The following is a 57,671-nucleotide window of genomic DNA, read 5'->3' as shown; positions in this document are numbered from 1 at the left end:
ATCGTTAACCGCATGTAATATTCTCTCTACATTGCCATAATCATTTTTACATTGTTCACCTCCTGGTATAACAATTTGCTCTGTACTGTTAATTTCTGCACTATATTTTTCACAATAGGCAGTAATTTGATCCGATAAATTGGGGTGACATTCCAACACTCCACTATCGATAACAAAAAGCACCTTTACATTCCCTTTGGGATTGTATTTCCTTATCAACTCCTTAAACAAAACATTGTCCTGATTAAAGATATGCTCCGTAAAATGAAGTTTATATTCGTAAGGCACTTTAAAGGATTGCGATATTGTTTTGTAATTTTGCATACTTTTTATATTAAGTTACTGCGAATAGTTTGGATAACAAAATGGATAAAGGCAACAAAAGAAGGGTAAAAACTCCCACCCACCAATAGGAAAATCCGGCCGCCAAGGCAGCATCCAGAACAATAATTGAAATCACTCCAGCTTTTACCGCCATTTTTATGTTGCGAGGCGAATTTTCTTTGAAGGCCTTTAGCAAAGGTCTAAATATTAAAATAGAAAAAAGTAGAGCGAAAGGTAAGGATATTAAACTATTTTGACCGCTATAGATAAGAATAACCGTTAATGATATAATCACCATAACATATAACAAAGCTGCCAATACAATATGTCTTTTGTTATCTCCGTATACCTCTCCCCTACTTATTAGGGTAATTGCCGCAATATAAACGATAGGGATAATGGCATACTGCCAATGTAAAAGATTACCTAGAATAGACATTCCCAACAATAAATTCAGGCCCCTGCACAACCCCATGTTTAATGGACCAAAAAAGGAATGATGTTTTCCTAACGCATCGTACATCAAAATTGATACTCCTAGGGCTAGGGAAATGGCCCCACTAGTAATACCAACACAAAAGGCAGCCAATACACCCAACACCATTAATGCTCCGCCAAAAATTGACGCAGAAGTTAATGGTACCACACCAGATGGAATTGGCCTTTCGGGGCGCTCTACACAATCTAATCGATAATCAAAAACATCATTTAGAACCACTCCAGAGGCATATAAGAATATAGAGGAACACACCAATAACAAAACAGCCATCCATCCTAAAGCCTGTTCTTCGGTATTAATCAAGAAAAAACCGGATATAGCAATACCGGCCAAAATATCAGCAGCTGATGTGGGTAAATTAGCAGGCCTAGTCAGCTGTAAATACCCTTTTAAAACAGGATTCATTAGACTATTTTATCGGTATCTACTTTTGGCTGTTGCCCCCTTAGAACACTATTATCATTGAATAATTTGGTCTGATTGATTCCTTCAGGATTTAACCAATCGGATTCTTTCATTTTTCCATTCATTCCAAAGATATCCAATGCATTCTGATAACAAGTCTTAACTACATCTTCCCTAGCAATTCCTCTTTTAAGCATTAAGGATGCGGTTTTTGGAACCGCTAAAGGATCACTTACACCCCAATCCGCAGAACTATCTACAATTATCCCATTACTTCCAAATTTCCTAACTACCTCTACCATTCTTTCATTACCCATTTTGGTTTTTGGATAAATGGTAAATGCTGCTAAGAACCCTCTATCTAGCACCTCTTTCACTGTTTCCTCATTATTGTGGTCTATAACCACCATAGATGGATCCAAGCCGTGCTCCAAACATACTTCCATACTTCTAATGGTACCAGACCTCTTATCCCTATGTGGGGTATGCACTTGAACAGGTAAGTTAAGTTCTTTTGCCAATTCTAGTTGCCATCTAAAATATTTGTCCTCAGCAGGAGTTTGATCATCATAACCAATCTCCCCAATTGCAACTACATTTTCCTTGTGCAAATAAAGGGGCAATAATTCCATTACTTGCTCAGCTAAAGCTTCGTTATTCGCTTCTTTGGAATTAAGGCCGATGGTACAATAATGCTTAATTCCAAATTGGCTGGCCCTAAATGGTTCCCAACCTACCAAACTACTATAATAATCCTGAAAGGACCCCACTTGTGTTCGCGGCTGACCCAACCAAAAAGAGGGCTCAATAACAGCCACAACTCCTGCTTCCGCCATAGCTTCATAATCATCCGTAGTCCTAGCGGTCATATGTACATGCGGGTCTATAATCATCATTTTCTCTTCCATACTAATTTTTTACTCCTTTAATAAATTAAAAATCAATTCCATAGAACGCATTTCTTCCGCTCTACCCTGGTTCCCTTAAAATACTTGAAATAAATTTCGAAGATTTCTGTTCCCCTACAACGCATAAATCTACTGAAATTATAGCATGTCCAAAGCAATTTTGCTCACTTTTAAACCTGTTTTAACAAATAGTTCGGGATGATTGACATTTTTATCGGATTTGTAGGGAATTCACCGATTTTAACACCATCAATAATACAAAGACATCCAGTCTAAATTTGTAATAACTGCTTCCTTAGCACTCTCATTTTTGAAAACCAAGCTAATCATATTCCCATTCGTCTTAGAAGTAACTGGGATATCCAATTCCTTTTTAATCCCGTCCTTTTTATTAAAATGGTCTATTGTTCCTGTCCCTATTATTTTTCCTCCAGCATCCCCTTCCCTTACTTCAACAATTCCCTTATACTGCGTATCCGGCCCAAAAAACATGGATAAACGAATTTTTTTCAACCCAGTTAATGAAACATTTTCGAAAGTAAGGTGGGACTTATCCTTAATGCCTCCCACTAAATTATCACCCATTGCATCCCATATAGTGATTCCCTCGCTTTTATCAGCCGCATTTTCGGCTTGAATCTTAGGGTATTTAAAAATTATTTGAGCTCTTGATGATAAATTACCTTCTTCTAATCCTACCCCGCCTTTATCCAAATAGGAGGCCGTAATTACATATTTACCTTCACTACCTTTACCTATATGTTCTTTAAAACTAAGGGTACCTTTAAGTGGAAGCAAATCCTCATCATTATCCAGCTCGGTATTTAGGGACAGAATATAATCCACTATCTTATCCACCTCTTCGACTTTTAATTGTGGATGTGCAGACATCATACCTTCACCCCAGACTCCAGATCCTCCATTTCTTATCTTATCTATTAGATACGGTTTATCTATCGTAGTATAACGCTGCGAAATTTCGATATAACTAGGGCCGTTCACTTTCTCGTTAATACCATGGCAAGCTTTACAGTCAGTTCCATCAATAAGGAGTTTCCCCTCTGGCACCGTATTTTGTTGATGGCCTAAAGTAGCTTTCACCATATCCTCGCCTTCAGGAATATATGTAAATGTGACCTTTACTGATTTGGGATCTATAGTACCATCAGCAGTGCTACCGTCTTGCTTATCTACAACGTTTACAGCGTAATCTAGCGTTCTATTGTCCCAATAAATATAGTTATCGGTATTCACGTCAATTTTCACCTCAGGTTCATCATTCCCAACCAAAATTTTTGTTGTGCCATAGGCAGAATTTCCAGCTTCGTCGGTTACTTCTAAACGAACCGTATAAATCCCCGGTTCATTAAAAGTAAAGCTTGCATTCTCATTGGTATCTTGTACACTATCCCCTGTAAAAAACCATTTGTAGGTTAGTTTATCCCTGTCATAGTCCTCAGATTCACTTCCAGAAAATTGCACAGTAAAGGGGGAAGCTCCTACAGTATTATCCGTAGTGATTCTTGCAATTGGTTTTCTGTTCCCTGCTACATAATTAATTCTATTTAGACGGGCATCCATATTCCGTGAATTCCATTTTTGACCGTATTCCAAAACATAAAGGCTACCGTCTGATCCAAATATCATATCCATGGGGTGGGAGAATTCACTGCTTGGCATAAATGGATCTGCTTTTACATAATTTTGATCTTCATCCAAAGTAACTACATAAATCCAATCCCTCATCCATTCGTAAAGCAGTAATTTTCCATCAAAATAGGAAGGGAATTTATTTTTGGCATCAGGGAAATCATCTGAATGAAAAACAGGTCCGCCCATCGGATTTACCCCTCCTGAACCCAGCCAAGGAAACTCTTCCGATTCCTTATAGGAAAACCAGATCATAGATTCTTGTGCCGGTGGCAATTCCTTTAAACCGGTATTATTGGGCGAATCATTAATAAGATTATTTGGGTTAAACTTATGCCCTGAAGTTTCTGTAGCAAAATCGTAATCGTTATATACTTGATTGTTACCACGGGTATAGGGCCAACCCCAATTACCTGCTTTTCTGGCCTGATCAAATTCTCCCATCCCATGTGGACCACGGTTGGGATCTCCTTTTCCTGCATCTGGACCTACATCTCCCCAATAAACATATCCCGTTTTGCTATCTATTGAAAATCTGAACGGATTGCGGGAGCCCATAACATATATTTCTGGCCTAGCATTAGGCGTTCCCTCTGGAAAAAGATTTCCTTCTGGAATAGAATAGGTACCATCATCCTCTGGTTTAATACGCAAAATCTTACCTCTAAGATCGTTGGTATTTCCTGCTGATCTTTGGGCATCCCACAGTGCCCTTCCCTCACGTTCATCTATAGGAGCAAACCCAGAGGATTCAAATGGATTGGTGTTATCCCCCACCCCAATAAAAAGATTTCCATCGGGTCCAAACTCCAAAGCCCCTCCACTATGGCAGCATTTACGCAAAGTAGGAATAGTCAACAACACTTTTTCCGAATCAAAATCCAATTTATTACCTACTAGATCAAATCGAGATACATGTTGTTTAGACTCTTCACCTTCCACTGAATAAAATAAGTAAATCCAATTGTTATCTTTATAGTTAGGATCTACGGCAAGCCCTAACAGTCCATCCTCATTGCCATAAAATAAAGGCAATTGAGCTATAAGGAGTGTTTCTTCTTTTTCAAAATCATAGAGCTTTAACGCCCCTCTTCTTTCAATAAATAAAATTCCCCTTCCCGGCAGCTCATCCAACTCCATTGGTTCGTCCAAGTTAAAATCCAACACCGTTCTAAGATATCTATTTTCCTCAGGAATACGTTCTGTCCTCGCTTTACTGTAATCTAGCGCTTTCTTACTTTTAACGTATTTTATTCCCTCTACTATTTCTCTAAAAATATTAGAGCTCTCATTGGACTTAGTTGTTTGGTCCAGCACAATAAAAGATGCTCTCCCTCCATCGTAGTTTTGATTCCATATCCCGGGATTTACTTTATCTGATTCTGTTTGATCCTCTTGGGCAGTTTTAGCTACCCCATCAATAGAATTCCCCACCAACTCATTGTACCAAGGCCAATCAACATCCGTAATTTTAGTGGAATGAACTCCTATAAAACCACCACCAGATTGAATATACCTTTCAAAATCTGCTTTTTGAGGGCCGTTTAAATCATTACCTGTGGTATTTAAAAATAAAACAGCCGAGTACTGCATTAAAATTTCTTCCGTAAAATTCGTTGCATCATCAGTTACCTCTATCTGATATCCATTCTCCTCCACTATTTTTTTTAGATCATCCGAACCCACTTTAGAAAAATCGTGTTCATCTTCTACCATTTTGCTAAATACCAATACCTTATCTACTTTGGTAGAGCAAGATATCAATACGCCAAAAATGGCAGTTAATATAAACGATACGACTGCTTTGCTTCTCATTTTATTTTTTTTTGAACCCTTTGCAAGTTATACGCAACGAGCGATATAGTAATTGGTTATAGATTTTACTAATGTAAAGAAAAATACTAGGACGAAGTGCTTGACATCTGTAGTTATTTCAATCATATCTTTTCAAAATTGACCTTTATATTATCTCCGCTAACTTTCATCTATGAGAAGTGAGTGAACAACAAATTTTCATAGAAAAAAATTATTATACAACACGTTTCCGATTTTGGCGTTAAATAAAAAACGTGCTATTAAACAATAATCCAGTACAACTAGATTACCTATCGAATTACAATAGTATCAACCAAAAATAATTACGATAAAACCTACATTAATATGAACATCAAACTTTTAATCTTAGCGCTACTTTGTGGGTCATTCGCATTGGCCCAGGAGAAATTTACTCTTACAAATTTAGATGATTTTATGGACCAAGCCGGGAACTGGGAAATTGTCGGATATGTCATTGCAGACCCTGATATCGCTGTTCACACTCATCAGGATGAGGCGCAGGCAAACTTGAACAAAAACCAAAAAAGGTTGCAGAAAAAACAATTAAAACAGCGCAATCCCATAACGGTTACCCCTGGGACAGGAGTTCTTTATAACAACTATAGTTTTACAAAAAAAGACAACCTTCTTACTCAATGGGAACATGGCGATATAAAATTGGAAATGGAGATACTTATTCCTAAAGCATCCAACTCCGGAATATATTTACAAGGAAGGTATGAGCTGCAGTTAAAGGATAGCTATGGAGTAACAAACCCTAATTCCAGTGATTTTGGGGGAATCCACAGAAATTGGGAAACAGCGCCATCAAAAGCATTTATGGGTATTGCACCTAACTCGAGCCCTTATAAGGCACCTGGAGAGTGGCAAACTATAAAAATACATTTCCAAGCCCCTAGGTTTAATGATATCGGAGAAAAAATTGCCAATGCAAAATTTGTAGCGGTGGAATTAAATGGAGTGTTGATCCACAGCAACGTGGAAGTCCCTTTACCTACTGGAGGCCCTATATCATCAGACGAATCGGCTACAGGTCCTTTAATGATACAAGGAGACCATGGTCCCATGGCCTTTAAGAATATTTCCTATGAGTTTTTAGAAATGAATAACCTCGTCGAGGTTCAAGAAATTGCGAATAATCCAAATTCAAAACAAGATCCAAGATATTAATAATGTAAGTTTGGTTAATTAGATTAATGGAGGTGACCTTCCCTGATTACCAGGGGAAATATTAAAAGCAGATAAGTAATAGAGCCTATTCCCAATTATGGAAATAGGTTCTTTTTATATTAAAAATAGCCCTAGTAATTTAAATTACTTTCTAAATTCCCCAGCTCAATGTTCCAGAAGCTATTTGGTCTATTAGTAATTGTATATTGTTAAAAAACAACACATAATCTGATTAAAATTCGCAGTATTAACACTACATTAATAGCTATTTTAAACTATAATATTCGTAAGAGAATCATAGTAAATTTGCATATTATAAAACCATATGATAATTTAGAAGTTGAGAATTAACTATTTCTAAATTATCAATCATGAAGAAAAACTTTTTAAAAGGAGCCATGCTTTTCGTATTCCTTATTTTTACAGGACTACTTACAGCACAGAACCTTAATGTATCAGGAACGGTCTCGGATCAAAATGGCCCACTTCCTGGAGTCAACATTCTTATAAAAGGATCCTCCACAGGCACTCAAACAGATTTTGATGGCAACTATTCACTTACCAACGTTTCCCCTAATGCCACACTGGTGTTTAGCTATATTGGTTTTAAGACCCAAGAAGTAATAATAAATGGAAGAAGCACAATTAATACCACTTTGGAAGAAGATGCACAAGCACTGGAAGAAGTGGTGGTTGTAGGTTATGGTACTTTGACAAGAAAAGAGGTTACCTCGGCCATTTCCACTGTGAAAGCAGAAGATTTCAATCAAGGTGGATCCCGCTCCCCGATGGACCTAATTCAGGGAAAAGTTGCTGGGCTAAATATTACCAGGACACAGGGTAATAATCCCAACCAAGGTGCATCTATCCAACTAAGAGGAGTTTCTTCCCTTACAGGCACCCTATCGCCTTTAATAGTAGTAGATGGCATTCCAGGAGGAAATTTAGATCTCCTTCAACAAGATGATATTGCATCTATAGATGTTTTAAAAGATGGTTCTGCTGCTGCCATATATGGTACAAGAGGAAATGCTGGTGTAATCCTGATCACTACTAAAAAAGGGAAATCGGGAGAAGCTTCCTTTGAATACAACACGTACGTACAACGAGATATAGTAGACAAAAAGCCCAATTATTTACGACCAGACGAATTCAGGTCCCTTATCACAGAAGGCCTTATTGCCCAAAATCAGGACCTAGGTTATTCAACTGATCTGTACGATGAATTAATCAACAAGAACAATCTTAGTCAATATCACAACTTATCTGCTTCAGGTGGGGATGCAAAAACAAATTATAGGGCTTCTTTATTCTACAACGATGCCGAAGGAATAGCCAAAGAAAATGGTCGGCAGCAATTTGGTGGAAGAATTGGAGTTAACCATACTGGTTTAAATGATCTGCTGACCTTACAAGCAAACCTTGCCGGAAACTTTAACAAAGCTAACTTGTTAGGAGGTAGCACTGGAGATTTTGAGCAAGCAATTCAAAGAAATCCTACCGCTCCTCTAATCAATCCAGATGGAAGTTTTTTTGAAACGCAGGCCTACAACAATTACAATCCACTATCCCGTTTAGAGAATAGAATTAACGAGAGAGACCAACAAACTTTTTCTGGAGATTTAAAATTAACTCTTCAAATAGCAAAAGGACTTAGCGGAAGTGTTTTTGGGTCCTATGTTAGAAACGCTTATAACGATAGGTACTATAGATCTACCAAAGATTGGGAGCAAAGAGAAAACTCTCAATATTTAGGTACAGCGTACGCCTCTAAAGCCAACTACCTAGATTGGTCCAAAACTTTGGAAACAACCATTAACTACATTAATACGTTTGCTGATATACATACGGTAAACGCAATTTTAGGATATAGTTACCAATATGGCACAAGGGAAGAGTTCAATGTTAATAATAGTGGTTTTACTACTGATGGTTTTTTGGACTGGAATTTGGGCGCAGGGTCGGCCATCAACAATACCCAATTACCTAGACCAGGAATGGGTAGTTTTAAAGAAGACAATACTTTGATCGGTTTTTTTGGTAGGGTCAACTATTCCTATGACAACAAATATTTTGCTCAGCTAATCCTTAGACGTGAAGGCTCATCCCGCTTTGGAAACAATAACAAATGGGGTAATTTCCCGGCAGCGTCAATAGGTTGGAGCCTAAGTGAGGAAACCTTTTTAAATGATGTAGATTATATCGATAACCTTAAGTTGAGGCTGGGATATGGAGTAACTGGGAATCAAGGCATACCCAACTACCAATCTATTGTTAGTCTGGGTACCGGTGGAGTATACCCACAAGACGGTGTATACTATCAAACTTACGGCGCTGCCAGAAACCCTAACCCAGATTTAAAATGGGAAGAAAAAAAAGAATTTAATTTAGGGTTGGATTTTGCATTTCTAAATAACCGTTTAAGTGGATCGGTAGATGTTTATCAACGCAAGACTACGGACCTATTATACGAATATACAGCGCAGCAACCCCCCTTCCTAAGAGATAAACTTTATACCAATGTGGGAACATTGACCAACAAAGGGGTGGAATTCCTAATATCGGCGATTCCCGTTACAAATGATGACCTTAAATGGAGCACAGACCTTACCTTTAGCTACCAAACCAATAAATTAGAAGTACTTTCCAATGATGCTTTCCAGGCCAACTGGTTAGAATTTGGGGGATTGCCTTCCCCAGGAAATCTAGGGAGTGCCATACGCTTGGAAGAAGGTGGTTCTGTAGGAAATTTTTATGGAAAACGTTTCGCAGGATTTAATGACGAGGGCAAGTGGCTATTCCACAAAGCAGATGGTACCACAGCACTAGCTACAGATATGAACGAGGATGATCTCTCCATTATAGGAAATGGAGTTCCCAAGGTTAACGCATCTTTAGGTAATACCATAACGTACAAAAATTTTGACCTATCTATCTTTTTTAGAGGAAAATTTGGATTCGATATACTGAACACCAAAGAAATGTACTTCGGAAACAGAAAATGGTTACCAAACAACATATTAAAGAGCGCTGTTACTACTCATACGGAATTAAATGACGATCCTCAATATTCCGACTACTATCTTGAAAAAGGGGATTTTGTAAAATTAGACAATATCACCTTAGGTTATAACTTTGATTTTCCGTCTGAATATATTAAGAACTTACGGTTGTACGCTAGCGGTAAAAACCTTGCTACTTTTACAAATTACAGCGGTATAGATCCAGAACTACAGGATACCGGCTTTACCGCAGGTATAGATGGAAGAAGCTTCTATCCCCGCACACAGACATTTACAATTGGTTTAAACGTTGGATTCTAAAAAACTTACACTAAAATGAAATATTCTATAACAACAAAAGCAGGCGTATTAGGGGCATTTTTACTGTTCTTTACTAGCGCATGTACCGATCTGGATGAAAAGATCTATAGCGAGTTAAATTCAGGTAATTTCTATAATAACAAGACAGAGGTACTCCAAGGAGCTTTAAGACCATTTACGCATATGCAAGCTTGGCTGGCACCCACCGGACAAAGTGGATACTACTATCATTCGGAACTATCATCCGATCAATTGGCGTGGCCACAAAAAGGACGCCATGGTTACGACTCAGGAGACCATTTTCGCCAACATTATCACACATGGACAAGCAACGAAGGAAGGATGCGATCTGCATGGGTATTAATGTGGACCGGAGTAGGTTACGTAAATGGAGCTATAGAAGACCTTTCAGGGATCCAAGATCCAACATCATTAGGGATGACTGAGGAAGAATTAAAATCGATCTTAGCAGAGTTGTATGTCCTAAGAGCTTTCCATTACATGAAAATAATGGATCTTTGGGGGAATGTACCTATCATTACCAAGGTTGGAGAACCGTTAAACCCGCCCACCCAATCTAGGGCAGAGGTATTTGAATTTGTGAAAAATGAATTAGAAACTTACGTGCCTCAATTACCTCTGTACTCAGAAGAACTCATTGGAAGAACTACAGCAACAGCTGGGTACGCCATGTTGTCCGAATTATATTTAAATGCAGAGAAATGGGTAGGGACACCGATGTACGATGAGTGTATTGCAGCCTCCAATAAAATTATTAATGGTGAAGCCGGTGGTATAGGTGGCACTCCGCAGTTATCCGATAATATTTTGGAAACTTTTGGAAATACCAATAAAACGTCCCCTGAAAATTTATATCAGGTAGCCTTTAGCCGTCAGGGTGGATTTACATTTGATTGGGGCGGATTTTTTATGGGATACGATAATATGAAAGAAGCCTTAAATGTTGGGTATGGAGGCTGGAATGCCTTTGTCGTAATTCCTTCTGCATTTGATGCTTATGACGACAATGATCTTAGAAAGAAAGAATGGTTTCTTTTTGGTCCACAGTATAAATATGGCACAACAGAACCCGTATTAGGAACGGAAGAATGGAGTGGTCAACCATTAGTTTACGTTAATAGTATTAGAAAAGAAAGTGAAGGTGATATTTCAAGTGAAGGAAGCATGGCCGAAGGAGAAGAAAATAGTGGTGCACGATTTCACAAGTATCAATCTAGTACCTTGGACGATGAAAATTACCAGGAGAATCATTATATCATGTATCGTTTAACGGAAATATACTTTAATAAGGCTGAAGCTATAATGCGTAAAAATAATGGAGTAGCTACACAGGAAGCCGTAGACCTAATAAATAATAGTAGAAAAAGAGCATTTTCAGAAGCAGACTGGAGTAGTAATAAGTATACTACCTCTACTCTTACGATGGAAGAATTATTGGCGGAGCGTGGAAGAGAGTTTATATTTGAGGGCAAACGACGTACAGATCTAATTAGGTTTGATCAGTATGTAAATGGAACTTGGTGGGACCACGAACCAAGCGGCGACGCTACAAAAGAGATTTATCCCATCCCATCCAACCAAATTGCAAACAACCCAAATCTGATTCAAAACCCAGGGTACTAATAACGTAGATCTTGGTAAAATAGAGTAATAGATGAAAGCTTCCCTGATTGGCAGGGGAGTTATTACGAGTCTAAAAATAAAAGAGCCTATTCCCAATTATGGAAATAGGCTCTTTTTCTTAGAGAAATAGCTGTATTTATGTAAATTACTTTTCTAAATTCTGCCAACTCAATGTTCCGGAAGCTATCTGATCAGAAAATTCGGGATGTTTTTCCAATAAGTCTTTGGCCCGATCCGAGTTAGAGGCTGCACAACAGAGAGAGGCTACCTTTCTCTCTAAAACATTCTCACTCTTGAACAACCTTTCCATATCTGGCAGCAATCCGTCTTCCAAGAATGCCGCGGCAGGTCGCCAAAAATACGGATCAATTTCCCTAGAAGCAGCCCAACGCTCATGTGCATAATCAGAAATAATTCTTGCTAGATCCTTATTGGCACGTTCATCTACCGATAGTATTCCGGTAAGATCTTGTTGCATAAAAGCGGCCTTAAGATACATCTGATTCCACTGTTGATCATTAAAATACAAGGCAGGATACGGATTATGCATTGTGATAGCATTAAATACTGTCGCAATATTTGTTCTTAGTGCTTCCACCGCCTGATGTTTATACTCGGAAGGATTTGGCAAAAAAACCAGGAACTTTAAAAAGGTCTCCAATTCACCGGTATCTGACACTTGGATAATATTCGCCACTTTAGGGGTAAAGAATTCAGAATTTTCTTCTAATACTCGAACAAGAAGATATATTCTTGCTATCTGCTGAATATTAGCTTTCTGTAACTCTAAATATGACTTAAGGTCATCATCAGATATTTCCAAGGTCAAGGAATTGTTCTTTGTAATTTTGGAAGGAATTAAACTATAGGTCATATAGAGGTCCCTGGTAGACTTCTCGCTAACTATTTGGTCCAATTTTGAAAACAGCCACTCTCTTTCAATCTCTTGTACATTGTTTTCCAAAATAACAGACAATTGCTCACTAACTTTTTTAAACGCCATAATACTCTTAATAAATTATGTTATTGTAACCAGCCATCTGCAGTACTTGCCTGAAAATGGTATCTATATTTTAATGTCACACACCAACTAAAGATTAAAGATAAAACTATCTCCGAATATAGTATGGGACATTGCCCTATTCTTTCTATTTTTGAAGTAGAAATTAAAAATATGCTAGGTTTAAAATTACCCACGGACCCACGATGGGTCAATATTGTTGAAAAGAATATAGACGAAATATTAACAGATCATGCTTACTGCGAACAAAAAGCAGCGAGCACTGCTATTTCACTAATTGTAAGCTTCCCTGAGTACACTGATCTTGTCCAAGAAATGGTTGCACTCGCAAGAGAGGAAATGGGACATTTTAAAATGGTGCACGACCGCATTTTGGAACGTGGCGAAATTTTAGGAAGGGATAGAAAAGATGATTATGTTATTGCCTTGATGAAATTTTTCCCAAAAGGAGGGAGTAGAACAACTCAATTGGTCCATCGCCTATTATATGCTGCATTAATAGAGGCTAGAAGCTGTGAGCGGTTCAGACTTTTATCGGAAGAATTGGAAGATAAGGAGCTAGCAGAATTTTATCATAAATTAATGATCAGTGAAGCAGGACATTACACTATGTTCCTGAAATTTGCTAGGCAATATGGCGATCGTAAGGAGGTAGATGAAAAATGGGAAGCATTACTTACCTATGAAGCCGAAATAATGAAAGATTTAGGTAATAAGGAAACTGTACACGGATAGCAAGAACCCATAAATCCGACAAACATTAAAAACACAAAGCCCTTTTTCTAAAGAGGGCTTTGTGTTTAAACTACTAAAATGCGGATTGAATGAAATACGCGGAACATTATAATTCAATTACCATGGTAACATGTTCCACTCCTTCTTATTGTAAATGTCTTATTTCTCCAATTTATTTTTATAATAATCGTAAGTAGCAAATTGCGATCTTACTTTTGCTTTTTTATTTTTTCTATAGGCATTGTCATGCTTTTCAGAAAAAACCCGTGCCTTCACATTATCTTGCCAAGAAATGTCAAAGGTATCCAACAGCTCCTGTTTAACACCCTTGTCATAAATAGGCACCCCTACTTCCACTCGGTAATCCAAGTTTCTTGTCATCCAGTCCGAAGAGGAAATGTACACTTTAGGATCACCTTCATTTCCAAAAATGAATACTCTTGGGTGTTCTAAAAATTTATCGACCACACTTATAGCCTCAATATTCTCGCTCATCCCTTTTACTCCGGGTATCAAACAACAAATTCCACGTATAATCAGCTGAATTTTAACTCCTGCCATACTAGCTTGATACAGTTTATCTACCATCTTATAGGAAGTAAAACTATTCATTTTAATTTTTATATACGCTTCCTTTCCTGCCTTGGCATTCTGAATCTCCTTATCTATCAACTTTTTAAACACATTTATAGTATAGTGAGGCGAAACTATAAGGTGCTTGTATTTATGAATCTTATAAGTAGTCTCAAAAAAATCGAAAACCTTATTTAATTCTTTTAAAATTCCATCGTGAGCAGTAAACAGGGTGTAATCCGTATATATACGCGCCGTAGATTCGTTAAAATTCCCAGTACTTACAAACCCATAGCGTTTAATACGACTTCCTTCCTGACGTTCTACCACACAAATTTTACTGTGCACTTTTAAGCCACGTACCCCGAAAATCAGCTTTACTCCTTCAGCCTGTAGCTGTTCTGCATATTCAATATTGGCCTGTTCGTCAAATCTGGCTTGCAGCTCTATCTGTACCGTAACTTGTTTCCCATTTTTTACTGCATTAATCAATGATGCTGCTACTTGGGAGTTATTGGCCAATCTATACACCGTGATCTTAATATTTTTCACTTTAGGATCTAGAGCCGCTTCTCTTAAAAATTTAATGATATAAGAGAAAGTTTGATACGGGGTATATTGTAAAAAATCCTTCTCCGCTATACGTTCAAAAAGACTGCCTTCCAAACACAAACCTTTAACAGGAAGTGGCGTTATAGGCGCGTAGAGCAAATCCTTTCTCCCCAAACTTGGGAAGCCCATATAGTCTCTTCTATTGTGATATCTCCCGCCTGGAATCACACTATCCGTGTCCTCAACATCCATCTTCTCCTTTAGAAAATTTAGGGTGTCAGTTCCTATTTTCTTATCATATACAAAACGGACCGGATCACTAATTTTACGATGCTCTACACTAGAGGATATTTTCTCAATAAAACTCTTACTCAGGTCATTATCTATATCTAATTCTGCATCCCGTGTAATCTTGATCATATGAGCGGAAATGGACTCATATTCAAACATATTAAATATACTGTCGAGACAATATCTAATAAGGTCGTCCAGAATAATAATATAATTCTTATCACCTTCCTTAGGCAACACTACAAAACGATCAATTCCCTTAGGAATTTCAATTAGAGCAAAGCGTTTTTTCTTTGCTTGGGTTTTGCATCCTTCTTGGTTTTTTAACACCATCTTAACCGCCAAATAAGCAGCTGTATCTTTTAACATGGGGAATCCCACCATGTCATTTAAGATAATGGTCATTAACAAGGGACTTACCTCTTCAATAAAATAATTTTTTATAAAACTGGCCTGCTTTTCGGTGATTTCGGTTTCGTTGATGAGAAAGATATTCTCTGTCTCCAATTCCTTTTCAATATCCCCTAGAATCTCAAGACTTTGTGTCTGTTGTTTGATAACAATTTCGGTAATTTCTTCTAGAAGATCCTTTGCACTCTCCCCTCCCAAAACACTTTTACCACTTTTACCAGAACTCACTATTCGTTTTACGGTAGCATATCTTACCTTGAAAAATTCATCCAGATTATTTGAAAATATTCCTAAAAAGCGTAAACGTTCTATTAAGGGAACATTTTTATCGGCACTCTCCTGTAAAACCCTCTCATTAAAACTAAGCCAACTAATTTCTCTGTTTATATATTGATTTTTATGCTTGATCATTCTTTAATTAATTTTGGAAATAATGTTCGCCCTGTTGTTCCTTTTACAACTGCGCCCCAATCGTTAGTGTCAAATTTTATTTCTACAAATCCACTTGTAGGAACGTTATCAATATATATGTTCCCCAGAGAATTGGCAATATGTGTAAAAGCCTCATTGTGGCCAAAAAGCAATACGGTATCCTTGCTATTATCCAAAGAGCGAATAAACGAATGTACGTCATCCCCAGTAAAATCATACAAGGAATGGGATAGATTAAATTTTTCCAACGGAAAGTTAATGGTTCTTAAAAATATTATAGCAGTATGCATTGCTCTATTAGCGGGACTGGAGTAGGCAGCATCAATCTTTATACTGTTCTTCATATACTCCTTTGCCACCCTTGCGGCATCTTTAATACCCCTTTCCATAAGTGGTCTGTCCCTATCCGAAACACTGTAATCCCAGGAAGACTTCCCGTGCCTTACCAATAGTATTGTTTTCATTGTTCTAATTTTTAATGTTCCTTAATTTTACCCCAATGAAGTTAAATTTAAAGCAAAGTTTACCTAAGGTGCCAATCGCTCTATTTTCCAGTCATAATTGTCATGCATGCTATACCGTATCCTATCGTGTAACCTATTTGGCCTACCCTGCCAAAATTCTATAGAAACGGGTTTCACAATAAATCCGCCCCAAAAGCTAGGACGTTCAATTTCCTTATCCGCATAGGCTTTTTCCAATTCCTTTAATTTAGATTCCAGATATTCTCTATTAGGTATTACCTCACTTTGGCGGGATACAATAGCTCCCAACTTACTACCCTCTGGTCTGGACTCAAAGTATCCATCAGATAAATTTTCAGCAATTTTCTCCGCATCTCCCTTTATAATTACCTGCCTTTCCATATTTGGCCAAAAAAAAGAAATGCACACCTTAGAATTGGCACTTATGGCCTTGCCTTTCTCACTTTCATAATTAGTGTAAAAAATAAAGCCGTCGGAAGTGAATTTCTTAAGTAACACTACCCTGCTTTTTGGATATCCGTCCTTTCCAATATTAGAAACCGTCATGGCATTGGGTTCATCTATCCCCTCACTAGCCTCCACCTCATAGAACCACTTTTGAAAAAGTTCCATCGGATTATCTGAGATGCTTGACTCGGTAAGCTCACTTTTTTCGTAAGATCGTCTATAACTACCTAAATCTTGTTGCATAACCACGAATTGAAATTGAAGAAAGGAAACCTAAATTAGTAAGTCGTAATTGGTTAACCAGATCATGGCCTTAATTGCCATTTAAAATCGACTTATCATTAATTACAAATTTGCACAAAACAAACCAAATTACATAAGCCAAGCTTGGATATTTTTTCTACTAGCTCCTAAAATCAATTCATAAATAGCATCCCACTTAAAACAAAAGCGAGCATCCTATATGAACTTCACAATCCAACTTATAAAAAACAGAACAACGAATTGAAATCCAATAGGCTAAAGATCGAAAATCCTACCATCCTCTGCCAATTCAACGTTAGGAAAAATGGCGGCTGCCTCCTCCTTAAAAGGACAAGTTGAACCATAGCGAGTAGAGAAATGCCCTAATATTAATTTTCCAACATTAGCCTTCTTGGCAATGATAGCCGCTTCCATGGCTGTAGAATGCTTAGTCTTAGGCGCCAATGCCTTTTCCGATTCTAAAAAAGTGGCTTCGTGATAAAGCACACCAACCTCATTAATCAGAGGTATAATTTCTTCTGAATACTGGGTGTCACTACAAAATGCGTAACTCTTAGATGGTAGGGGATCATGACTTAACAGGCGATTATCTATTCTTTGTCCATTCTCTAGAATTACATCCTTTCCTTTCTTTATATTTTGAAAATAACATTTATTTACGCGATACTTGGCAACTGCCTCCACATTCAATTTTCGTTCTCCGATTTTCTCTTTAAACAAAAAACCATTTGTATAAATCCTGTGTTGTAGTGGAATGGTGCTCACGGTAACTTTATTGCCCTCAAAAACTATCTCGGACTCTAAAGAACTGAGTTCATGAAAATACAATGGGTAATTGGTCCAGGAATCTCCTAATTTCAACAATAAGGTGATTGCCTCTTTAATCCCCTTAGGACCATAAACGTGAAGTTCCGTTTTACGACCTAATAACCGGAAAGTTGAAATTAAACCCGGTAATCCAAAAAAATGATCTCCGTGTAAATGAGATATAAAAATATGATTTATCCTAGAGAATTTTAACTTCTGCTTTCGCAATTGCACCTGCGTACCTTCCCCACAATCAATTAAAAATAGGTGATTTTTTATCTCGAGTACCTGAGAAGTAGGGTTATTTAAAGATCTGGGGGTCGCTGCATAACATCCCAAAATGGTTAGTTTCATAAAAATAAGAAAATTAAAATCGGAATTGACATTCTAAATACACAGTTGAAAAGAATCTGTAAGCACAATTTATTAGCTTGATACTTTAGGTGCGATGTTTAGATATAAGCACAACATGCAAAGCACAAAAATGAGGGCAAAATCCCATTGCCCCAATATACCCATTATCCTTTAAGTCTAAAAAAGCAGATTAAACTTCATTCCGGACCACACAGGGATAACTAGAATCATTAACGTAGAACTAGATAGGATTCCTAATCGATACTATTTATTAAGAAGTAATAAATCCTATGCAACAGTGCTGTGTTATGAACACTATTATGATGTGATAATCAATGTAATCTGGATATAGTATAATATCCAGATTACATTGACTTTCTTTTAAAAATTACAGGTCCAATTCCCGCTCAATTTCTTCCATTTCTATGATATCCCTAGCTTCCTGAATCGTAGGAACCACACAAATCCTATCAGGAACCTCCTCATAAGAAACCTTATCAGTAACCAGAACAAATGATTTATTAGATTTTCTATGAGTATCAGACAGCTCTAAAAATTCCAAAACGTCTCCCGAGCTTAATTTAGAAAAGGAGAAAAGATTAAGAATAATATTATCGTTTTTAATCTTTGGATAGCTCTCTTTAAAATTAGTTATAAATGCATTTAAGGAAATATTTTCCTGTAGCACAATAGTTACGTTTTCTTCTCTATCTAAAATCATACGTCTATTATTTAATTTTTGATGCTAATAAATATATTACCGCCATTCTAATGGCTACCCCATTTTCCACTTGATCCAATATGATGGATTGCTTTGAATCGGCTACGTCACTGGTAATCTCCACACCGCGATTAATAGGTCCAGGGTGCATTATTACAATTTCTTTGTCAAGGCTATCTAAAAGGGCCTTATTTACACCATATTGTTGGGTATACTCTCTTGTAGTAGGGAAATAACTAATATCTAAGCGTTCGTTCTGTATACGCAACATATTAGCCACATCGCACCAATTTAACGCTTTGCGTAAATTAGGCTCAACAGTGACCCCTAGCGATTCAATATATTTAGGCATTAATGTTTTAGGCCCACATACTTTAACATGGGCTCCTTGTAATTTTAGGGCAAATATATTGGAAAGCGCAACTCTGGAATGGAGGATATCTCCCACGATCAATACATTTTTACCACTTACATCGCCTAACCTTTCCCTAATAGAATAGGAGTCCAATAAGGCTTGCGTAGGATGTTCATGTGCACCATCACCAGCGTTTACTATAGCCGACTTGACATGGTTGGATAAAAATATTCCGGCTCCTGGATTAGGATGTCGCATTACCACCATATCTACTTTCATAGATAAGATATTATTTACGGTATCGATCAAGGTTTCCCCTTTCTTTACCGAGGATTGTCCTGCAGAGAAGTTCACTACATCCGCGGAGAGTCGTTTTTCCGCTAGTTCAAAGGAAAGCCTTGTACGCGTGCTATTTTCAAAAAAGATATTCGCTATGGTAATATCGCGAAGCGAAGGCACTTTTTTAATAGACCGGTTTAAAACCTCTTTGAAATGATCTGCAGTTTCAAAAATGAGCTGAATATCCGACTCTTTCAGATATTTTATCCCCAGCAAGTGATTTACACTCAATTCGCTCATGCGCTTATGTCTTTACTAAATATACAACGTCTTCCCCATCATTTTCCTCCCACATTACTTTCACCTTTTCTCCGTTTATAGCATCTACCTGTCTCCCTCTATAATTTGGCTGAATAGGCAAATGCCTACTAAAACGACGATCGATCAATGTCAGCAATTCTACTTCTTTAGGCCTTCCAAAAGATTGTATAGCCGTTAAAGCCGCATTTATACTCCGCCCCGTATAAAGAACATCATCTACAAACACCACTTTTTTATCTTCAACTAAAAATTCTATTTTGGTTTTATTGGCCTCCAATGTTTTATCACCACGTCTAAAATCGTCCCTAAAGAAGGTGATATCCAAGAACCCCAGGTTTATATGACCCACGCCATACTCCTCCTTTAATATTTTTGCCAAACGTACTGCCAAGTAAATTCCTCTTGGCTGTAAGCCAATTAGTACGGTATCCTTAAAGTTAAGGTGATTCTCCAACAATTGGCAAGCCAGGCGATGAAGGATAATATTTATTTCTTTGGAAGAAAGTAATACTTTTTGACTCATAGATAATTTGTCCAATGCCTTTGAAATACAAAAGTAGGGATTTCTATCTAATATAATGGATTGTTGAGGAATTAGTGTTTCCTGAAAATTGGAATCGTTGATGCACACTATTTTAGGAGGTAAAGCAAAATAAAAAAAGCCCCGACAAATGTCGGAGCTTTTCTATATTTACTAAAATAGAGGCTTATTTACTTTTCTTGTCGTTAGCTTCCATTTTATCTTTCAACGCTTGTAAAGCTTCGTTAGCATCACCTAAAGTTGGCTTAGCTTCGTCTGCAGATGCTGCAGCCTTTTTAACAGCAGCTTTAACATTACGCTTCTCTTCTTCTCTGAATATAGCAGTATGACTTGCTACTACTCTTTTGAATTCTTTATTGAACTCAATAACCTTAAATTCAGCTTCTTCACCTTTTACCAATTTCTTACCATCTTCTTTTTCCAGATGACGAGTAGGTACGAAGGCCACGATATCCTCATTAAACTCAATAGTAGCACCCTTGTCCACTATCTCTGCTATAGTACCCTTATGAACTGTATCTAGGGCAAACTCGGTTTCGTATTTATCCCAAGGATTCTCAGTAGTCTGTTTGTGGCCCAAACTTAATTTACGACCTTCAACATCCAATTCCAAAACTTCCACTTCTAGAGTATCACCAACGGCTACAAACTCAGATGGGTGCTTAATTTTCTTAGTCCAAGAAAGATCAGATATGTATATCAATCCGTCTATTCCTTCCTCTAATTCTACGAATACACCAAAGTTGGTGAAGTTACGTACAATTCCGTTGTGCTTAGAGCCAGCAGGATATTTAGCTGTAATATCAGTCCATGGGTCTGGAGTCAATTGTTTGATACCAAGAGACATCTTACGATCTTCTCTATCCAATGTTAATACTACCGCCTCGATTTCATCTCCTACTTTTACGAAATCCTGTGCGGAACGCAAGTGAGTAGACCAAGACATTTCAGAAACGTGAATCAATCCTTCAACACCTTCAGCAACTTCGATAAATGCACCGTAGTCTGCAATAACAACTACCTTACCTTTAACCTTATCACCAATTTTAATGTCTTCGCTTAAGGCATCCCATGGATGTTTTTCCAATTGCTTAAGACCTAATTGGATTCTAGACTTATTCTCATCAAAGTCAAGAATTACCACGTTTAGTTTCTGATCAAGTTCAACTACTTCATTTGGATGGTTGATTCTGCTCCAAGAAAGATCAGTAATATGAACTAATCCATCAACACCACCTAGATCAATAAATACACCGTAAGAAGTAATGTTTTTAACAACACCTTCTAATACTTGTCCTTTTTCTAATTGGCTGATGATCTCTTTCTTCTGCTCTTCTATGTCAGCTTCGATCAATGCTTTGTGTGAAACAACTACGTTCTTAAATTCGTGGTTAATCTTAACCACCTTAAATTCCATAGTTTTGTTTACGTACTGATCGTAATCACGGATCGGCTTAACATCTATTTGAGAACCTGGTAAGAACGCTTCAATTCCAAAAACGTCAACGATCATACCACCTTTAGTTCTGCATTTTACAAAACCACTTACAATTTCTTCATTATCATGAGCAGCGTTAACTCTATCCCATGCCATGATAGTTCTGGCTTTTCTGTGGGAAAGAACCAACTGACCACTTTTATCCTCCCGGATATCAATCAACACCTCTACTTTATCTCCAACCTTTAAATCGGGATTGTAACGGAATTCATTAAGTGATATTACCCCTTCAGATTTGGCATTGATATCAATAATTGCCTCACGTTCGGTAAGGTAAACTACGGTACCTTCTACCACTTCTGCGTCTGCAGTATCAACAAAGTTCTCCGCAACCATGTCTTCGAATTCCTTTAATTTGGAATCGTCAACGCGCTCAATACCTTGCTCATACTTTTCCCAGTTAAAATTCTCCAAAAATTCTTTTGGATCTTGAGCTGGGGTTTCTACTTTTGTTTCTTGGGTAGCGTCGGTAGTAACTTCTACCTCTGCTGGTGTTTTGTCTTCAGCCATTTGCTGATTTATAATTTGTATTCCAAGGAGTCACAAGAGTTTAAAACAATATCCAGGGAAGTTGTTATGATTATTTTTTATTTTTATCCTTTTTCCTCTCGGTGTCTTGTTAAAAAAGGAGTGCAAATTTACATCTAATTTTTGGTTTTACCAACATAAAAACTATTTGAGAACCAACAATGAAACTATTTGTCGTAATTTACACGCTACCAACCCAATAAACCCTTATATTGTAGTCAAAATCATAACCATTAAAAAATAAGCATATGAGTGTAAAGTCAAAGTATCAAGAAGTATTAAACCTAGGTGAAAAGTTAAATGTTAAGGATGGTAATGTTACCGAAGAAGGTGGCGTATTACAAATAAAAGGCGAAACAAAAACCCAATATGAGAAAAATCTATTGTGGGACAAGATAAAAGAGATAGGTGGCGAAAACCCTTCCGATATAAAAGCCAATATCACTGTTGCCGATGAGAGTGTGTATCATAGACACACGGTAAAAAGCGGAGAATCTTTAAGTAAGATTGCCAAAAAGTACTACGGAGACCCTATGAAGTATAAGAAAATTTTTGAAGCCAATACCAATATCCTTAAGAATCCAGACGTAATCCATCCGGATCAAGTTTTAGTTATTCCAAACTAAGTATTGGTTACTAGCTAAAATGAAAAGACGGATATTCAAAATCTTATTTTGGATATCCGTCTTTTCATTTCCTTTTCTATTAAAAAGGAATTAGCCTTTAGTCTCCTCAATTTTACGCAATGCAAAATTATAGATACGCTCCAATTGCTCCTTTAATCCCATATCACTATTATCAAACTCAATAGCACTCTCGGCTCTCTTTAATGGAGAAAATTTTCTGTTAGAATCAATATAATCCCTATATCGTACATTTTTTAGCACCTCATCATAGGACACTTTCTCGCCTTTGTCCAGCAACTCCTTGTAACGTCTAAATGCCCTTTTCTCTGGAGAAGCAGTCATAAAAACTTTAAATTCGGCATCGGGAAAAACAACAGTTCCAATATCCCTTCCATCCATTACAAGACCTTTTTCCTTGCCCATTTCTTGCTGCATAGCTACCAATTTCTTCCGCACCTCTTCTAGGGTAGCAACTTTACTTACCAACTTAGAAACTGGTAGTGCCCTTATCTCTTTCTCAACATTAACTCCATTTAAGTACATCTCGGAAAACCCCAAGTCTTCATTATACTCAAACTGCAGATTTATATTAGACAGGTCGGCTATTAACTCATCCACCTTCTCCACTTCATCCCCAATATATCCTTTCTGCATGGCGTATAAAGTAACTGCTCTATACATAGCCCCTGTGTCTACGTATACATACCCAAGTAATTTTGCAAGTTGCTTAGCAATTGTGCTTTTCCCTGTTGATGAGTAACCATCAATAGCTATCGTAATTTTTCCCATGGGATTAAAAATGTAATTTTAGAACTCTTCCATTTTTGGAATCGGTCGTTGTTAATAACCTTATTAATCCGTAAAAATAGTTCAAAGAGTTTAAAGTACCTTTCAATTTTAAAGCAAAAGTGCCCGTCTTGTTTAAGGACGGGCACTTTTAAAATGTAAGCTTAAATAAAGAGATAAAAAAACACCTACAATTCCTTAGCGTTCCTAACACTCTCATCCGTAATGGCAATATCTATGACCTCTTGCATATCGGTTACGTAATGGAATGTTAATCCTTTTAGATATTCTTCTTTAATCTCTAGGATATCCTTTCTATTATCCTCACACAATATTATTTCTTTAATTCTTGCTCGTTTTGCCGCTAAGATTTTCTCTTTTATACCTCCAACTGGCAATACCTTTCCTCTTAAAGTTATTTCCCCAGTCATTGCCAGACTTTTCTTTATCTTTTTCTGGGTAAATAAGGAAACTAGTGAAGTTAACATTGTAATCCCAGCACTAGGTCCGTCTTTTGGAGTGGCTCCTTCTGGAACATGTATATGCACATTATACTTGTCAAATACATCTGGATTAATCCCATACCTATCACTGTTGGATTTTATATACTCCATGGCAATGGTAGCCGATTCCTTCATCACCGTTCCCAAGTTTCCAGTAATAGTTAATGTTCCTTTACCTTTAGAAAGAATGGACTCTATAAACAGAATATCTCCACCAACACTAGTCCAAGCCAACCCTGTTACAACTCCTGCAACCTCATTATTCTCATATTTATCTCTTTCTAACCTAGCTGGACCCAATATTTTCACCACATCCTCATTACTCACCTTTAGGTTATATTCTTCATCCATAGCTATGGATTTAGCCGCATACCTCACCATTTTGGCAACCTGCTTCTCTAAGGTTCGCACTCCTGATTCCCGGGTGTAACCCTCAACTATTTTTTCTAGCTGAACCTTTCCAATTTTAAGATCGTTTACGGTTAGTCCGTGTTCCTTCAATTGTTTTGGCAACAAATGTCTTTTGGCGATCTCTACCTTTTCTTCAATAGTATAGCCAGTAACATTTATAATTTCCATACGGTCTCTAAGTGCCGGTTGAATTTCAGATAAATTATTCGCCGTGGCAATAAACATCACTCGGGAAAGATCATATCCAATTTCTAAAAAATTATCGTGAAATTCATTATTTTGTTCAGGATCCAAAACCTCTAGCATAGCCGAAGAAGGATCTCCTTGATGACTGCTAGACAATTTATCTATTTCGTCCAAGATAAAAACGGGATTAGATTTACCCGCTTTTTTTAAACTTTGAACAATTCTACCGGGCATAGCTCCAATATATGTTTTTCTATGACCACGTATTTCCGCTTCGTCCCTTAGTCCACCTAAAGAAATACGCACATATTCTCTACCCAATGCCTCTGCTACAGATTTCCCCAACGAAGTTTTACCTACCCCTGGAGGACCGTATAAACAAAGTATAGGCGATTTCATATCGTTCCGCAACTTAAGGACCGCTAAATATTCTATAATCCTTCTCTTTACATCCTCTAATCCGTAATGATCACGATCTAATATTTTCTGTGCCCTTTTTAAATCGAATTTATCTTTTGAGAATTCGTTCCATGGAAGATCTAGAAAAAGCTCGAGGTAATTACGCTGGATGGAATATTCCGCTACTTGCGGATTCATCCGTTGCAATTTGGCAACTTCTTTTTCAAAGTGCTCACCAACCTTTTCATCCCACTTTTTCTTTTTCGCCTTCGCCCTCATTTCATCAACTTCCTGCTCGTAGGAAAGTCCACCAAGCTCTTCTTGGATGGTCTTCAATTGTTGGTGTAGATAATATTCCCTCTGCTGCTGGTCCATATCACTCCTTACTTTAGACTGAATATCTATTTTCAGTTCTAATTTCTGGAGTTCAACGTTCATATATTTAAGCGTAGCCAAAGCCCTTTCCTGTAAATTTCCAATCTCTAGTAGCTCTTGCTTCTCTTTAACACTTAAATTTAGATTAGAGGAAACAAAGTTGATTAGAAAGGAATCACTCTGAATATTTTTTATAGCAAAAGACGCCTCACTAGGAATATTGGGATTGTCCCGAATAATCTGTAAGGAAAGCTCTTTTATAGAATCTATAATAGCCCTAAACTCCTTACTCTCCTTATCTGGCCTAACCTCCTTGGTTTCACGAACGGTAGCGGTCATATACGGGTTTTCCGTAAGCACTTCGGCCACTTCAAATCGCTTTTTACCTTGAATAATAACTGTTGTGTTCCCATCGGGCATTTGCAGCACCCTTAATATTCTTGCCACAGTACCCAAGGTATTTATGTCCTTCACCCCTGGATTTTCAGTTTCCTCATCCTTTTGGGAAACTACACCAATTACTTTTGAACCATTGTTGGCATCCTTAATAAGATTAATGGATTTATCCCTGCCGGCCGTTATTGGGATTACCACTCCAGGAAAAAGAACAGTATTCCTCAATGGCAGAATGGGCAAGGTATTGGGTAAACTCTCATTGTTTATCTCCTCCTCGTCCTCAGCTGTCATTAAGGGAATTAATTCCGCATCTTCCTCGATGTCCTGCAATGACATAGTGTCAAATTTTAAATTCTTCAAATTACCCATATTTTTATTTCGGTCATTCTGTCACTTAATTTTAAACAGAACTATATTTTAAATTAAACGTTCAATAATAGCTCATACCCTATAACATATAGGAATAAAGCATATTATTCAAATTACAACTAATACTATTTAGGCAATTCTTATGCCAACAAATAATTTATTTACAAATAAACTGTAACAAACCTTAAATTACACCATCTCTTAATAAAATAGATTTCTTTTTGGCCCAAGTAAAGATACATATTGATTCACAGTTACAACTGTGTTTAAAAGGGAACCGTTCTGCTCAAATGGAGGTGTACGATCGCTATTACAAAGGCATGTACAATATCTCCAAAAGAATTGTAAAAGATAGCGCTCTTGCAGAAGATATTATGCAGGAATCTTTTTTAAGTGCATTTACAAAATTAGGAACATTTAAGGGCGAGGTAAGTTTTGGGGCGTGGTTAAAAAGAATTGTTATCAACAATAGTATTCAAGAATACCGAAAACAATGCAAAAGACAAGAGGTTGATATAGATCACGTTTTATACAAAATAGAAGATAATGAGGGATATGTTACCGATATGGAAGTTGATGATACGAAGGCAAAAAAAGTGATTGAAAGCATGAAGCTATTGAACGACAATTATAGAATTGCCTTGACCTTACATTTGATAGAAGGAATGGATTATGAGGAGATTAGTGACATAATGCATATTAGTTATGCCAATTGCAGAACCATAATCTCTAGGGCCAAGAATAGCTTAAGACAAAAATTAACTTCAGCATTATGACGGATAAGCACTATATAAAGAAACTATTTGAGGACCTTGAAGGTACATTAGACCTGGAGGAACCACAAAAGGGCCACCGGGAACGTTTTATGGCAAAACTAGAAACGCTACCACAAAAAAAACCTTTGCCAAAAAGTAAATTGGTATGGCGGAAATCGCTATCCATTGCCGCTGCCCTATTGGTACTACTTACCCTGACCTACAACCTAAGTAACACCAATACCACTGTGGAACAACAAGTATCCCGAATTTCCCCAGAGATTGCCAATACCCAATATTACTTTTCCGGTTTAGTAGAAGAGCAAATAAAACTCCTACAAAATGAGCACAGTCCGATAACCGATAAGATAATTTCAGATACTATGATTCAACTCAGAACCCTAGAGAAGGATTATCAAAAAATGGAACAAGACCTTTTAAATGGAGGTAATAGCAAATTGATCCTAAGTGCTATGATTGGAAATTTTCAAATTAGAATAGATTTGCTAAATGAGGTTTTGCTACAAATAGAAGAAGTGAAAACAATAAAAGAAAATAAAAATGAAAACAGTATTACATAGACCTATTATCGCGTTATTACTGGCAATCCCTTTTCTAACCTTTGCAACGGATGAAATACCGGATGGAAAATACACTAAGGAAAAAACGATTAAAAAAGAATATACAGTAAACCATGATGCTCTTTTAAAAGTAAAGAACAGCTACGGGAACCTTAACATCATCTCTTGGAACGAAAACGGTATCCTAATCGAAGTTCATGTTAAGACCACGGGCGACAATGAGGAAAAGGTACAACGCAAATTAGATGATATAGCTATAGATTTTGAGTCGACCAACTCCATGGTTGCCGCAACCACAGTATTCAATCAATCCAAAAGCAATTGGAATTGGAGTTGGGGCAAAAATAACAACATAAATATGCAGGTTAATTATACCATAAAGGTTCCAGTAAAGAATAGTGTTCACCTTAGTAACGACTATGGAAGCATAATTTTAAATAGAATAGATGGGCATGCGAATATTAGCTGCGACTATGGTAGATTAGAAATAGGAGAACTTTATGGAAGAAACAATCAGTTATCGTTTGATTACACCTCTAGGTCTACAATAGGATATATGAACAGCGGCACTATAAATGCCGATTATTCTGAATTTACCATAGAGCGTGCAGGCAATTTAACTATTGTGGCCGATTACACCAATACTAAGGTAGAAAGCATGGAAGACCTCACCTATACAAGTGATTATGGCAAATTAGAGATTGGCAATCTAGCCAATGTAAAGGGAAATGGAGATTATATTAATGTAGTTCTTGGCAGCGTCCATGGAAACTTACATATTAAATCAAATTATGGTTCCATCAAAATTCATGAAATGGCATCCGATGCTGGAAACCTACAATTAAGAACAACATATACTGGGATTAAACTGGGCTATGCTCCTGACTATCACTTTAACTTTGAAATACAAACATCCTACGCCGGGGTAAGTGGGAAGGACGACTTTACCATAAACGTCAGCAATGAGAAATCTAGCAAGACATTTTACAAGGGATACTACGGAAGCCAGAACAGCGAAAAATCTGTTGTTATCAACAGTGAATACGGGGGTATTTCATTTAAAAAGAAGGAATAGTCTCCTGAATGAGCTACCCCCTCTTGCACTGTATAACAGAATACTATTAAGTCTTCTGTACCTTATTTACCCTTGTCAATAAAAGGGCGCCAACCAGAAAGAAGATCCCTAAAAATATAAGAGCATTTCGCATACTACCAGTGACTTGGGCTATATATCCGTAGATAAAAGTACCTATAACGATTCCAATTTTCTCGGCAACATCATAGAAACTAAAAAAAGAAGTGGTGTCCGTAGTTTCCGGAAGGAATTTAGAGTAGGTAGAACGAGAAAGAGCCTGTATCCCTCCCATCACCAATCCTACACATCCTGCAGCGAAATAGAAATCAGTAGGGGTAACTACAAAATATGCATATATGCATATTGCCATCCATAGCAGGTTTATAATAATAAGGGTCTTAATATTCCCCAGCCATCCAGACATCCTAGCCGTTAATGTAGCTCCAGCAATGGCAACCAACTGTATAACGAGAATACTAATAATAAGCCCCATGGTTCGTTCACTGTCCCCACCCCATTTTATTTCTTCTTCCCCAAAATAAGTTGCAATCAGAATAACCGTTTGTACCGCCATACTATATACAAAAAAAGCTGCCAGATAACGCTTCAATTTCACCCGATTTCCCAATTGATGCCAAACACCCCTAAGTTCCCTAAAGCCATTGAGGACAATATTCTGCCTTTCTCCTTCTTTCCGAAAACCTTGCGGTAGAAAATAAAAGGTGTATTGGGCAAATAGTACCCACCAAATCCCAACGGTAAGGAAAGAATACCGCATCGCTTTCACTTCTGCAACTCCCCCTGCATCAGATTCTATTCCAAAAACATCTGGATTCATCACCATTGCTAGGTTAAAGAGTAATAAAAGAACGCTGCCCACATATCCAAGAGAAAATCCTTTTGCACTAATTTTATCTTGTTGCTCTGGGAAGGCGACATCTGGCAAGTATGAGTTATTTATAGCTAAGCTGATCCAAAACCCCACCAATCCAAAGAAATAACAGGCTAAGCTCATGTAGATTTGCTCTAAAGAAAACCAATACAGACCAATGCAGGAGAGTGCGCCCAGATAGCAGAAGAATTTCATGAAAAGCTTTTTATTGCCCAAATAATCCGCAATGCCAGATACAATTGGTGTGAGCACCGCTATAAAAAAAAAAGCGGCAGACGTTACGTAACTAATTAAGGGAGCCCTCGCTATTTCACCACCAAAGACCGTTACTTTTTCTACTTCAGCCATTCGGAACAAGGCCCCATAAAAAATGGGAAATATTGCCGAAGTAATTACTAGGCTATAAACCGAGTTTGCCCAATCATAAAATGCCCAAGCATTCAACAATTTTCTACTGCCCTTTGCTGCATGTTGCTTTACCATACCTAATATAAAAAAAGCCGTTCCAAAGAACGGCTCCTCATTATTTATCTATCAATATTATACATCTTCCTTTATCTATTGAAAACTTGTAACCCCAAATTTAGCGGCCTCTTGTTTAGCCAAAGGTGCCCACTCTGTCAAGTTTTGAATTCTAGTTTCATTTGAAGGGTGCGTACTTAAAAATTCTGGTGGAGCTGCTCCTCCTTGTGCCTTCATTCGCTTCCATAATTCCGCTGCTTCATCCGGATTGTAACCTGCAATGGCCATAATCTGCAAACCAATACGGTCTGCTTCCGTCTCGTGACCTCTACTAAAAGGAAGCATAACCCCTACCTGAGATCCAACCGCATACGCTTGATTGAACAGATTTAATTTTTCTGGATCCTGAATAGCTATATTCCCAGCTACAGCACCCAATTGCTGTAAGGTACCCGCACTCATACGCTGGGCGCCATGATCAGCCAGTGCATGGGCAACTTCGTGCCCCATAACCACGGCAATGCCTGTTTCAGTTTGACAAATAGGAAGAATTCCAGTATAGAAAACAATTTTACCTCCCGGCATACACCAAGCGTTTACAGTTTTATCCTCCACTAAATTATATTCCCATTTATAATCTTTAAGATAACCAGGATACCCATTTGCTGTTAACCAACGCTCTGCAGCAGCAGCAATTCGCTGTCCCGTTTTTACAATCATTTTAGAGTCTGCCGTCCCAGTGACCACTTTATGTTCGCCTAAAAATTGATCATACTGCGCAAAAGCAGTTGGAAAAATCTGACTGTTTCCATAAAAGTTTAAAACTTTCTGTCCTGTAAATGGATTGGTCTTACAGGCCAATACTCCAAAAAACACGGCTATTATTAGTATTACCTTTTTCATTTTGTTATGTATTAATTGCCGAAAATTACAAAAAAATTAAACCCCAAGAATATGCAAAACAGTAAAATCTTTGCTGATATGAATATTGTTGCTCTCATTCAACTTAAGATCTTTTGTATCAATTAACTCACTATCAACCCATACCTCCATAATTTTAAAGGGAAGTCCGTGGAAATTTATTTCAAAAGTTTCATAAGGAGTAATATAAGTCCCATCTTTATATTGCTGAATGATTAGCTCATCCTTTTTGCCCCTAAAGTTAAAGTTCCGGAGACTATATCTTCCTTTCTTATAATCATAACCATCCTGTGCATCTTCGTAAACCATAGAAGTTTCTACCCCATTTTTATAATACACTTCTAAAACAAGCTCCTTTATCTCTAGTTCTCCTACATATTGCTGTACAGGATATTTTGGAATAATAGAGCCCTCTTTTACAAATACGGGTATTCTACTCAAATCGGCAACGATCCATTTTTCCATTCCTCCTTGCACTACCTCATCTGTCCAATAATCATACCACGTTCCTCTAGGAATATACATTCTACGCCCCTGAGCGTTAGGTTCCTGTACCGGACAAATTAAAATCTGTTCCCCAAAAATAAACTCATCTGTCCTAAAATGAGTCTGGGGATCCGCTTGGTCAAAATAAACTAAAGGTTTTATCATTGGAATACCTTCCTTAGAATATTTGTAAAACATGGTATATAAATAGGGAAGTAATTGATAGCGAAGCTCAATAAATTCTCGGACAATATCAGTTACCTCCTTATCAAAAGACCAAGGTTCCTGATCGCCGTGGTCTCCACTGGAATGCACCCTACAAAAAGGATGGAACACTCCTAATTGTACCCACCTTGCAAAAAGTTCTCCACTGGGGTGTTCTGCAAAGCCTCCGATATCTGACCCGACAAAGGAATAACCACTCATACACATCCTTTGTACCTGCACATTGGCTATCCACAGATGTTCCCAAGTGGCCACATTATCTCCTGTCCAAGTGGAAGAATATCTTTGTGTACCTGCATAAGCAGCCCTAGTAATTACAAATGGCCTCTTAGGATAAACATGCTTTTTAATTCCCTCATAAGTAGCCCTCACCATTTGCATCCCATAGACATTATGGGCTTTACGATGTGAACAGGGATGCCCATCAAAGTTATGCCTTGTATCTAAAGGGGCCGTTTTGGTAGGCACTTCCATAACTGCGGGTTCGTTCATATCATTCCAAACCGCATGCACTCCAATATCCGTAAACATCTCCTTATAGAGTCCGCCCCACCATTCCCTAACAGCTGGGTTGGTGAAATCGGGGAAATTACATTCCCCAGGCCATACTTTCCCTTTCATATAAGCCCCATCGGCACGCTTACAGAAATAATCGTTATCTATACCTTCTTGGTAGACCCAAAAATCCTTATCGATCTTAATACCTGGGTCAATCATAACCACAGTCTTAAAACCGTCTTTTTCCAAATCCGAAATCATTTTTTTAGGATCGGGAAAATGATTTTTATCCCAAGTAAAACATCTAAATCCGTCCATATAATCTATGTCCAAATAAAGACCATCGCAAGGGATCCTTAATTCTCTAAATTTTGCAGCCAATTCCCGAACATTACTTTCTGGAAAATAACTCCATTTGGACTGATGGTAACCCATTGCCCACATTGGTGGCAACTCTGGAGTGCCGGTAAAATTAGTATAACCTTTAACCACCTGGGCAAATGTGGGACCATAGAAAAAATAGTAATTCATTTCCCCTCCGTCTGCCCAAAAGCTGGTTACGTTCCTACGTTCATGGGCAAAATCGAATTGTGTTTTAAAAGTATTATCAAAGAAAATACCATAGGCCTGTTCGTGGTGTAGTCCTATAAAAAATGGAATGGCTTTATAAAGCGGGTCTTGGTCCTTACCGTAGGCATATTGGTCCGTTACCCAGTTACTTACTCGTTTTCCTTTTAAATTACTGTGGGTTGCCTTATCCCCAAGGCCGTAGAAGCTCTCCGTAACTTGGGTTATTTTACTCATTTTTACAGTATTACCACCATATTCATAATTCTCTTCCCAATGAAAACCAAGTTCGTCCTCACAAATTATAAAACCGGTAAGATCTGAAATCTGTGTCCGTAAGGTCTTTTTATCTACTAACAACTTAAGTTTAGCGGTGTGCACCAAATACTCTGTTTCGGTTTCCTCTACCTCTAAATGATTATAACCAAGACTGGCATTATCACTAATGGCATAGGAAAAATCGGGCTCAAAGATACTTTCAGTGGCATATCTGAACCTAAAAACGCTATCACGAAGAATAGTAACTTCAAGTATAACCCCGTTAAGGGTAGTAAAGTATAATTTATCTGTATCCCTATAAAAACCAACAATTGAATTGGGGTACAGATTTCCTTTGTATTCTAGTTCGGTATTGGTGATCATGAACGTGTGATTATGGAAGCGCTAAAAAAGAACATTCCTTTCTATTTATTAAATGATAAAATATTTGCCCGTAAAAACATAATAGTAACCCATTATTGTGAAAATACAACCATACCGAGTGGTGGAATGGAAACCTCAACAGAGTTTTCATAGCCATGCCATGGATTTTTTGAAGTTTTTAGCGTCCCATTTTCTAGTCCAGAACCACCATATTTTAGGGCATCACTATTAAATATTTCTTTCAAGGACCCAGTTATGGGTATCCCTATTCTATATTTCTTCTTAGGGTTAGGCGTAAAGTTACAAGCGATATAAATATCCTTCTTAGTATCGTGACCTTTTCTGATATAGGTCAATACCGAATTTTCGTGATCCCCATAATCGATCCATTGAAATCCTTCGGCACTAAATTGCTTCTCGTGAAGAGCAGGATATTCTTTATATAGTGTATTTAAATCTCTTACCAAGTTTTGTATGCCTTTATGAAAATCAAATTCCAACAGATGCCAATCCAAGCTGTTCTGAAAATCCCATTCGGAAGATTGCCCAAATTCTCCTCCCATAAAAATCAGATTAGCTCCAGGGTGGGTGTACATATATCCAAATAGTAACCTCAAATTTGCAAAACGCTGCCATTCATCCCCAGGCATTCTATATAGCAGCGATTGTTTGCCATACACCACCTCATCATGTGAGAAAGGGAGCATAAAGTTCTCCGTAAAGGCGTAGGTAGCACTAAAGGTAAGGTCGTTTTGATGGAATTTTCTATACAAAGGGTCTTTTTTAAAGTACTCCAAGGTATCGTGCATCCATCCCATCATCCATTTCATCCCAAAACCCAATCCGCCCATATTTACAGGCTTGGAAACCATAGAAAAAGAGGTAGACTCTTCGGCAATCATCTGAATGCCTTCAAAATTAGAATATACAGTTTCGTTTAATTCGCGAATAAAGGAAATAGCTTCCAAGTTTTCATTATTTCCGTATATATTGGGTTCCCACTCCCCTTCTTCCCTAGAATAATCTAAATAGAGCATAGAGGCCACGGCATCTACCCTAAGACCATCAATATGATAATGGTCTAACCAATACATGGCATTACTAATTAAAAATGCCCGCACCTCATTACGTCCATAATTAAAGATTAGGCTCTTCCAATCTGGATGATACCCTCTCCTCCTATCTGGATGTTCATAAAGGTGGGAACCATCAAAAAACCCCAATCCGTGGGCATCTTCAGGAAAATGGGATGGTACCCAATCCAAGATCACTCCTATATTATTTTGGTGCAAGGTATCTACCAAAAATTTAAAATCCTCTGCCTTTCCAAATCGTGAAGTAGGCGCAAAATAGCCGGTTAACTGGTATCCCCAAGAGGGATCATAGGGATATTCCATTATAGGCATAAATTCTACATGGGTAAAATTCATATCCTTTACATACGCTACCAAATCTACCGCTAAGTCCCTATAGGACATAAATTCGTTATCGAATTTTCTTTTCCAAGAACCCAAATGCACTTCATAAACTGCATATGGCTTATCTAAGGCGTTCGTTTCCTTTCTACTTCCCATCCACTCCTTATCTTTCCAATTATGAGAGGCATCCCAAACTATGGAAGCAGTCTTAGGTGGATGCTCACAACTTTTGGCAAAGGGATCTGCCTTTTCAGTAACTACCCCATGATTATTTGAATGGATACGATATTTATATAATGTACCTTCAACCAGATCCGGAATAAATCCTTCCCAGATTCCACTACCATCCCAACGCACGTAAAGTTGATACTCAGAATCGCTCCAACCATTAAAATCCCCAATAACGGACACTGTTCTTGCTGTTGGAGCCCAAACAGCAAAATAGGTTCCTTTAACTCCATCTACCTCGACTACGTGGGAGCCTAATTTCTCGTAAAGCTTAAAGTGCTTGCCCGATTTAAACAAATCGATATCAAAATCGGAAAATAAACTATGGGGTACTACTTTGGTCATGATTGAATTATTTAGTTCAAATATAAGTAACTTAGGCAAGCGCTATCCACATTGCGGTATACTTATTATAAAATACTTACTTTGCAAGTATAAATATAAAAAATGGAACGCTTTTTGAAACAATTATTAAAGAAACATATATTTATTACAATTAACCCTAACAATATTATTATGAAAAAATTCAGCATTCTTCTTGGAACATTTTTAGCATTATTTTTTATGGCCTGTGAAGGACCAGCTGGCCCTCCAGGTTTTGATGGAAAGGATGGAAAGGATGGTATTGATGGTTCTATTTTTGAAGCACTCGTTTTTGAAATAGACGTGGACCTAACTTATAATGCCAGTAATAACACCTACGTATTTAACGAAGCATTTTCTGCACACAACATAGAGCTCTTTCAAAACGACGCTATTTTGGTCTATAGATTAGAAGAAGTAGATAATAGCCTTGACGTTTGGAGACAGCTTCCTCAGCCTTTCTTTACCGATCTAGGCCTTCTTTATTACAATTTCGACTTTACCCAAAATGACTATTCCATTTATGTTGAACCAGATTTTGACGCTGCTTCTGTTGCGCAAAGCCTTGTAACAAATCAGATATTTAGAGTGCTGATTATTCCTGCCGATGTAAATTTATCTTCCAAAATGGATAAATCGAATATTAATGCCGTTATGAATGCTATCGGAGTTACGGAAAAAGATGTGAAGCATTTTAAAATGAATTAATAGCACCATTAAATTTTTTTATATAGCCCCTTAAATTCGAATTGAAGCAAGGGGCTATTTTATTATAAAACAAAATCTATAGGCCAAACATTACTTATACATCCATACCTCAATTGAAAGGATGTACCGTTTGCTGCGTCTAAATTGTTAAAGCTAAAAACCTATGATAAGAATACTGTTTGCAGTTTGCCTACTATTTGTAGGATGCAAGGGATCCTCCCAAGAAAAAGAAGATTCCCAAATGGAAACTGCCTCCAAAGAGAAACACTTTAAGATCACCAAATCAGAAGCCGAATGGCGAGAGCAGCTTACCGACATGCAGTTTTATGTGCTTCGGAAAGCGGGCACAGAAGTAGCTGGTTCTAGTGAATTGTTGCACAACAAACAAAAAGGGGTCTATACCTGTGCGGCATGTGGCACGGAACTCTTTAAAAGCGAACACAAATTTGATTCAGGTACTGGATGGCCCAGTTTTGATAGGGTCATTAAGGGCAATGTAGCTTTTGATGTGGATCATAAAATAGGCTATGCGCGTACCGAAGAACATTGTGCGACCTGTGGAGGTCACTTAGGTCATGTTTTTAACGATGGACCTATAGAGACCACAGGCAAACGACATTGCGTTAACGGGGCTGCCCTTAAATTTGTGCCCGCACAATAACGTGGTTTATCACTCTTTCACAATAATAAATATAGCCGCGAAAAATTTTTTTTAAAGCTCTAAAATTAACCCTTATCAAATTTAGCATTAATTTGAAATGGCATCCGTGGGAATTCAGTAGGGTTTTGTAACTTTGCCACTTTATAATTTTAGTTATCACAAAAAACAAATAGATGAGCAATTTCGATATTATTGTGTTAGGTAGTGGCCCAGGAGGTTATGTAACCGCCATTAGAGCCTCCCAATTAGGATTTAAGACTGCCATTGTAGAAAAAGAAAACCTAGGCGGTGTATGTTTAAATTGGGGATGTATCCCTACCAAAGCGCTATTAAAATCGGCTCAGGTATTTGAATACCTACAGCATGCAAGCGACTACGGTTTATCTGCCGAAGGAGTGGACAAAGATTTTGGGGCTGTTGTTAAAAGAAGCCGTAACGTAGCCGATGGGATGAGCAAGGGCGTTCAATTTCTAATGAAAAAGAACAAGATTGAGGTCATTAACGGTTATGGTACTTTAAAGCAGGGTAAAAAAATTAGCGTTAAATCCGCCGATGGAAAAGAGACCGAATATTCGGCTAAAAATATTATTATCGCTACAGGAGCAAGAAGTAGAGAACTTCCTAGCTTACCACAAGACGGCAAGAAAATAATTGGCTATCGCGATGCGATGACCTTGGATAAGCAGCCTAAAAAAATGGTAGTAGTAGGTAGTGGAGCAATAGGGATAGAATTTGCCTATTTCTATAATGCCATGGGAACTGAGGTTACCGTAGTAGAATACCTTCCTAATGTGGTTCCAGTAGAAGATGAGGACGTATCCAAGCAGTTAGAGCGAAGCCTTAAAAAAGCAGGCATTAAAATTATGACCTCTTCCGAAGTTACTAAGGTAGACACCTCTGGTGATGGAGTAAAAGCTACCGTAAAAACAGCCAAGGGAGAACAAGTTTTGGAGGCTGATATAGTTCTTTCCGCCGTTGGAATTAAATCCAACATAGAGAATATAGGTTTAGAAGAAGTAGGAATCGCCACAGATAAAGATAAAATCTTAGTGAACGATTATTACCAAACCAATATTCCAGGGTACTACGCCATTGGAGACGTTGTTCCCGGTCAAGCCTTAGCGCACGTTGCATCTGCCGAAGGAATCCTTTGCGTAGAAAAACTAGCTGACCTGAATGTAGAGCCATTGGACTATGGAAATATTCCTGGATGTACTTATTGTTCCCCCGAAATTGCCTCTGTAGGCCTTACAGAAAAGCAGGCTATAGAAAAAGGATACGATATTAAGGTAGGTAAATTCCCCTTCTCGGCTAGTGGGAAAGCGGCTGCCTCTGGAGCTAAAGACGGTTTTGTAAAGGTGATTTTCGATGCAAAATACGGGGAATGGCTAGGATGCCACATGATTGGTGCCGGGGTAACTGATATGATCGCAGAAGCCGTAGTAGCTAGAAAACTAGAAACTACAGGTCATGAAGTTCTAAAATCAGTACACCCACACCCAACTATGAGCGAAGCCGTTATGGAAGCGGTTGCCGATGCTTATGGAGAGGTAATACATCTATAAAAGTAATTGCTTAGGAAATCCTCAGCAAGATAGCCCTGTCTGGTATAAAAACTAGACAGGGCTATTTATAAAACACAATAAGACCGATATGGTTTAAAAAATATTATTACACATGTTAAAGACTTTTAGTATTACAGCTATTCTTGAAGGAGTTTCCTATCTACTGCTTTTTGGCCTTGGTATGCCATTAAAATATTTGGCAGATATGCCAGAACCCAATATCTATATAGGATATGCACATGGGTTTCTATTTATTGCCTATGTTGCTTTAGCAGCCCTCCTGACTTTGGAGCGTAAATGGGGATTTAAAATGTTCGCCATACTTTTTATAGCTTCTTTGCTTCCTTTTGGGACTTTTTATATAGACAAAAAATACCTTAAGCCAATGTTGGCTGTTGAGTAGCATAGTGTATCGAATAGATTTAGTAGAAATTATTAGGTTTTCAGTTTTGACCCCTTCCCTCAGACGGAAAGGGGTCACTATCTTTGCTTAAAATATGAAGCATGGATATCTTTATGGGTATAAAAATAAGTTGGGCGTTCCCCTAATGGGTCGCTCTTTACACTATATCTTTTTTTGCCCCACTCCCTTATTCCTTATTTGGGTAAATTATGCCCAATACCTACAAGGTTTAAAAAGCATGAAAGACTAAGCTTCAACTTCCCCTCCTAAAAAAGGATGCCGTTTCAATAGCTAACGCGGGATTCAGTGAGCAGTAATCAGATTGCAATATGTAATGGTAGTACGTCCCTGATATAGATTGACCACCTAAACGCGGAAAACTATGTCCCATGGTTTTAGTGAGGCAAATGTATTTCCCAATAAAAAAACCAATGCATTTTCACATTGATACATTGGTACCATTGGTACATTTTCACATTGCTGCATTGGTAAATTATTAATTGCTAATTGGCAACCTTACTTCTGCAGAAAGCTTTCTATAGCCAAATCGTACCCCTTTAACCCAAAACCAAGAATAACACCCTTAGCTACCGGTGAAATATAAGAAAGATGTCTAAATTTTTCCCGTGCAAAAGTATTGCTTATATGAACTTCAATTACAGGGGTAACAATTCCCTTAATGGCATCTCCAATAGCTATTGAGGTATGTGTATAGGCTCCAGCATTTAAAACAATCCCATTATACCCCTCAAACCCACATTCGTGCAACTTGGTAATAATTTCACCCTCCGAATTGGATTGAAAATACTCCAGCTGAACTTCCTGAAATTTAAACTGTAAATCGGCAAAATAATCCTCAAAAGTTGTTTTGCCATAAACCTCTGGTTCCCTTTTCCCCAATAGATTAAGATTGGGACCGTTTAAAATTATAATTTTCATGTGTTAAAAGTAGTCAAATGTATTCCATAAAAAAAGGGGACCAAAAAATTTTCTTTAGTCCCCTTTTGTCAAACTTTGTATTAAATTATAGGTTGAACATAACTCCTAAGTTTATGGTGTTCCAAGATCCACCATCCAGGCTAATTCCAGTAAAGGAAAGGTTTAGTTCCATATCCGATCCTATTTGGTAGCCAACCAACGGTCGGTAATAGAATCCTCCATCGTTTCCATCGTTTATACCAATAGCATATCCAAGATCCGCACCAAGGGAAAAGTCTTCCCCAGCTGCAAAGCGTCCTGACGCAGCAACAGGTAAAAATTGAATATCATCGATCTTTACTCCGGCAATCTTTTTGCCAATTGCATTAGTGAAACCAGCGGCAATCCCTGCAGAAAAGCTATCTGCAACCTCCCAATGATATGCAGCATCCAAGCCAATACTAAAATCAGACCAATCTGCTGCATCCCCTACGGGTAATCCAATATTGGCTCCTGCCTTAAAGCCTTCTTGAGCGTGAACACTAAATCCAAACAATGCCAAAACGGCAACTACAAAAATTCTTTTCATAATTAAATATTTAAACTAAGTTAGAATACTAAAATAGCAGAATACTATTCAATACCCAAATAAAAGAAAGTAATATGTAAGATTTCCCTTACACAGGAAAGAAAAGAGGTCTCAAGGTAATAGAATATAGAAATCCGTTTTATCTTTAACCTATGATTTGGGAGCATGCCATACAGGACTACCAATACTACTTAAAATTAGAGCGGGGACTATCCAAGAACTCCATTAGCAGTTATGTTATGGACATGGAAAAACTCGTTCAATTCTTAAGATCAAATAATATTACAGACAGTCCAATAGACATTTCAAAGGCAACGGTACAACGGTTTATTTATATACTGGCAAAAGAAGTAAACCCTAGATCACAAGCTCGTACTATTTCTGGTTTAAAAAGTTTTTTCAACTTTTTAATCTTTGAAGATTATAGGGAAGACAATCCTATGGAGCTTATAGAATCTCCAAAGATAGGCAGGAAACTTCCCGACACCCTTTCCGTAGACGAGATAAATCTCCTAATAAAAGCAATAGATCTTTCCAAACCAGAAGGAGAACGCAACAGGGCAATAATAGAAACGCTTTATGGATGTGGCCTTCGGGTTTCAGAGCTATTGGAACTTAGGTTGTCAGACCTATATTTTGAAGAAGACTTTATAAAAGTTACCGGAAAGGGAAACAAACAGCGTCTTGTTCCCATTAGCGACATCAATAAGAAATATATCAATATTTACAGAAATGAAGTGCGGGTACATATGCGCATCCAAAAAGGTTTTGATGACATACTGTTTCTAAACCGAAGAGGCAGAAAACTAACCCGTGCCATGATTTTCACCATTGTAAAACAGCTTGCTGAAACAATTGGATTAAAAAAGACCATTAGCCCGCACACCTTTAGACATTCCTTTGCTACACATTTATTGACAAATGGGGCCGACTTAAGAGCAATACAACAAATGTTGGGGCATGAGAGCATTACTACTACGGAAGTGTATATGCACATGGATAGAGTGCATTTAGGAGATGTTATGCATGAATACCATCCTAGAGAAATAAACATAGGTGAGGAACATGAGGAAAATCTTCCTAACAACTCTTAGAGATGCTTAATCTTTAAAAGCATCATAATTCCTATTAAAAGGCCGTATAATCAAGCGAGCTTCCCTATCAAAACGCACATAGTTGTACACCCAGTTTACAAAAACAACAGCCCTATTCCTAAAGCCAATAAGAAAAAACAGATGCACATACATCCAAACAAACCAGGCGAAAACACCTTGAAATCTGATGTTTTTCATATCTACCACGGCTTTGTTTCGCCCTATAGTGGCCATACTACCCTTATCTTTATACACAAATGGAGTTAAAGGCTTATTTTCTAATAGGCGTACCAGGTTATCACCTAGATTTTTTCCTTGTTGAATTGCGGGTTGTGCCATCATAGGATGGCCAAATGGTGCATCTTCTAACTGCATACAAGCCACATCCCCTATCGCGAAAATATTAGGAAACCCTTTCACTTGATTAAATTGATTCACCATAATCCTATTTCCACTACCCAACAAATCCTTGGCATCCAATCCTTTTAGTCCTACTCCCTTCACTCCGGCAGTCCAAATTAACGCTGCTGTTTCAAATATATCATCCGTGTTGGTAGTTACTGTTTTTCCATCATAATTTGTCACCCTCATATTTTTCCAAATCTGAACCCCTAGTTCTTCTAAAAACTGCTCCGCTTTTTCGGATGCCTTATCGCTCATTTCTTTTAAGATACGATCACCGGATTGGATCAGATTTATTTGCACCCTTCTAGTATCCAAGTCAGGGTAATCTTTAGGGAGAATCCCTTTTTTTATTTCTGCCAAGGCCCCAGCCAGCTCAACTCCCGTTGGTCCGGCACCAACGATTACAAAATTCATTAAAGCATCTCTTTCGTGATACTGATCGGTGAGCAATGCTTGCTCAAAATTCTCCAAGATCAAACTGCGTAAATTAAGGGATTGTGGGATGGTCTTCATGGCCATACTATTAATCTCAATCTCTTTGTTTCCGTAATAATTGGTCTCGGAACCAGTAGCCACCACCAAGTAATCAAATTCGAGATCCCCTATATTTGTCTTGACTATATTTTTGGAAGTTAGAATTTCATCGACAATGGCAAGCCTAAAAATAAAATTAGGGAAATCTTTCAAAACCTTCCTAATAGGATAGGCAATGGAATCGGGTTCTAATCCCCCGGTGGATACTTGATATAATAATGGTTGGAAAGTATGATAGTTATGTTTGTCCAAAAGCACAACCTGCACTTCTTTCTTACTCAGTTTTTTTGCTAGTGCAATTCCAGCAAAACCACCTCCTATAATTATTATCCTCGGGAAATTAGATTTCGGAATATTCATATTACCAAATATGCGAAAAATTAAACATTCCTGAAATACCAAAGAAAAAGAAGTTTGCTTATAATTATATTTGACTTCCTATTTACGTATTAATTGTGAATACTTATATGTTAATTCATGTTTTTCCGCACCTGTCTATACCGCTTCTTTAATAAAAAAGTACAATATTAATTTTCGAAGTCCATGTTTGTAACAAAATACACTTTTACGCTACTAACAGAGGACTACCATTCAAAAATATGAAGTGACCAAAGACCTGGAGCATCAATTTGTAACAGAATTAGAACACAATCAGAATATTGTGCATAAAGTGTGCACTTTGTACACCAATGATCGTGACGCCCATAATGATCTATTCCAAGAGATAACGATCCAATTATGGAAGGCCTACCCAAAATTTAGGGGAGACTCCAAGTTTAGCACATGGATGTATAGAGTAGCCTTAAATACCGCAATAACCTTATATAGAAAGTCAAAAAAAAGTGTTCCTACTTTAGATTATGATTCGGTAAACTTTAAAATAAGTGCGGACGAGTACGATCCGACAGAAGAGCAGCAGTTAAAATTGATGTACAATGCTTTAAAGGAATTGGGTGATATTGACAAAGCACTGGTTTTCCTTTATTTAGAAGATAAAAATTACACAGAAATTGCAGAAACCTTAGGTATCACCGAAGTTAATGCACGAGTTAAAATGAATAGAATTAAAAATAAATTGAAAACAATCTTAAATCCCTAATTGCAATGGATGAACTAGAACTATTAAAAAGGGATTGGAAAAAGAAAGGCAATCAGATGCCCAAATTGGGTTATGACGAAATTTATAGAATGATCTGGAAGAAATCCTCTTCCATTGTAAAATGGATCTTCTTAATCAGCATTATAGAATTCTTACTCCCCCACTTACTCTACCTCCTACCTGCTATGTCTAAAAGCATAGCTGTTTGGAAAGGTCTGGGATTGGGAAATTTTTTATTGGCGTCCAACGTTGTACAATACTCTGTGGTACTTTTCTTTATCTTTTTATTTTATAAAAGATATAAGGAGATTTCCTCCTTGGACAATGCGAGACAGCTCTTATCTAACATTCTAAAAACTAGAAAAACAGTTAAATATTATGTCATCTTTTGCCTCTCATTAATTTTTATTTCATTTGTAGTTATGGCAGCAGGTATATATTTAAGCGATAATCCGGTTGAGGCTATGGGCTACAATTATAATCTAGATAACGCTGATCCCATAAAGGTAAAAAAGACCATGATAGCCACCGTACTTTTATTAGGGACCATCGTGACCGCTGTTATGGGTTGTATCTATTTTCTCCTTTATGGAATACTGTTGAAAAAACTGAACAAAAACTATAAAGAACTAAAAGAAATGGAATTTTAAACTCTAAACTTCCGTTGTTTATTTTCTTCTTCCAAGGCCATTAAATCTTTCTTGGAAATCACTTTTGAGAAAGAAGGGTGCTGTTCAATAGCGTATTCCAGTTTTTCTATTATAGAGTCGAAGGATTCATTCTCATAATCAATATCCAATGGCTCTTTGATAACCATAGACTGTAGAATTCCTTTCTTTTTTATACGAAGTCCTTTCTTGTCAAAAGACCTCCTAAAACCGTCTATAACTACAGGAACTACAACTGGTCTGTATTTTTTTATGATATGTGAGGTCCCTTTTCTCAAAGGTTTCCAAGGGGTTGTTGTTCCTTGCGGAAAGGTAATTACCCAACCATCGTCCAGTGCTTTTCCGATGTTGGAAATATCACTCATTTTAACTTGTCGGTTCACCTCTTTCCCATCTGCTTTCCATGTACGTTCCACACTTACAGACCCGGCATAGGCCATCACCTTGGTCAATAGGTTCTTTTTCATAGTCTCTGCTGCCGCCACATAGTACATATTCAGCTTGGGCTGCCATATGTATCCTAAATTCTTGATAGAATCTTCCCTACCGCTTAAGCTGGCATTAAATACATGGAACATAGCCACTACATCCGCAAAATAGGTCTGGTGATTACTAACAAAAAGCACATTCCTATCAGGTAGGTTTCGAATTATCTCGGATCCTTCGATTTCAAGGGTATTAAAACCCCTATATCTTTTATGGGTTATTACCGCTAAGATGCGGATAAGCCATTTTTTTAAAAATAAAATATGTCCAAACGGATTTTTCTTAAACAAGCCCATATTTTCTGATTAACGGTCAAAATTACAAAATTAGTGCATCATAGCACTTGTTTAAATAGCTCCTTAATTTCATTAAGCATCATTGCAGTAGCGCCCCAAACTGTGTAACCATTTAATTTAAAGGCGGGTACCTCTACATTATCGGCGTAGGATGTGCTTAATTTTTGATAAATAATTTTACTATCATCCATAAAATCATATAAAGAAACCTCTACCAATGCCGCTACCTCCTCTTTCTGTAACAAAAATGGGCGCTCCTTTTGGTATAACCCTAAATAAGGGGTCACTTCAAAATTACTAGGTGGTATAAAAATCTCGGTCAAATGCCGTATTACCCTAATATTATTTGGATCAGCGCCTACCTCTTCATAGGTTTCCCTTAATGCTGTAGCGAGTAAACTTTCATCCTCTTTTTCTACTTTTCCTCCCGGAAGAGCAATCTGGTTACTATGAATCCCCTTATAAGTGTTCCTTAAAATTAACAAAAGATTGGTATTATAGCTTATATCTGGATAAAACAGAGCCATTACCGCAGCTTTCTTAGTGTTCTTATTAACTATCCCATTAGCTTCTAACTCTTTACGCCTAAATGATGGAATCATTTTGTAATGCGATGCACTACCGGGTAGTTCAATATTTTCTATTTTTGAGATGCTCTTGGCAAAATCGTTGAAATTCACAATTTCAAATTTTTGTATTTTTCGCGTAAATAAACTAAAATGAGGACTTCCCTCTTGTTAAACTAGTAAAAATAATCTAAAGTATATGACATTTAAAACGTTTTCACTTTTTACCGTAATTATAGTACTCCTTTTCTCCAGTTGTAAGGAGCAACGACTAGAGAAAAATAAAGAAGAACTCAGTACCAAGGTTAAACTGGACACCATTGATACCCAAAAGACGGAATTGAAGGAAGAAATAGAAAAGGAGGGAGCACCTTTTGTTCTTACAGAGGACAACGCAATAGAATTTTTCTTCGAATATAATAAGACCATTACGGAAAATACCGTAAAACTCACCACCAGATTTGGGGATATAACAATAGAATTATACGATAATGTACCCTATCATAAGGCCAACTTTATCTACCTCACCAAAAAAGGATATTTTGATAATACCTACTTTCATAGGGTGGTAAAGAATTTTATTATACAAGGGGGAAATGCAGATAATTTAGAAACGGCAAAAAAACGGAGTGAAATTGGGCGCTACCTTTTACCCCCCGATACCCGAAAGGGCCATAAACACCATAGAGGTACCATATCTATGCCAAGTAGTGAAATAGACAACCCACATATGTTGGCCTCACCCTACGAATTTTTCATTGTAGTCACTAATCCAGGATCCTATCATTTAGATGGGGGTTACACGCCTTTTGGAAGGGTTATAGAAGGTATGGATGTAGTAGATGAAATAAACAGTCAACCTGTAGATGATGGTGACTGGCCCTCCCAGAACATCACTATCGAAAAAGCAGAAGTAATTAAGTAGCCATTAATTTTATACCCCATTTAGCTTCCAAAGCAAACAACCTTGTTAGGCATATCACTTCCCACTACTTCTATTCCGTAGTGTTGAAGCTGCGATAAATATTGGGAAGTGATATTTTACACTTAACTGCCCATAAGCGAATCCCAATTACAAGGAGAATAGTAGCGATATCGGCATACAATTCATTGATGGGAAGTTCTCTTATCAGAAAATAGCTTAGCCCTCCGAAAATACAGGCAGTGGCATAAATTTCCTTTCTAAAGATGACTGGAATTTCATTACAAAGGATATCCCGTATTACTCCCCCAAAACAAGCGGTAATGGTCCCTAGTGCTATACACATTACGGGAGACAACCCCACGCTAAGTCCTTTGGCTATTCCTAAAAGGGTATAAAATCCTATTCCAATACTATCAAATAAGAATAAAGAAGTTCGCACATATTTTTTCTTACTTCTCAGTAAGATTGCGAGAATAGTGGTTGCCGTTATAATATAAAGGTAGGTATGGTCTTGCAGCCACAATACCGGAGTGCCACCGATTAATAAATCCCTTAGGGTACCACCCCCTACTGCAGTTACAAAAGCAATGATAAAAACCCCAAAAAGATCTAGTTTTTTATCCATAGCCACCATTACTCCGGAGACTGCGAAAGCAATTGTGCCTATTACATCAAAAATAAAATGCATCATAACTAGCTATTTTGGGTATAAAAATTATAGTCCTTTAGAACGGTGTCCAGGTATTGAGTGTCGTAGAGCTCGGAATTAGTACTAAGAAGGCTCTCCACTTTATCGCGCAAAACCTTCATAGTTTTATAGTCACCACTCTTTACCGCAATATGATACGTTTCCTTAATGAGCCGGACATCCTTATCTGTCAGTAGGGTTACATTTGAAAAGGTAGGAGTGTAGCTTTCCTCCACTTCCTCTAGAATGGTGTGTGATACCTTCACTTTATTTTTGGTACTGATCACTACGGTACCGGCAGCTGCATCTCCCAAGCGTTGATTTTTATCCGTGAACAAGATAGTTAATATCCCTACCGAACCAAAAAACAGCCATATATCTATAAGTCGTAGCATCCAACGCACCAATAAATTAGACCAGTGCACAGGGGTTCCGTCTACGCGTACCACCCGGATTTTCATAAACATTTTCCCTACTGTACGCCCATTAAACAAACTGTGCATCAGCAGACTATAAAACATAGCTGGCAAGAATATTAGGCTTGTTAAACCCATTTTTGTCCAACTATCATCAAACACATATCCAATAACAGCACCAATATATTGTACTAATGTCGCATAGAGATATAATAGGAAGGCATCTATTAAAAATGCGATAATCCGCTCCCCAATTCCCACAATTTTATAATCAATATTAACATTTTGCGTTGTATTGATTTGAAGGTTGGACATATTAGTACTATTTTTATTTTTTTAACAACAATCCCACTATGCGTGAAGCTGCTTTTGTGAAGCAAAATAAGGAAAAATGGATAGCATTTGAAAAGGCAATCAACTTAAATTCCCAAATTAGCCCAGACCAACTTGCTAACGGTTATATTCAGCTCACCAACGACCTTGCTTATGCGCAAACCTATTATGCTGACAGTAAGACTTTACTGTACCTAAATTCCCTCGCTTCTCAAGCACATCAAAAAATCTATAAAAACAAAAAAGAACACAGAAATAGGGTTATTGATTTTTGGAAAACGGAATTTCCTTTGTTTTTCAAACAATATCACCCCACTCTGGGAATTGCTTTTCTAATATTTGCATTAGCAACTGCAATCGGGAGTATCTCAACACACTATGACGATTCGTTTGTTCGCTTGATCCTGGGAGATGCTTATGTAAACGAAACCTTAAATAATATTGCAAAAGGAGACCCTACCGCCATCTACAAAGGGGGTAGTGAAATTGGTTCGTTTTTAGGTATTACCATAAACAATATTAGAGTCGCGTTTTTAGCTTTTGCTTTTGGGGTAATCACAAGTATTGGCACCATTTATATTCTATTTAGCAATGGGGTTATGTTAGGGGCTTTCATCACATTCTTCCATACGCAGCAGGTGTTTTTTGAGGCTAATAAACAAATATGGCTGCACGGCACAATAGAAATATCTGTGATTGTAATTGCGGGCTGTGCGGGGCTCATTATGGGAAATAGCATTCTTTTTCCAAAAACATTTTCTAGAAGGGTATCTTTTATGAAAGGAGCCAAAGACGGACTAAAAGTAGTTGTGAGTACCATCCCCTTTTTTATAATTGCTGGATTTATTGAAGGATTTATTACCCGCTACTCCAATATGTCCACCTGGCTTGCGTTTACGATAATCGGAGCATCGTTACTCCTTATTATTCACTATTATATGATATACCCAATCTTATTGAACCAAAAACATGAACGACAAGAAAAATCACTTCATAGAGCTTAAGATAAATCGAGATTTTGGCGATATCATTTCGTTGTATTTTGATTTTTTTAAAACGAATATTAAAAAATTTACCAATATATTCTTAAGCTATAACGGCATTTTTCTGATAGGTTTATTGTTTGTAAGTTATTTGTTGGTATCTGGAGTATTTGCGCTTATTGCCAACAACGAAAATCTTTTCGGAAGCAATTTTGCTGCCAACGAACAGAATTCTATCTCTTATTTTGTTATTGGTGGAATCTTGTTCTTTCTAATTTTCTTGATAGTAGCTATTCTAAATTACAGCCTCAGCACCGCCTATATGATTACATACGAGGAAAAAGAAAGCCAATACTTCAATAAATCGGAAGTATGGGCAATGGTTAAGAATAATATAGGGAATATTATAGTATTCATCCTGATTATGATATTGGTCTTTTTTGGGTTTATGATGCTCGCAACTATTCTGACTTTAATCCCATTAGTAGGAATGATTGCACAATATATAATCCAATATTTTTTTATGGCATGGGTGGGCGTATCTTTTTTTGCTATGCTTAAAGAAAAACGTGGCGTAATAGAAGCCCTTGGTGAAGGTTGGAATTTGGTCTCTAACAACTTCTGGAGGGCTGTAGGGGTAAATTTCATCCTTGGATTTCTAATCGGAATGTTGTTTTTAATTATTCTTATGATTCCTGGGATTATAATAGGTATCTATACTTTTCACGTAGTGCAGAACAATGTAGCACTTGCAGGATCTATAGTCCCTACTTTAGTATATACCTTGGGTACCTGCGTACTGCTTATACTAATGGTATATTCGCAGTGCCTATCACAATTTATAAACGGCATCTTATATTACTCATTGCACGAAAAGACATACAACCTACATACAAGAAGTAAAATAGACCAAATAGGAAGCTCGGACCTTTGATAAAAGCACACTCTACTTTTTGCACCATATTTAGTTATTCCTTGGGATTCCCACAGAGGAACAAGGATACCCTTGCCCTTGCCGAGGATAACAGCACAGCAATTATTCCAAGACGTTTTAAAGGAGATCTAAACGAACGTTACAGTGGCAATAATTTTAATTATGATGTTGGCGACGGAGAATCTCAAAATCTAATATCTCGGTTCCTCACATGGCTGTCAGATTGGCTACAAAAGTTGTTGGGGATAGACCTGCCTCCAGGGACCGCACAAGTTTTAGAAATTATTGTTTATATCCTAATGGGATTATTGGCAATTTATCTCTTAATCCGGTTTTTAACCGGGGAACAAGCTTCTGCTATTTTTAGTAAAAAAGCAACCTCCTTTGGCAATCTGGATCTATCCGAAGAACATATAGAGAATATTGATTTAGATTCTTTATTGGCAACTGCGCTATCTCAAAACAATTACAGATCTGCCATTCGTTACCAATATCTTAAGGCATTAAAAACGTTATCCCAAAAAGAAATTATAGTTTGGCAGTATAAGAAAACCAATCAGGACTACCAAAATGAAATAAGCCGTCCCGACATTAAATCGGTATTTAAGGAGATTTCCTATTTATATGATTATGTATGGTACGGGGAACAAGAGATTGATGCACCTAAGTACAGGGCAGCTCAAATTAAATTTGACCATATAAATAAACTTGGCGGCAATGGATAAGCAATCTAAAATCATCGTTGGGATATTTATTGCCGTGCTATTGGGTATTATTATAACGGAAATAGTACGACCTAAACCGGTAAATTGGAACCCTTCCTACACTATGGAAGATAAGATACCCTTTGGGTGTTATGTTCTTTTTGAAGAATTGCCTCAGTTATTTCCAGACCAAGAGCTTATTACGGTAAATGAAAGTTTATATAATATATTATCTGCTCTGGATACTACTAAAAACTCCAATTACCTCTTAATAAATAATTCCCTGGAATTGGGTAAGCAAGAAACCAACCAACTCCTCAGCTATGTGCACTCTGGAAATGATGCCTTTATTGCTGCCACTAGTTATGGGGCCTATCTTTCGGATACCTTACATCTAAAGGTCGAGTCTTTATATACTATCCAAGAAGATACTATGCAAATTAGGCTTACGAATCCTCTTTTTCCAAAAGTAGATTACGCTCTAACTCGTGGGCTGTACAATACCCATTTCACTTCCGTAGACACCCTTAACACCACGGTTTTAGGACATATTTCCTTCCTTGAAAAAAAGGGAGTCATGGAAGTGTCCACCAGAAATAAGGTAAAGCGCCCCAATTTTATCCGGGTGAAATTTGGGAAAGGTAATTTTTACCTCAACACTACCCCACAAGCTTTTACCAATTATTATATGCTTGGTGGCAATGAAAATTATGTTGGCAATTCGCTTTCCTATTTAAAGAACGCAACGGTTTATTGGGACAATTATAAGAAAGCAGGTAGGGTAATTATAGATTCCCCTATGCGATTTGTCCTTAATCAGCCTGCATTAAAATGGGCCTACTATTTAGGCACAAGCGGAATTTTAATCTTTGTGCTCTTTAAAGCAAAAAGGGAACAACGCATTATTCCAATAATAAAACCCTTAGATAACTCCTCCATAGATTTCGTAAAAACCGTAGGGGGAATCTATTTTGAACATAAAGATTACAGCGATTTAATTGCAAAGAAAACCAACTACTTTTTAGCATATTTAAGGAGTCATTTTTATATAAATACACAACAAATAAATGATAAGACGGTAAGCGATCTATCGGCCAGATCAGGAAAGTCTATTTCTGAAACCAAGGCGATGCTCGATCTACTGATCCACTTAAAAAACAAAAATCAGCACAACGAGCAGGATCTTATCAATCTAAATAAAAAAATAGATCAATTTAAAAAATAAGCATGGAAGAAATAACAAAAGAAGAGGGCAGCAATCCTTTGGAATTTACAAATAGAATAGACCTAGGAGAATTACAGACCTCTGTGGCTCAAATTAAGGCAGAGCTTGGAAAAATAATTGTTGGTCAGCAAGATATGATCCAACTATTAATCATTTCTATCCTAGCCAACGGACATTCCTTAATTGAAGGGGTACCAGGGGTAGCAAAAACGATTACCGCAAAACTCTTGGCAAAAACATTGAACGTGAATTTCAGTAGAATTCAGTTTACACCAGACTTAATGCCTAGTGATATTCTAGGGACCTCTATTTTTAACGTAAAAACCTCAGAATTTGAGTTTAAAAAAGGGCCTATATTTTCCAATATTATTTTGATCGATGAAATAAATAGGGCTCCAGCGAAAACCCAAGCTGCTTTATTTGAGGCCATGGCAGAGCGGCAAATCACCATTGACTCAAAGGAATATCAAATGCAAGCTCCCTTTTTGGTCTTTGCCACCCAGAACCCCATTGAACAAGAGGGTACCTATAGATTGCCAGAGGCGCAATTAGACCGTTTCCTTTTTAAAATAAAGGTCAACTATCCTTCCATGGAAGAAGAGATTAAAATCCTTGAAAACAAGCACCAGCAAAAAAATAAGGTAGCCGAAGATCAAATAACACCCATACTTACTGCTGAACAGATTGCCGCGTATCAGGATATTATAAAGGAAATAATAATTGAGCAAAATTTGATGAAGTATATAGCCGGCATTGTAAATAATACCCGGGTAAATGCCAATTTATATCTTGGAGCATCTCCAAGGGCTTCTATTGCCATTATGGATGCCTCTAAGGCTATGGCCGCAATAAACGGACGCGATTTTGTTACACCAGATGATATAAAAAAGGTGGCCCCAGCCATTATAGGACATCGGATTATATTAACCCCTGAGCGCGAAATGGAGGGACTTACACCTGAGAAGGTGGTAGAACAAATTATTAAAACTATGGAAGTACCAAGATAAAGACCATAAAAAGTTTTATTTCCAAAAACGAAGCCAATTTTGAAAAACATATTTAAAAACACCTATTTAGAGAAACGGTTTTTTATCGTCTTAACAGGAATTATCATAGGATTTATTTTGTCCTATATTTTTCCTGATCTGATGGGAGTGATTAAACTATTGTTTTTTGTTTTTGTATTGGTATTTATGGTGGACTTCCTACTCCTGTTTGCGTCAAAAGGAGTCCTTTTGGGAAAGCGTATAGTTCCAGAAAAATTATCGAACGGAGATGATAATGAGATTGAAATCTCGCTCTCTAATTCTTATTTGTTTTCGGTAAGGATTAAAATTCTGGATGAGCTACCTCATCAATTCCAAAAACGGGATTTTAGAATAATTTCTACTCTTGGAAAGGGAAAGGAAAAACGATATACCTATCAGATAAGACCTACTGAAAGAGGCGTATATGTTTTTGGGAATTTAAATGTTTTTGCCAACTCCCCTCTTGGACTAGTGGTTAAAAAGTATACTTTCTGCAACCAACAAGAAGTACCCGTGTATCCTTCTTTTCTACAACTTCGCAAATACAATCTAATGGCCTTTACAAATCGACTGTTTGAATATGGCCTAAAAAAAATAAGGAGAATTGGCCATACCATGGAGTTTGAACAGATAAAGGACTATGTGCCAGGCGATGATATCCGAAATATTAATTGGAAAGCAACGGCTAAAAGAGGTCATTTGATGGTAAATCAATTTCAGGATGAAAGATCTCAGCCCATATATTCTATCATAGACAAGGGGCGTGTAATGAAAATGCCTTTTGAGGGACTTAGTCTGTTAGATTATGCGGTTAATTCTAGCCTGGTAATTTCCAATATTGCAATAAAAAAGCAGGATAAAGCAGGCATGTTTGCCTTTAGCAATAAAATAGAAAATAGGGTGGTGGCAGAACGGCGAAGCGCGCAAATGAACCTTATCCTAGAAACACTATATAATATAAAAACCAATTTTTTAGAAAGCGATTATAGTCTGCTTTACGCTGATATAAAAAGAAACATTAACCATAGGAGTCTGCTAATACTGTATACTAATTTTGAAACGTTGGATGCTTTAGAAAGACAGCTCCCCTATTTAAAGGCCATCGCAAAACAACACTTATTGGTGGTTATTTTCTTTGAGAATACAGAGCTCAATCGGTTTGTAGCAGAAAAGGCCCAAACCACGCAACAAATATTTGAAAAGACCATAGCCGAGAAGTTTATTTATGAAAAAAAGCTCATTGTAAACGAGCTTCGCAAACACGGTATACAAACCATACTTACCAAACCAGAAAACTTAACAATTAATACCATCAACAAGTATTTAGAAATTAAAGCACGGGGACTGCTGTAATTAAAATACTTCGTAAAATACCCAATAGCACAGCGCAGACTTTCAGTATTTTAAAGAATTATTTTTGTTGTTAAAATCAAAATAAACTATCTTTAAGACACCGTGGAACAAGTATATCCTTGATTCCCATATTAGAATCTATCCCTCGAAATCAAGAATATCTTCCCCCTTCAGGTACTTTTAGAAAAATGTAGTCCATTATAGTGCATTGATCAATGGTGTTTAATTGTTCAACCTAGGCAAAATAAGCATAACTCACTTTAGCTATAATACCATTATAAAGTGGTCCTTCCTTTTTTAAAGAACTTGATCAACAAGGTAATATAAGGAGTAATACACTTGATATATAATTAGATCACTTAGTACTAACAAGCAATTTGAATTATAATACAATGAATTTAAACCTCTTAAATAAAAGGTCTTTCAATGTTTCCCTTATAATAGGCACTTATGCTCCATTAACCACTAAAATATAATATGATAAAAACAAAGTCGGTAGAGGTAGTAGGAATCCTCGCTCTATGTATTTCTTTATTTTTTTAATGACCAAACCCGAAAATAATATTGAAGGAAACGATGTGATCAATAAACCCCAACAGGCCTCTATGTATTTTATGAAATGTACAGTAGCAAAATTTATGTTGCGCAATGTAGATACGACCCAGCAGATATCACCCTTGTTCGAAAATCTAGGAACTCATCATTTTAGTATAAGCACAAAAATAGAAAAAGCACAAACTTTTTTCAATCAGGGCCTAAAACTGGCCTACGCCTTTAACCATGCAGAAGCGCACCGATCTTTCATGGAGGCAAGTAGACTAGATCCCAAAGCGGCCATGACATATTGGGGTCAGGCTTATGTACTAGGCCCAAATATAAACGATGCTTTACCAGATGATGAGCGAAAATTAAAATCGTACGAGGCACTAATGAAAGCTAAAAAACTAGCTGCTAATGCTTCCCCAAAAGAACAAGCCTTAATAGCCGCATTGACCCATAGATACAGCAATGATTTATCTGCCGATATTGCGGAACTCAATGTGGCCTATATGAATGCCATGGCAGAGGTTGCTAATAATTTTCCAGAAGATGCAGACGTACAGACGATGTATGCCGAAGCGGTAATGAATACTACGCCATGGAATTATTGAGATAGTGAGGGGAATCCCGCTACCAACACCCCAAAGGGAAAAGCTGCCTTAGAACGCGCTATGCAGTTGAATCCTGATCATCCTGGAGCACACCATTACTATATACATATGGTGGAACTTCCCCACCCAAATCTCGCCGTTCCTAGTGCAGATAGGTTGGGATCATTAATGCCAGCAGCAGGCCATATTGTACACATGCCTTCTCATATTTATATCCGGGTGGCAGATATAAAGATGCCGTAGAAGTCAATAAAGCGGCGATTTTAGCAGATGAAGATTATATTTCGTAATGTTTTGCTCAGGGAATGTATCCCCTAGGCTACTACCCACATAACCTTCACTTTCTATGGTCAGCTGCCAGCTTATTGGGAGATAGCGAAACTGCAATTGACGCAGCTAAAAAAACCGCCGAAAAAGTCCCCATTGGGGAGTTAGAAAATTTACACTTTTTACAAGATTTCGTTTCTACCCCACTTTTGGCGTATACCCGATTTGGAAAATGGAATGATATTTTAACTACACCTTATCCTGGGGATCAATATTCGCATCTTAAACTTATTTGGCATCATATACGTGGTATTGACTTTATAAGAAAAAACAACTTAAAAGAAGCTAAGGAAGAATTAGATGCACTTAATAAAATGCGGAACAACCCTGAACTAGAAAAAATCATTGCTAATTATACCAATCCCTCTTCTATTATAGCCAAAGTGGCCTACGAAGTGGTAGCTGGTGAACTTGCCGCTGCCGAAGGCAATCTACCTAAGGCAATAGAACATTTGAATAGAGGGGTGAACTTTGAGGATCAATTAATCTATAGCGAACCTGCTCCTTGGCATATTCCTGTACGACAAAGCTTAGGCGCGGTCTTACTAAAAGCCGAAAAGTATGAAGAAGCAGAGATGCGCTTTAAAGAAGATTTAAATGCACTTCGCCAAAACGGGTGGTCCCTTATTGGTTTATACCACAGTTTAAAGGCGCAGAACAAAATGGAAGAAGCCAATGGCATAAAAAAAGAATTTGATGCCGCATGGCAGTATGCCGACTTAACTATTAACAGCTCTATACTTTAAATAGGATAATGCTATAGAAGTTTATTTTTAATGAGTTAATTAAGACGAAAAGTATGGGAAACAGGAGGTTTTCAAGTAGTATAACAATATTAATTATTGCAATGCTCCTTGTTTATATAAGTAAAAATTTAACAGCGGAAACGAAGCAACTCCCCATCTACAATCCCACAGACTTCAACTCAGAATTAGTGGATCTTAGCAAACAAAAGGATTCTATTAATCATGTTGTCGCCAATTTTAGCCTTATCAACCAAAATGGGGATAGTGTTAGCCACTTAGACTATCAGGACAAAATTTATGTTGCAGATTTTTTCTTTACCTGCTGCCCTAGTATCTGCCTAATCATGACAAACAATATGAATAAAATGCAAGACTTCTTCATAGAAGACGAGGAGGTTAAGCTCCTATCCCTCTCTGTAATTCCAGTATTAGATAGTGTACCCGTATAAGGGAATTTGCTAATAAAAATGGCGCAGTGCAATCCAAATGGAATATTACTACAGGTAATAAAAAGCATATTCACGATTTGGCAAGAAAGCGCTTTTTTGCGGCTGTAGATGAAGAGGATGGCGGATTTCAAGATTTTATCCATACCCCAAATTTTGTACTTGTAGATAAAGCAAAGCAGATTAGGGGAATTTATAATGGCACTCTCGATGAAGAGGTAAATCGATTGATAAAGGATATAAGCATCCTTAAAACCGAATAATTGGTCAACTCATTTTCCCAGTGATTCCTAATGATTATAAATTGCCCATTTCCGTATGCTATCTCCTAATATTTGTTAACTTTAAATGAATCTTAAAAAAGGAGACTATGGACAGCGATTATATAAAAATATTTTCTGGAAATTTTCTGATTTCGAATAGAATTAAAGCAGAGCTAATGGATATCGGTATAACACCCGTTATAAAGGATGAGACTGAATCGGGGCGGTTAGCAGGTTTTCCTTCCGCAATGCAGGGGGTTCAAGAAATCTATGTCCAAAGTGAAGAAGCTGATAAGGCTAAATCCGTAGTAGATCGGGTTACAGCAATTACTGATTCTGAATAATAACTATGGCCAAAATAACTACACCAACAGAACCTGAATATTGGTTACGAGGCCCTATTGAAGGGATTTCATCCTTTTTGCAGCCAGCAGCTCATGCCTTATTGCAATCTAGAATGGAACTATCACTTTATACAGTCAATTTTCCAGATAACCTGCTTTGGGAAAAACCTTCGGGTTGTGCCTCGGTAGGATTTCATATGCAGCATTTAACAGGAGTCTTAGATCGGATAATGACTTATGCACAGAATAGATCACTTTCCGAGCAACAGTTCCAA

The 57,671-nt window shown here is 37.4% G+C and carries 55 protein-coding genes (2 of these 55 cut by a window edge); 29 read left to right on the top strand and 26 right to left on the bottom strand.

Translation table 11 applies throughout. The features are described 5' to 3' along the window. The 4 genes from G466_RS0106390 to G466_RS21540 form a co-directional block, all read right to left on the bottom strand. Nucleotides 1–324: the beginning of a 3-dehydroquinate synthase gene (locus G466_RS0106390; RefSeq protein ID WP_034234835.1), read on the bottom strand. 852 nt of this gene lie to the left of the window's left edge; only the first 324 of its 1,176 coding nucleotides appear in the window; its start codon is at nucleotides 322–324; the stop codon falls past the left edge of the window. Between the two features lie 10 nt (nucleotides 325–334). Then, nucleotides 335–1,228 (bottom strand): UbiA-like protein EboC, encoded by an 894-nt coding sequence (eboC, locus tag G466_RS0106385; RefSeq protein WP_026812920.1) that lies wholly within the window; start codon nucleotides 1,226–1,228, stop codon nucleotides 335–337. Continuing rightward, nucleotides 1,228–2,136 (bottom strand): TatD family hydrolase, encoded by a 909-nt coding sequence (locus G466_RS0106380; RefSeq protein WP_026812919.1) that lies wholly within the window; start codon nucleotides 2,134–2,136, stop codon nucleotides 1,228–1,230. Before G466_RS0106380 ends, eboC begins: the two co-directional genes overlap by 1 nt. Nucleotides 2,137–2,385: 249 nt before the next feature. After that, nucleotides 2,386–5,601, bottom strand: a complete 3,216-nt coding sequence (locus tag G466_RS21540) for a PQQ-dependent sugar dehydrogenase (protein WP_051315547.1) — start codon at nucleotides 5,599–5,601, stop codon at nucleotides 2,386–2,388. Between the two features lie 345 nt (nucleotides 5,602–5,946). On the opposite strand from G466_RS21540, the gene G466_RS0106370 reads away from it, so the two are divergent. The 3 genes from G466_RS0106370 (at nucleotide 5,947) to G466_RS0106360 (ending at nucleotide 11,759) form a co-directional block, all read left to right on the top strand. Then, the gene (locus G466_RS0106370) at nucleotides 5,947–6,792 is read left to right on the top strand and encodes a 3-keto-disaccharide hydrolase (protein WP_026812918.1); all 846 of its coding nucleotides are present in this window, start codon (nucleotides 5,947–5,949) and stop codon (nucleotides 6,790–6,792) included. A gap of 371 nt (nucleotides 6,793–7,163) precedes the next feature. Continuing rightward, nucleotides 7,164–10,115: a SusC/RagA family TonB-linked outer membrane protein gene (locus G466_RS0106365; RefSeq protein WP_026812917.1), complete on the top strand. Its 2,952-nt coding sequence runs from the start codon at nucleotides 7,164–7,166 to the stop codon at nucleotides 10,113–10,115. A 15-nt stretch (nucleotides 10,116–10,130) separates the two neighbouring features. Continuing rightward, nucleotides 10,131–11,759: a RagB/SusD family nutrient uptake outer membrane protein gene (locus G466_RS0106360; RefSeq protein WP_026812916.1), complete on the top strand. Its 1,629-nt coding sequence runs from the start codon at nucleotides 10,131–10,133 to the stop codon at nucleotides 11,757–11,759. Between the two features lie 145 nt (nucleotides 11,760–11,904). On the opposite strand, the gene G466_RS0106355 is transcribed toward G466_RS0106360, so the two are convergent. Then, nucleotides 11,905–12,762: an EboA domain-containing protein gene (locus tag G466_RS0106355; protein ID WP_034234832.1), complete on the bottom strand. Its 858-nt coding sequence runs from the start codon at nucleotides 12,760–12,762 to the stop codon at nucleotides 11,905–11,907. Nucleotides 12,763–12,933: 171 nt separating this feature from the next. Between G466_RS0106355 and miaE the strand changes: the two genes are divergently transcribed. Next, on the top strand, nucleotides 12,934–13,515 hold the full coding sequence (gene miaE, locus G466_RS0106350) for a tRNA-(ms[2]io[6]A)-hydroxylase (protein ID WP_026812914.1): 582 nt from the start codon (nucleotides 12,934–12,936) through the stop codon (nucleotides 13,513–13,515). 159 nt (nucleotides 13,516–13,674) lie between these two features. Here the strand turns inward: miaE and ppk1 are convergent, their stop codons facing one another. From ppk1 to rpsA, 8 genes are all read right to left on the bottom strand, one after another. Then, nucleotides 13,675–15,753, bottom strand: a complete 2,079-nt coding sequence (ppk1, locus tag G466_RS0106345) for a polyphosphate kinase 1 (protein ID WP_026812913.1) — start codon at nucleotides 15,751–15,753, stop codon at nucleotides 13,675–13,677. Continuing rightward, nucleotides 15,750–16,238 (bottom strand): SixA phosphatase family protein, encoded by a 489-nt coding sequence (locus G466_RS0106340; protein ID WP_026812912.1) that lies wholly within the window; start codon nucleotides 16,236–16,238, stop codon nucleotides 15,750–15,752. The genes ppk1 and G466_RS0106340 overlap by 4 nt, the downstream gene beginning before the upstream one ends. Before the next feature lie 63 nt (nucleotides 16,239–16,301). Further along, nucleotides 16,302–16,949: a pyridoxamine 5'-phosphate oxidase gene (pdxH, locus tag G466_RS0106335; RefSeq protein ID WP_026812911.1), complete on the bottom strand. Its 648-nt coding sequence runs from the start codon at nucleotides 16,947–16,949 to the stop codon at nucleotides 16,302–16,304. A gap of 276 nt (nucleotides 16,950–17,225) precedes the next feature. After that, nucleotides 17,226–18,131, bottom strand: a complete 906-nt coding sequence (locus tag G466_RS0106330) for a ribonuclease Z (RefSeq protein ID WP_026812910.1) — start codon at nucleotides 18,129–18,131, stop codon at nucleotides 17,226–17,228. Between the two features lie 388 nt (nucleotides 18,132–18,519). Beyond that, nucleotides 18,520–18,852 carry a hypothetical protein gene (locus G466_RS0106325; RefSeq protein WP_026812909.1) on the bottom strand — a complete coding sequence of 111 codons (333 nt, stop codon included), beginning with the start codon at nucleotides 18,850–18,852 and terminating at the stop codon, nucleotides 18,520–18,522. A 7-nt stretch (nucleotides 18,853–18,859) separates the two neighbouring features. Continuing rightward, a complete protein-coding gene (locus G466_RS0106320) occupies nucleotides 18,860–19,786 on the bottom strand; it encodes an aspartate carbamoyltransferase catalytic subunit (RefSeq protein ID WP_026812908.1) in 927 nt (308 codons plus the stop codon). 4 nt (nucleotides 19,787–19,790) lie between these two features. Continuing rightward, nucleotides 19,791–20,330: a bifunctional pyr operon transcriptional regulator/uracil phosphoribosyltransferase PyrR gene (gene pyrR / locus G466_RS0106315; protein ID WP_026812907.1), complete on the bottom strand. Its 540-nt coding sequence runs from the start codon at nucleotides 20,328–20,330 to the stop codon at nucleotides 19,791–19,793. Between the two features lie 184 nt (nucleotides 20,331–20,514). Continuing rightward, nucleotides 20,515–22,356 (bottom strand): 30S ribosomal protein S1, encoded by a 1,842-nt coding sequence (gene rpsA, locus G466_RS0106310; RefSeq protein ID WP_026812906.1) that lies wholly within the window; start codon nucleotides 22,354–22,356, stop codon nucleotides 20,515–20,517. Between the two features lie 266 nt (nucleotides 22,357–22,622). On the opposite strand from rpsA, the gene G466_RS0106305 reads away from it, so the two are divergent. Continuing rightward, a complete protein-coding gene (locus G466_RS0106305; protein WP_026812905.1) occupies nucleotides 22,623–23,000 on the top strand; it encodes a LysM peptidoglycan-binding domain-containing protein in 378 nt (125 codons plus the stop codon). A 90-nt stretch (nucleotides 23,001–23,090) separates the two neighbouring features. Here the strand turns inward: G466_RS0106305 and cmk are convergent, their stop codons facing one another. Continuing rightward, nucleotides 23,091–23,789: a (d)CMP kinase gene (gene cmk, locus G466_RS0106300; RefSeq protein WP_026812904.1), complete on the bottom strand. Its 699-nt coding sequence runs from the start codon at nucleotides 23,787–23,789 to the stop codon at nucleotides 23,091–23,093. A 185-nt stretch (nucleotides 23,790–23,974) separates the two neighbouring features. After that, nucleotides 23,975–26,425: an endopeptidase La gene (gene lon, locus G466_RS0106295; RefSeq protein ID WP_026812903.1), complete on the bottom strand. Its 2,451-nt coding sequence runs from the start codon at nucleotides 26,423–26,425 to the stop codon at nucleotides 23,975–23,977. A 221-nt stretch (nucleotides 26,426–26,646) separates the two neighbouring features. Here lon and G466_RS0106290 point away from each other — a divergent pair, with 221 nt between their 5' ends. From G466_RS0106290 to G466_RS0106280, 3 genes are read left to right on the top strand one after another with little or no spacing between them, the layout of a single operon-like run. Further along, nucleotides 26,647–27,201, top strand: coding sequence for an RNA polymerase sigma factor (locus tag G466_RS0106290; RefSeq protein ID WP_026812902.1), 555 nt, complete (start codon nucleotides 26,647–26,649; stop codon nucleotides 27,199–27,201). Further along, nucleotides 27,198–27,761: a hypothetical protein gene (locus G466_RS0106285; RefSeq protein ID WP_026812901.1), complete on the top strand. Its 564-nt coding sequence runs from the start codon at nucleotides 27,198–27,200 to the stop codon at nucleotides 27,759–27,761. Before G466_RS0106290 ends, G466_RS0106285 begins: the two co-directional genes overlap by 4 nt. Beyond that, nucleotides 27,742–28,836, top strand: a complete 1,095-nt coding sequence (locus G466_RS0106280) for a DUF4097 family beta strand repeat-containing protein (RefSeq protein WP_026812900.1) — start codon at nucleotides 27,742–27,744, stop codon at nucleotides 28,834–28,836. Before G466_RS0106285 ends, G466_RS0106280 begins: the two co-directional genes overlap by 20 nt. A gap of 46 nt (nucleotides 28,837–28,882) precedes the next feature. Here the strand turns inward: G466_RS0106280 and G466_RS0106275 are convergent, their stop codons facing one another. The 4 genes from G466_RS0106275 to glgB all read right to left on the bottom strand — a co-directional run bounded on the left by G466_RS0106275 (nucleotide 28,883) and on the right by glgB (nucleotide 35,520). Beyond that, nucleotides 28,883–30,211, bottom strand: a complete 1,329-nt coding sequence (locus tag G466_RS0106275) for an MFS transporter (RefSeq protein WP_026812899.1) — start codon at nucleotides 30,209–30,211, stop codon at nucleotides 28,883–28,885. Between the two features lie 75 nt (nucleotides 30,212–30,286). Continuing rightward, on the bottom strand, nucleotides 30,287–31,093 hold the full coding sequence (locus G466_RS0106270) for a M48 family metallopeptidase (RefSeq protein ID WP_026812898.1): 807 nt from the start codon (nucleotides 31,091–31,093) through the stop codon (nucleotides 30,287–30,289). A gap of 36 nt (nucleotides 31,094–31,129) precedes the next feature. Next, nucleotides 31,130–33,529, bottom strand: coding sequence for a glycoside hydrolase family 31 protein (locus G466_RS0106265; RefSeq protein WP_026812897.1), 2,400 nt, complete (start codon nucleotides 33,527–33,529; stop codon nucleotides 31,130–31,132). A 92-nt stretch (nucleotides 33,530–33,621) separates the two neighbouring features. After that, entirely contained in the window at nucleotides 33,622–35,520 is a 1,899-nt protein-coding gene (gene glgB, locus G466_RS0106260) for a 1,4-alpha-glucan branching protein GlgB (RefSeq protein ID WP_026812896.1), read from the bottom strand. A gap of 171 nt (nucleotides 35,521–35,691) precedes the next feature. Here glgB and G466_RS0106255 point away from each other — a divergent pair, with 171 nt between their 5' ends. From G466_RS0106255 to G466_RS0106240, 4 genes are all read left to right on the top strand, one after another. Beyond that, a complete protein-coding gene (locus G466_RS0106255; protein WP_034234856.1) occupies nucleotides 35,692–36,246 on the top strand; it encodes a hypothetical protein in 555 nt (184 codons plus the stop codon). Nucleotides 36,247–36,409: 163 nt separating this feature from the next. Then, entirely contained in the window at nucleotides 36,410–36,907 is a 498-nt protein-coding gene (gene msrB, locus G466_RS0106250; RefSeq protein ID WP_026812894.1) for a peptide-methionine (R)-S-oxide reductase MsrB, read from the top strand. Nucleotides 36,908–37,080: 173 nt separating this feature from the next. Next, the gene (lpdA, locus tag G466_RS0106245; RefSeq protein ID WP_026812893.1) at nucleotides 37,081–38,472 is read left to right on the top strand and encodes a dihydrolipoyl dehydrogenase; all 1,392 of its coding nucleotides are present in this window, start codon (nucleotides 37,081–37,083) and stop codon (nucleotides 38,470–38,472) included. Nucleotides 38,473–38,584: 112 nt separating this feature from the next. Continuing rightward, complete coding sequence (locus tag G466_RS0106240; RefSeq protein ID WP_026812892.1) at nucleotides 38,585–38,875, top strand: DUF3817 domain-containing protein; 291 nt, start codon at nucleotides 38,585–38,587, stop codon at nucleotides 38,873–38,875. 516 nt (nucleotides 38,876–39,391) lie between these two features. Here G466_RS0106240 and aroQ read toward each other — a convergent pair. Both aroQ and G466_RS0106230 read right to left on the bottom strand, forming a co-directional pair. Then, nucleotides 39,392–39,814 carry a type II 3-dehydroquinate dehydratase gene (aroQ, locus tag G466_RS0106235; protein WP_026812891.1) on the bottom strand — a complete coding sequence of 141 codons (423 nt, stop codon included), beginning with the start codon at nucleotides 39,812–39,814 and terminating at the stop codon, nucleotides 39,392–39,394. A gap of 85 nt (nucleotides 39,815–39,899) precedes the next feature. Continuing rightward, on the bottom strand, nucleotides 39,900–40,382 hold the full coding sequence (locus G466_RS0106230) for an outer membrane beta-barrel protein (RefSeq protein ID WP_026812890.1): 483 nt from the start codon (nucleotides 40,380–40,382) through the stop codon (nucleotides 39,900–39,902). A 152-nt stretch (nucleotides 40,383–40,534) separates the two neighbouring features. Between G466_RS0106230 and xerD the strand changes: the two genes are divergently transcribed. Further along, the gene (xerD, locus tag G466_RS21535; protein WP_051315545.1) at nucleotides 40,535–41,476 is read left to right on the top strand and encodes a site-specific tyrosine recombinase XerD; all 942 of its coding nucleotides are present in this window, start codon (nucleotides 40,535–40,537) and stop codon (nucleotides 41,474–41,476) included. Nucleotides 41,477–41,482: 6 nt separating this feature from the next. On the opposite strand, the gene G466_RS0106220 is transcribed toward xerD, so the two are convergent. Further along, entirely contained in the window at nucleotides 41,483–42,775 is a 1,293-nt protein-coding gene (locus tag G466_RS0106220; protein WP_026812889.1) for an NAD(P)/FAD-dependent oxidoreductase, read from the bottom strand. Nucleotides 42,776–43,019: 244 nt separating this feature from the next. Here G466_RS0106220 and G466_RS0106215 point away from each other — a divergent pair, with 244 nt between their 5' ends. Together G466_RS0106215 and G466_RS0106210 are read left to right on the top strand one after the other, a co-directional pair. After that, nucleotides 43,020–43,514, top strand: coding sequence for an RNA polymerase sigma factor (locus G466_RS0106215; protein ID WP_026812888.1), 495 nt, complete (start codon nucleotides 43,020–43,022; stop codon nucleotides 43,512–43,514). Between the two features lie 5 nt (nucleotides 43,515–43,519). Further along, the gene (locus G466_RS0106210) at nucleotides 43,520–44,164 is read left to right on the top strand and encodes a hypothetical protein (RefSeq protein WP_026812887.1); all 645 of its coding nucleotides are present in this window, start codon (nucleotides 43,520–43,522) and stop codon (nucleotides 44,162–44,164) included. Here the strand turns inward: G466_RS0106210 and G466_RS0106205 are convergent. Both G466_RS0106205 and G466_RS0106200 read right to left on the bottom strand, forming a co-directional pair. Beyond that, nucleotides 44,161–44,964, bottom strand: a complete 804-nt coding sequence (locus G466_RS0106205; protein ID WP_026812886.1) for a lysophospholipid acyltransferase family protein — start codon at nucleotides 44,962–44,964, stop codon at nucleotides 44,161–44,163. The genes G466_RS0106210 and G466_RS0106205 overlap by 4 nt on opposite strands. A 38-nt stretch (nucleotides 44,965–45,002) precedes the next feature. After that, on the bottom strand, nucleotides 45,003–45,644 hold the full coding sequence (locus G466_RS0106200; protein ID WP_026812885.1) for an NUDIX hydrolase: 642 nt from the start codon (nucleotides 45,642–45,644) through the stop codon (nucleotides 45,003–45,005). Between the two features lie 85 nt (nucleotides 45,645–45,729). Between G466_RS0106200 and G466_RS0106195 the strand changes: the two genes are divergently transcribed. Next, nucleotides 45,730–46,455 (top strand): peptidylprolyl isomerase, encoded by a 726-nt coding sequence (locus G466_RS0106195; RefSeq protein ID WP_026812884.1) that lies wholly within the window; start codon nucleotides 45,730–45,732, stop codon nucleotides 46,453–46,455. A gap of 70 nt (nucleotides 46,456–46,525) precedes the next feature. Here G466_RS0106195 and G466_RS0106190 read toward each other — a convergent pair whose 3' ends face one another. Further along, the gene (locus G466_RS0106190) at nucleotides 46,526–47,146 is read right to left on the bottom strand and encodes a trimeric intracellular cation channel family protein (RefSeq protein ID WP_026812883.1); all 621 of its coding nucleotides are present in this window, start codon (nucleotides 47,144–47,146) and stop codon (nucleotides 46,526–46,528) included. A 2-nt stretch (nucleotides 47,147–47,148) separates the two neighbouring features. Next, a complete protein-coding gene (locus G466_RS0106185) occupies nucleotides 47,149–47,874 on the bottom strand; it encodes an RDD family protein (RefSeq protein WP_026812882.1) in 726 nt (241 codons plus the stop codon). A gap of 38 nt (nucleotides 47,875–47,912) precedes the next feature. On the opposite strand from G466_RS0106185, the gene G466_RS0106180 reads away from it, so the two are divergent. From G466_RS0106180 to G466_RS0106135, 13 genes are all read left to right on the top strand, one after another. After that, on the top strand, nucleotides 47,913–48,896 hold the full coding sequence (locus tag G466_RS0106180; protein ID WP_026812881.1) for a stage II sporulation protein M: 984 nt from the start codon (nucleotides 47,913–47,915) through the stop codon (nucleotides 48,894–48,896). After that, entirely contained in the window at nucleotides 48,862–49,809 is a 948-nt protein-coding gene (locus tag G466_RS0106175; protein ID WP_026812880.1) for a hypothetical protein, read from the top strand. Before G466_RS0106180 ends, G466_RS0106175 begins: the two co-directional genes overlap by 35 nt. Further along, a complete protein-coding gene (locus G466_RS21530) occupies nucleotides 49,806–50,534 on the top strand; it encodes a DUF4129 domain-containing protein (protein ID WP_157373819.1) in 729 nt (242 codons plus the stop codon). Before G466_RS0106175 ends, G466_RS21530 begins: the two co-directional genes overlap by 4 nt. Continuing rightward, on the top strand, nucleotides 50,527–51,738 hold the full coding sequence (locus tag G466_RS0106165) for a DUF4350 domain-containing protein (RefSeq protein WP_026812879.1): 1,212 nt from the start codon (nucleotides 50,527–50,529) through the stop codon (nucleotides 51,736–51,738). Before G466_RS21530 ends, G466_RS0106165 begins: the two co-directional genes overlap by 8 nt. A 2-nt stretch (nucleotides 51,739–51,740) precedes the next feature. Beyond that, nucleotides 51,741–52,745, top strand: a complete 1,005-nt coding sequence (locus G466_RS0106160; protein WP_026812878.1) for an AAA family ATPase — start codon at nucleotides 51,741–51,743, stop codon at nucleotides 52,743–52,745. 39 nt (nucleotides 52,746–52,784) lie between these two features. Next, nucleotides 52,785–54,119, top strand: coding sequence for a DUF58 domain-containing protein (locus G466_RS0106155; RefSeq protein ID WP_026812877.1), 1,335 nt, complete (start codon nucleotides 52,785–52,787; stop codon nucleotides 54,117–54,119). A 521-nt stretch (nucleotides 54,120–54,640) separates the two neighbouring features. Continuing rightward, nucleotides 54,641–55,270, top strand: coding sequence for a hypothetical protein (locus G466_RS23785; protein WP_189356656.1), 630 nt, complete (start codon nucleotides 54,641–54,643; stop codon nucleotides 55,268–55,270). Nucleotides 55,271–55,330: 60 nt separating this feature from the next. After that, nucleotides 55,331–55,513 (top strand): hypothetical protein, encoded by a 183-nt coding sequence (locus G466_RS23780; RefSeq protein WP_157373817.1) that lies wholly within the window; start codon nucleotides 55,331–55,333, stop codon nucleotides 55,511–55,513. 62 nt (nucleotides 55,514–55,575) lie between these two features. Then, the gene (locus tag G466_RS23775) at nucleotides 55,576–56,343 is read left to right on the top strand and encodes a tetratricopeptide repeat protein (RefSeq protein WP_157373816.1); all 768 of its coding nucleotides are present in this window, start codon (nucleotides 55,576–55,578) and stop codon (nucleotides 56,341–56,343) included. Nucleotides 56,344–56,396: 53 nt separating this feature from the next. Beyond that, complete coding sequence (locus G466_RS24425; RefSeq protein ID WP_229797177.1) at nucleotides 56,397–56,792, top strand: SCO family protein; 396 nt, start codon at nucleotides 56,397–56,399, stop codon at nucleotides 56,790–56,792. A gap of 26 nt (nucleotides 56,793–56,818) precedes the next feature. After that, on the top strand, nucleotides 56,819–57,052 hold the full coding sequence (locus G466_RS24420; protein WP_229797178.1) for an SCO family protein: 234 nt from the start codon (nucleotides 56,819–56,821) through the stop codon (nucleotides 57,050–57,052). A gap of 107 nt (nucleotides 57,053–57,159) precedes the next feature. Beyond that, the gene (locus tag G466_RS0106140; RefSeq protein ID WP_026812876.1) at nucleotides 57,160–57,396 is read left to right on the top strand and encodes a DUF2007 domain-containing protein; all 237 of its coding nucleotides are present in this window, start codon (nucleotides 57,160–57,162) and stop codon (nucleotides 57,394–57,396) included. A 5-nt stretch (nucleotides 57,397–57,401) separates the two neighbouring features. After that, nucleotides 57,402–57,671: the 5' portion of a DinB family protein gene (locus G466_RS0106135; RefSeq protein ID WP_026812875.1), read on the top strand. 243 nt of this gene lie beyond the right edge of the window; only the first 270 of its 513 coding nucleotides appear in the window; its start codon is at nucleotides 57,402–57,404; the stop codon falls past the right edge of the window.

This window comes from Arenibacter certesii DSM 19833 (assembly GCF_000429545.1).
GTDB lineage: Bacteria > Bacteroidota > Bacteroidia > Flavobacteriales > Flavobacteriaceae > Arenibacter > Arenibacter certesii.
Note: the sequence above shows the minus strand (reverse complement) of the source record. Positions and strands in the feature narration are given on the sequence as shown.

What these genes read in the sequence shown, in the direction of transcription:
- G466_RS0106165 (WP_026812879.1), top strand. Translation starts at nt 50,527, where the DNA reads ATGGATAAGCAATCTAAAATCATCGTTGGGATATTTATTGCCGTGCTA.
- G466_RS0106365 (WP_026812917.1), top strand. Translation starts at nt 7,164, where the DNA reads ATGAAGAAAAACTTTTTAAAAGGAGCCATGCTTTTCGTATTCCTTATT.
- pyrR (WP_026812907.1), bottom strand. Translation starts at nt 20,330, where the DNA reads ATGAGTCAAAAAGTATTACTTTCTTCCAAAGAAATAAATATTATCCTT.
- miaE (WP_026812914.1), top strand. Translation starts at nt 12,934, where the DNA reads ATGCTAGGTTTAAAATTACCCACGGACCCACGATGGGTCAATATTGTT.
- G466_RS0106280 (WP_026812900.1), top strand. Translation starts at nt 27,742, where the DNA reads ATGAAAACAGTATTACATAGACCTATTATCGCGTTATTACTGGCAATC.
- G466_RS0106205 (WP_026812886.1), bottom strand. Translation starts at nt 44,964, where the DNA reads ATGGGCTTGTTTAAGAAAAATCCGTTTGGACATATTTTATTTTTAAAA.
- G466_RS0106270 (WP_026812898.1), bottom strand. Translation starts at nt 31,093, where the DNA reads ATGAAAAAGGTAATACTAATAATAGCCGTGTTTTTTGGAGTATTGGCC.
- G466_RS0106160 (WP_026812878.1), top strand. Translation starts at nt 51,741, where the DNA reads ATGGAAGAAATAACAAAAGAAGAGGGCAGCAATCCTTTGGAATTTACA.
- G466_RS0106275 (WP_026812899.1), bottom strand. Translation starts at nt 30,211, where the DNA reads ATGGTAAAGCAACATGCAGCAAAGGGCAGTAGAAAATTGTTGAATGCT.
- G466_RS0106175 (WP_026812880.1), top strand. Translation starts at nt 48,862, where the DNA reads ATGAACGACAAGAAAAATCACTTCATAGAGCTTAAGATAAATCGAGAT.
- G466_RS0106210 (WP_026812887.1), top strand. Translation starts at nt 43,520, where the DNA reads ATGGATGAACTAGAACTATTAAAAAGGGATTGGAAAAAGAAAGGCAAT.
- G466_RS0106265 (WP_026812897.1), bottom strand. Translation starts at nt 33,529, where the DNA reads ATGATCACCAATACCGAACTAGAATACAAAGGAAATCTGTACCCCAAT.
- rpsA (WP_026812906.1), bottom strand. Translation starts at nt 22,356, where the DNA reads ATGGCTGAAGACAAAACACCAGCAGAGGTAGAAGTTACTACCGACGCT.
- G466_RS0106305 (WP_026812905.1), top strand. Translation starts at nt 22,623, where the DNA reads ATGAGTGTAAAGTCAAAGTATCAAGAAGTATTAAACCTAGGTGAAAAG.
- aroQ (WP_026812891.1), bottom strand. Translation starts at nt 39,814, where the DNA reads ATGAAAATTATAATTTTAAACGGTCCCAATCTTAATCTATTGGGGAAA.
- G466_RS23775 (WP_157373816.1), top strand. Translation starts at nt 55,576, where the DNA reads ATGTATCCCCTAGGCTACTACCCACATAACCTTCACTTTCTATGGTCA.
- G466_RS0106380 (WP_026812919.1), bottom strand. Translation starts at nt 2,136, where the DNA reads ATGGAAGAGAAAATGATGATTATAGACCCGCATGTACATATGACCGCT.
- xerD (WP_051315545.1), top strand. Translation starts at nt 40,535, where the DNA reads ATGATTTGGGAGCATGCCATACAGGACTACCAATACTACTTAAAATTA.
- G466_RS0106185 (WP_026812882.1), bottom strand. Translation starts at nt 47,874, where the DNA reads ATGTCCAACCTTCAAATCAATACAACGCAAAATGTTAATATTGATTAT.
- glgB (WP_026812896.1), bottom strand. Translation starts at nt 35,520, where the DNA reads ATGACCAAAGTAGTACCCCATAGTTTATTTTCCGATTTTGATATCGAT.
- G466_RS0106230 (WP_026812890.1), bottom strand. Translation starts at nt 40,382, where the DNA reads ATGAAAAGAATTTTTGTAGTTGCCGTTTTGGCATTGTTTGGATTTAGT.
- G466_RS0106285 (WP_026812901.1), top strand. Translation starts at nt 27,198, where the DNA reads ATGACGGATAAGCACTATATAAAGAAACTATTTGAGGACCTTGAAGGT.
- G466_RS0106340 (WP_026812912.1), bottom strand. Translation starts at nt 16,238, where the DNA reads ATGAAAACAATACTATTGGTAAGGCACGGGAAGTCTTCCTGGGATTAC.
- G466_RS0106360 (WP_026812916.1), top strand. Translation starts at nt 10,131, where the DNA reads ATGAAATATTCTATAACAACAAAAGCAGGCGTATTAGGGGCATTTTTA.
- msrB (WP_026812894.1), top strand. Translation starts at nt 36,410, where the DNA reads ATGATAAGAATACTGTTTGCAGTTTGCCTACTATTTGTAGGATGCAAG.
- G466_RS0106190 (WP_026812883.1), bottom strand. Translation starts at nt 47,146, where the DNA reads ATGATGCATTTTATTTTTGATGTAATAGGCACAATTGCTTTCGCAGTC.
- ppk1 (WP_026812913.1), bottom strand. Translation starts at nt 15,753, where the DNA reads ATGATCAAGCATAAAAATCAATATATAAACAGAGAAATTAGTTGGCTT.
- G466_RS23785 (WP_189356656.1), top strand. Translation starts at nt 54,641, where the DNA reads ATGTATTTCTTTATTTTTTTAATGACCAAACCCGAAAATAATATTGAA.
- G466_RS0106240 (WP_026812892.1), top strand. Translation starts at nt 38,585, where the DNA reads ATGTTAAAGACTTTTAGTATTACAGCTATTCTTGAAGGAGTTTCCTAT.
- G466_RS0106140 (WP_026812876.1), top strand. Translation starts at nt 57,160, where the DNA reads ATGGACAGCGATTATATAAAAATATTTTCTGGAAATTTTCTGATTTCG.
- G466_RS0106370 (WP_026812918.1), top strand. Translation starts at nt 5,947, where the DNA reads ATGAACATCAAACTTTTAATCTTAGCGCTACTTTGTGGGTCATTCGCA.
- eboC (WP_026812920.1), bottom strand. Translation starts at nt 1,228, where the DNA reads ATGAATCCTGTTTTAAAAGGGTATTTACAGCTGACTAGGCCTGCTAAT.
- pdxH (WP_026812911.1), bottom strand. Translation starts at nt 16,949, where the DNA reads ATGCAACAAGATTTAGGTAGTTATAGACGATCTTACGAAAAAAGTGAG.
- cmk (WP_026812904.1), bottom strand. Translation starts at nt 23,789, where the DNA reads ATGGGAAAAATTACGATAGCTATTGATGGTTACTCATCAACAGGGAAA.
- G466_RS0106255 (WP_034234856.1), top strand. Translation starts at nt 35,692, where the DNA reads ATGAAAAAATTCAGCATTCTTCTTGGAACATTTTTAGCATTATTTTTT.
- G466_RS24425 (WP_229797177.1), top strand. Translation starts at nt 56,397, where the DNA reads ATGGGAAACAGGAGGTTTTCAAGTAGTATAACAATATTAATTATTGCA.
- G466_RS23780 (WP_157373817.1), top strand. Translation starts at nt 55,331, where the DNA reads ATGCAGTTGAATCCTGATCATCCTGGAGCACACCATTACTATATACAT.
- lon (WP_026812903.1), bottom strand. Translation starts at nt 26,425, where the DNA reads ATGGGTAATTTGAAGAATTTAAAATTTGACACTATGTCATTGCAGGAC.
- G466_RS0106320 (WP_026812908.1), bottom strand. Translation starts at nt 19,786, where the DNA reads ATGAGCGAATTGAGTGTAAATCACTTGCTGGGGATAAAATATCTGAAA.
- G466_RS0106220 (WP_026812889.1), bottom strand. Translation starts at nt 42,775, where the DNA reads ATGAATATTCCGAAATCTAATTTCCCGAGGATAATAATTATAGGAGGT.
- G466_RS21540 (WP_051315547.1), bottom strand. Translation starts at nt 5,601, where the DNA reads ATGAGAAGCAAAGCAGTCGTATCGTTTATATTAACTGCCATTTTTGGC.
- G466_RS0106330 (WP_026812910.1), bottom strand. Translation starts at nt 18,131, where the DNA reads ATGAAACTAACCATTTTGGGATGTTATGCAGCGACCCCCAGATCTTTA.
- lpdA (WP_026812893.1), top strand. Translation starts at nt 37,081, where the DNA reads ATGAGCAATTTCGATATTATTGTGTTAGGTAGTGGCCCAGGAGGTTAT.
- G466_RS0106180 (WP_026812881.1), top strand. Translation starts at nt 47,913, where the DNA reads ATGCGTGAAGCTGCTTTTGTGAAGCAAAATAAGGAAAAATGGATAGCA.
- G466_RS0106195 (WP_026812884.1), top strand. Translation starts at nt 45,730, where the DNA reads ATGACATTTAAAACGTTTTCACTTTTTACCGTAATTATAGTACTCCTT.
- G466_RS0106355 (WP_034234832.1), bottom strand. Translation starts at nt 12,762, where the DNA reads ATGGCGTTTAAAAAAGTTAGTGAGCAATTGTCTGTTATTTTGGAAAAC.
- G466_RS0106325 (WP_026812909.1), bottom strand. Translation starts at nt 18,852, where the DNA reads ATGATTTTAGATAGAGAAGAAAACGTAACTATTGTGCTACAGGAAAAT.